The following is a 52,948-nucleotide window of genomic DNA, read 5'->3' as shown; positions in this document are numbered from 1 at the left end:
GATCGGCGTATCCGCGGGCAGCGCCTCCAACTGCCGTCCCACTTCGGCGTGGGTCGTGCGGGCCAGCTCCCGCAGCAGGCCCCGCCGTCGCGGCGCCTCGACCCAGCCGGCCTCGGTGCTGCGCCAGACGTGCAGGGCCGCCTTGCGGCCGCCGCCCAGCCCGTGATATTCGACCTGGTGGCCCGGCGCGGCATAAGAGACGAAGTCGCACGCCATGCCGGTGTCGTCATCGACGTCGTAGGCCGCGTAGCGATAGCCCAGCGGCGCTGGCGTTGCCGCGCCGGCGCCGAAGACCCGGGCGCGCAGGGCGGAGCGCACGCCATCGGCGCCGATCAGCAGGTCGGCGCGCCATTGCGACCCGTCCGACAGCGTCACGTCCACGCCCTGGGCATCCTGGCTACAGCCTGCCACCGTGGTGCCTAGCCGGATGTCGACGTGGTCGCGCACCGCGCCGTGCAACACTTGCACCAGGTCCGTGCGGCGCAGCGTGATCCAGTCCAGTTCCCGCAGCAGTTCGCGATAGCGGATCCGCATCACTTCGCGGCCACGGCGGTCGCGGTAGATGTTCTGGCCGATTTCGCGTTCGACGGCGCGCAGCGCGGGAACCAGTTCCATGCGCCGGGCCGTGAGCAGGCCGGGGCCGGACAGTCCCATCATGTAGCCGCCGTCGCGCAGGTGCGGGGCGCGCTCGGCGACCACGGCGCGCCAGCCCTGCCTGGCCAGCCACCAGGCGCAGGCCAGGCCGGCGACGCCCGCGCCGGCGATCACCACGGTACGTTCAGTCATGTCGGTTCTCCAGGAAGGGGCGGCGGCAGGCGCCGCAGCAAGGCGGGGATCAGGGCCAGACCGGCCGCGCCCAGGGCCGCGGCGGCGCCGAAGCAGGCGTCGTAGCCCAGGTGCTGCGCCAGCCAGCCGGCGGCTACGCCGCCGATCGTGGCCACCATGGCGTCGGCGCACTGGAACAGGGTGAAATCGACGCCCGCCTGGGCCGGCGAGGCCTGGCCCATCAGAAACGCGTACAGGGCCACAAAGCCGATGGCGACCGTCGCGGCTTTCAGCAGCGCCAACGCCACCAGCCAGGACGGGCCCACCTGCGGCAGCCGCGACGACGCCACGACGGCGGCCAGGAAGGCGGCCAGGGCCAGCGTTTGCAAGGCCAGGGCCACCCCTATCGCGCGTGCCGCGCCGCAGCGCTTCAGGAGCAGCGCGCCCAGCAGGGTGCCGGCCAGTCCGGCGCCGACCGTGCCCGCGCCGCTGATCCAGCCCACCGTCGCCAGCGGCACGCCGCGATCGAGCAGCAGCAGGGGCGTCATGCCATAGGCCAGCCGGGCGCCGGCCTGGAACACGACGGTGATGGCCAGGCCCAGGCGCACATTGGGCCGACCCAGGGCATGCGCCAGGCTGGGGCGATGCGCGGGCGTGCCAGCCTGGCGCGCCGGTTCGCGAACGCGGGCGAAGGGCAGCGTCAACAGCAGCACCAGCCCGCCCATGGTGGCGGCCGCGACGCTCCAGCCCTGGCTGCCGGCCAGGATGACGAACAATCCGGCGCCCAGGAACATTCCCAGGTAGCTCGATCCCACCTGGGTGGCGTTGCCCCAGCCGCGCCGGTTTTCCGCCAGTTGCTCAACCGCGAAGGCATCACCGGCAATGTCCACCGTGGCCGCGGTCAATGAGATCAGCCCCAGGATGCCCAGCAGCGCCGGCAGGGCCGGTTGGCCCAGGCCCGCGAGCAGGAACAGCAACGCGGCCAGCAGCCATTGCCCGGGCAGCACGATGCGGCGGGTACGGCGTTGTGCGCGGCCGGATGGCAGCCGGTAGCGTTCGACCAGCGGTGACCATAGGAACTTCAGCGCCCACGGCAGGAAGGCGAGGTGGGCCAGGCCGATCTGGTCCAGCGGCGTGCCGCGGTCGCGCAGCAGCGTCGGCACGCCCTGGAAGGCGATGCCGCTTACCAGGCTCTGGGCCATGCAGATGCCGCCGATGGCGGCGATGACCTGCGCGGTCGGCAGGCGCGCCGGGCGCGCGCTGGCGGGCGTGGGCATGGCGGGGATCCTAATACTCGAAGGCGACGTTCAGGCCCAGCGTGCGGCCGGGGTCGACCTGCGCGAATTTGCCGATCGGCCCGACAAACGCGAAGGTGCGATAGCGCCTGCCGGTGAGGTTGTTGGCGTACAGCGTGGCTTCGACCTGCGGACGGATGCGCCAGGCGAGACTCAGATCGACCAGTGTGTAGGCGGACTGCCGCAGGCTGTTGCCGATGTCGAAGAACTGCGTGCCGAGGCGCCGCACGGCCAGCATCGGCGACAGGCGCCCGATGCCTGTGTCGAATTGGCCACGAGCGCTCGCGGTCAGGCCATAGCGCGGCGAGAATGGCACCTTGTTGCCGCCGCATCCCGGGCAGGCGGAGTCGTCGTTGAAGCCGCGGAACGCGGTCTGGTTGACGAAGCCCTCCAGGCCCAGGGTCCATTGGGCGGAGACGTCCCAGCCCAGGTCGAACTCGACCCCGGTGGCGCGTGTGTTGCCGACATTCTGCAGATGCTGGTTGCCCATTTCCCCGACATAGAGTTGCGCGTCATGGATATCGTTGCGATAGACCGCGGCCGCCAGGTGCAACGCGTCGCTGTCGACGCGGGTGCCGACTTCATAGCTGGTGCCTTTTTCCTCGCCGTAGGGACGGGCATCCCCGGCATTGGAGGGCGCCAGGTTGTAGCCGCCCGGCTTGTAGCCCTGCGCGACATTGGCGTACACACGCCATGCGGATGTCAGACGGTAGCCGGCGGACAGCTTGCCCAGCAGGCTGTGGCCCGCGCTGGAGCCCGAGCCGCCGAACGGATCCAGGCCGTGGGTGGCCGAATTGAGCGACGCGCCGCCGTAGCGCGCGGCGGCCTTGTCGCGCGAATAGCGCAGCCCGGCGGACAGATCCAGCGCCTCGGTGGTGTGCCAGGTAGCGTCGGCATAGGCGGCGAGAGACTCGCTGGTGTTGTGGGAATCGGCCTGGAAGGTGTCGAGCGGCCTCGCGCCCTGCATCTGGCTCCAGACCGTGCGCGATTGGGTGACGCGCTGGCGGTACAGGCCCAAAACGCCGTCGACCGCGCGCGTGCCGGTTGTCGACAGCCGTAGTTCCTGCACCTGCTGGCGCCAGCGTTCGGGTTGGCTGGAATAGCTGGGGCCAATGGGAAAGTGGCGGTCGTAATGCAGGTTCTGCCAGGCGGCCACCGCGTCCAGGCGCCAGCCGTCGAAGTCATAGCGGCCGGTCAGGGACTGGCTGCCTCCGCAGCGCTTCTGGTAGAAATCCGCCAGCGCGGCCGGCATGCCGGCGCGGACATAGGCCTGGTCGCCGTGCAGATCGTCGAACGGTACGTAGGCGTCCTGGCTGGCGCGGGTGCATTCGCCGCTGACGGCCAGTCCCAGTTCCCAGGGGCTGCCGGCTGGCGCCAGGCGCAGGCGCGCGGCGCCCGCGTTGGCCGCCGCGCCGCCGCTGTGGCGGTCGCCGGTGGCCGGATTGGACAGCGGGCCCGGCGCGTCGGTCACCGCGGCGGTGATCGAGCCGTACAGCAGGTTTTCGACCAGGGGACCGCCGCCGCTGGCCTTGAACTGATAGCCATCGCGGCTGGCGACGCCGGCGCTGGCACGGAAATAGGGCTGGTCGCCCGGTTGGCGCGAGACGATGTTGAGCACGCCGCCCATCGCGCTCTTGCCATAGAGTGTGCCCTGGGGCCCTTTCAGCAGTTCGACCCGGTCGACGTCGGTCAGCAATTGGGAGGTGAACGTGGGCAATTGCGGCACGCCGTCGACGTAGACGGTCAACGCCGGGTTGTAGAAATCCTGCGCCGACGTGATGCCGCGCACCGAAATGACCGGGTACAGGAACGAACCGCTGCTGGACATCTGCACGCCCGGCAGCACGCGCGACAGTTGCAGGGTGTTGTCGACCTGCGCCGCGTGCAGGGCGTCAGCCGGCACCACCACGGCGGCGCCGTTGAATTCGTTCAGCGTCTGCTCGCGCTTGCTGGCGGTGACGGTGATGGCAGCCAGCTCCCCGACGCCCTGGGCGGCGGCGGGAAGGGCGAGCGCGCACAGGGCGGCCGCCAGTGCGGTGTGTCGGAAAGGGAACGCATGCGTCATGTTGTCGGCCCGGGCTTTCGGTAGAATCATTAATGAGAATTATTGTCATTGAATCCATGCCCGGCTGACGTTTTCGGGCCCGCCGTTGTTCAAATCGGGGTCTAAATTTGGATTTCGCCACTGGCGCGATGACGCGCACCGCCTTCCGCCCAACCGCCCGGGCCTGCCACCCGTTGTTGCCCGCCGTGGCGATTCCCACCGAATGGACGGCACTGTCGCGCCAGGAAGCCTGCGATGAGGATCTCGCCCTGACGGCTTGGCACGGCACGCCCGCCATCGGGCTCGACATCGACGCCGAAGGTCCGCCGATGTTCTGCATCGCCGTGTTCCTGGATGGCCGCGCGCGCATGTCGATCGAGGGGGGCGAGCCGTTGGCGGTAGGGCCGGGCATGGCCGTGGTGCAGACCGGCGAGCGCGGGGCGCGCGGCCGTTTCCAGATGCCGGGCGGGCAGTCCGTCCGGCTGGTGGACATTCGATATTCACCCGCCGGGCTGTTGCGCGCCGGGGGCAGGCCGTTGGCGGTATTGCGCGGCGCCTTCGTGCTCGATCACAGCGTGCCGGCCACGGGCTCGTTGATGGCGGGCTTTCCAGCGCCGCCGGGCCTGCTGCGGCTGGCGGCCGACGTGCTCGACTGCCGCCACCAGGACGTCACCGCGCGACGCCTCTACATGCGGGCCAAGGCGCTCGAAGCCCTGGCCATCGTGCTCGAAACCATGAGCGACGCGGCCGGCGAGCCGCCGGTGGCGGCCCGCGAACGGCGCCAGTTGGCGCAGGCCCGGCGCCTGATCGAGGCCCGCTACGGCGAGGCATGGACGCTGTCGCGCCTGGCGCGCGAGGTCGGGCTGAGCGAGAAAAAGCTCAAGGCCGGCTTTCCCCAGGTGGCCGGGCGCTCCGTCCATGCCTACCTGAAGGCGGTGCGGCTGGAGGCCGCCGCGTCCATGCTGGAGGCCGGATCCCGCGTCACCGAGGCCGCGCTGGCCACCGGATTCGCCAATCTCAGCCACTTCAGCAAGAGCTTTCGCCAGGCCAAAGGAGTCGCCCCCCGGCACTGGCTTGACCGCCCCGGCGTCCGGCTGCGCTAAAATTAAGTTATCCACAGCAATCCGGGCCTGGTACTGCCCTCATAAGTATCGAAACCAGAATGCGCCACCTGGCCTGCAAGGCAGGGTGCTGATTGCCCGTAACGCGTTTGCGCGCCGGGGTGAAACGCACGTGGCCGCGCGAGCGTGGCGCGCGTTCCGGTTGTCCCGATGCATATGCAGTGCAGTGCTCGCAGCACTCTCGTTTTGTTCTTTTTCACTGGTCCCGGTACTTGCCTAACCCTGATGACTGAATCCACTCAATCCGCAGCACCCACCGCCGCCGCGCCCGCGCCGACGGCCACGTTTTCCGATTTCGGGCTGCATCCCCTGCTGTTGCAATCGATCGCCGAAACCGGCTACACCACGCCCACTCCGATCCAGGCGCAGGCCATTCCCGTCGTGGTCGAAGGGCGCGATGTCATGGGCGCGGCCCAGACCGGCACCGGCAAGACGGCGGCGTTCACGCTGCCCATCCTGCACCGCCTGATGCCGCTGGCCAACACCAGCGCCTCGCCCGCGCGCCATCCGGTGCGCGCGCTGATCCTCACGCCCACGCGCGAACTGGCCGACCAGGTCTATGAAAGCGTGAAGCGCTACAGCAAGCAGACGCCGCTGCGTTCGGCCGTGGTGTTCGGCGGGGTCGACATCGGTCCGCAGAAGGAAGCGCTGCGCCGTGGCTGCGAAGTGCTGGTGGCCACGCCCGGCCGCCTGCTCGACCACGTCGAGCAGAAGAACGTCAACCTGAGCCAGGTCGGCATCCTGGTGCTGGACGAAGCCGACCGCATGCTCGACATGGGCTTTTTGCCAGACCTCGAACGCATCATCCGCTTGCTGCCCGCGCAGCGCCAGGGCCTGCTGTTCTCGGCCACCTTCAGCAACGAGATCCGCAAGCTCGGCCGTTCGTACCTGAATCAACCGGTGGAAATCGAAGTCGCGGCGCGCAACGCCACGGCCACCACCATCACCCAGATCGCCTACAAGATGAGCGGCGACCAGAAGCGCGCCGCGGTGGTGCACCTGGTGAAGTCGCGCGGCCTGAATCAGGTCATCGTGTTCTCGAACACCAAGATCGGCACGGCGCGCCTGGCGCGCGAACTCGAGCGCGACGGCGTCAAGGCCGAATCGATCCACGGCGACAAGACCCAGGCCGATCGCATGAAGGCGCTTGAGGCCTTCAAGGCCGGCGAACTCGAAGTGCTGGTCGCCACCGACGTGGCCGCCCGCGGCCTGGACGTGGCCGGCGTGCCCTGCGTCATCAACTACGATCTGCCGTACAACGCCGAAGACTACGTGCACCGTATCGGCCGTACTGGCCGTGCCGGCGCCTCGGGCGAGGCCATCGCGCTGTTCACCGCCGACGAAGAGCGTTTCCTGCTGGACATCGAGAAACTGATCAAGCGCGAAGTGCCGCGCGGCACCCTGGAACTGCCGGCCGATCTGGTCGCGCGCAGCCATGGCCGGCGCGAAGAGCGCGGCACGTCGTCGCGCGATGGCGGCCGCGAGCGCGGCCGTTCGTCGGACCGCCGCTCGGGGGGCGGCACGGCGCGCCAGCCGGTGGACGATTTCTTCCTCAAGCCCTACGAGCCCTCTGCGCCGGCGGCCGCCGCCGAAGAGCCGGCGCCGCGCCAGGGCGGCAATGGGTCCGCGCCCAAGCGCCAGCTCGCCGTGTTGCTGGGCGGCAGCCGCAAGTAGATTCCGCGGTCGCCTGTCGCGATACGTGCCGGAAAAGCGCCCTTCGTGGGCGCTTTTTGTTTGCGGCCGATTCTCACGCCGCGCCGGTCGGCGTCGGGGGCGCGGGGCTTGGCCGGCGCGCGCCGGCAGCGATCGAGAACAGCGCCGCCAGCACCGCGCAGCCCGTTACCTGCAGGATGCCGGCCTGCGTCCAGCCCATCGACAGCTTCAATTGCCCCAGGAGGTAGCCGGCGAACGCCGCGGGCACGTACAGGCTGGCCACGAACAATCCTGATGCCTGCGCCGCCTTGCTCCGGCCGACGGATTTGATGATGCCCGCCGACAGGTTGGCATACACCATGCCGCTGATGGCGGCGCCGAACAGGAATGACATGGCGGCATGCGCGGCCGGCGAGTTGCCCAGATCGGTGAACAGCAGGCCGCCGCTCAAGGCCGAGAGCAGCAGGGAGACGAACAGCAACTTGCGGTAATCGTAGCGGTCGCCCAACCAACCGCCGAGCAATGACAGCAGCGCGCCCAGGCCGTAGCCGCTGACCGCGCCCGCGGCCTGCTTGGGACTGAAGCCGAGCGCCTCGCGCAGATAGGTGGGATACAGTCCCAAATAGCCATAGATCGACAGGCCTGCGAATACCGTCGCGATGGCCAGCATGATGGGCGTGCGCGCCCACAGGCTGGTGCCGGTCGCCGGGCCGCGCTGCGCGTCGATGCGCTCGCCGTCCGTGGCTTGCACCTCGCAAAACCAGGGTTTGACCAAGGGCACAATCAGGCCAACGGCGATGATCCCGGACAGTCCGAACACGATGAAGGGCATCTGCCAATGCGTGGCGCCCAGGATCGCCGCGCCGAGATTGGGGCCGATGATGGCGCCAATGCCGAAAGTGAAGTTCAGCGAACTCGCGGCCATCGCCCGGTGCTGGACGAAGTAACTCGTGCCGATGGCGAGCAGCGCGGTCAACTGCATGGCTTCACCCAGGCCGGAAATGAACCGATAGGCCAACAGATCCGGCAGGCCATGGGAGTAGGCCGTAAGCACGGTGGCCGCCGAAAACACAATCAGTCCGATCAGAGTGACCGACTTGCGCGACATCCTGCCCAGCAGGTAGCCGGTGGGGATGCCGGCCAAGCCCATGCCCAGCGTGAATACCGTCGAGGCCAGGCCGATCTCGGGCAACGTCAGGCCAAGGGCGCTGCGCACATCGGTGGCCAGTACGGAGAACAATTGCCGGTCGATAGCGTTGATGACATAGGAAAAAAGCAGTACCGCGAACATCCCGAGGGCATAACGACGTGTTTGCATGGCAGTCTCCTTGTCATGCGTGATCGAGGAATGAATGCTGAATCCGCTAATCGAGGGGATCGCAACGAAGGGCGAATTCGCGGGGCAGATCCTCCGGCGCGATGCCCGTCGCCAGCAGCAGGCGCAATAGCAACCGGGCCTTCAAGCCGCCCAGCATGCCGCCGGCAACCAGGCCGCGAGCCAGCAGATCCTTTTCGGAACCCGGAAAGGCATAGCTCCCGCGCAGCACCGGACCCGCCGCGACCCGCGTGCTGAGAATCACCGGCATGCGCGTCGCCAACTCGCCCAGCAGCGGCGCCAATGGCCCCGGCACATGGCCGACGCCCATCGCCTCGATGACGGCGCCGTGGTAGCCGAGACGGGGCAGGGCCGTCATCATCCGGCCATCGTCGTCGAGCGCGATGCGCAGCAACGCAACCTGGGCGTCGCGCCATCGGCCCGGCCACGCGATCGCTGGCAAGGATGTCAGTCGCGCCTGCAAGCGCAAGCGGCCTTCCCGCAATTCGCCAAGCGGTCCCAGAGCCGGCGAGGCGAACGCCGACGGTTGCGTGGTGTGGGATTTCTGAACGTGGCGGGCGGCATGCACCTGATCGCCCAACACGACCAGCACACCCAGGCCCGCCGCGGCCGGGGTCGCGGCCACCGTGACCGCCGCAAGCAGATTGGCGGGGCCGTCGGCGCCCGGCGCGGCCGCCCCGCGCATGGCGCCGGTTACCACCACGGGAAGGGGCGCGCGGACGAGCAACTCCAGGGCGAATGCCGTCTCGTCGATGGTATCGGTGCCTTGCACGACCACCGCGCCCTGGCAGCCCTGCGCGTAACCCACCTCGATCCGTGTCGCCAATTGCACCAGATCCTGCAGCGTCAGGGAGGCGCCGGGTTTGTTGGAAAATGAGATGACTTCAAGGTCGGCCACTTCCGCCAGTGCCGGTACCGCCGCGGCCAGGGCATGGGCGTCCAGTGCCGGCGAAATGCCGCCGTCGGCGCCGGCGATCATCGCGATGGTGCCGCCGGTGGCCAATAGAAGAACGCGGGGGAGCGCCATGTTTCGCTCCCGGCTAGGCCTGAGCCCGATAGATATCGAGGAGATCGCCGCCGGTGCACAGATGGACATCCGGATGCGACATGATGTGGTCGTAGAGTTCGGCCAGATAGCGGATCCGGTGCGGGGCGCCGGTGAGGTAGGGATGGATCGAGATCGCCATCACCCGGGGAATGCTGGCGCCCTCCCGGTAGAGTTGATCAAACTGGTCGCGGCCTCGCGTCAGCAGTTCTTCCGCGCGATGTTGCTGGACGGCGGAGATGACGACGTCATTGAGTTCGACCGTATAGGGCACCGACAGGATGCTGCCCGTGCGGGTCTTGATGGGCACCGGTTGGTCGTCCAGCACCCAATCCGCCACGTATTCGATCCCGGCCGCGGCCAGCAGGTCGATCGTGTCTTCGGTTTCGGTCAGACCGGGGCTTTCCCAGCCCCGTGGCGGCTGACCCGTGAATTCGCGAATGGCGGCGATCGTGTCGCGTATGGCTCCGGCCTGATCCGCAACCCGGTGCATCGGCTGTTGCACATGGCCATGGCCCATGAATTCCCAGCCGGCTGCCAATGCCGCCTGGCACGCGGGGGCGTATTCGCGGCATGCGCTGCCGTTCACCGCCAGCGTGGCCTTCAGCCCGCGCGTGCCCAAGGTCTCCAGAAATCGCCAGAAGCCGACGCGCATGCCGTATTCGTGCCAGCACCAGTTCGGGATGTCCGGCAGCAGCGGCTGTCCCATGGGCGGCGGCAGAACCGCGCGAGGCATGGCCTGTTGCGGTTGCCAGTTTTCCACGTTGACGATGGTCCAGACGGCGACGCGAGCGCCGTTCGGCAGCACGAAGGGCCGGCGCTGGGTGATAGGTTCATAGGCAACGCGATCGCGGGCGGACCAGGCAGGGGCGGGGGAAGGCATCGACAGGCTCCGTGGGTGAGGGATCAGATCGGTCGCGCTGGCGTTCCATTATTTGGAATTAAAGGAAGCCATGGCTGTTTGACGAAATGAATGGGCTACTGTCGAAAAATGCTAGCGTTGCGATAAATTCGATCGCAACAGAACCAAAAAATATTCCACTAATTGGAATCTCATGCCTGACACTCCCATGCTCGTGGACGGTGCCCAGGGCGTCAGCCGGGCCGTGCTTGTTCTCAAGTTGCTGGCGCGCGAAGCCGATGCCGGATTGCGGCTGGTCGACCTGGCGCAAGCCGCGCAACTGACCCGGCCCACCATGCATCGGTTACTCAAGGCGCTCGTGGCCCAGGGCATGGCGGTGCAGGACGCCGCGACCCGCCGCTATCGCCTGGGTCCCCTGGTGTTCGAGTTGGGATTGGCGGCGGCGCATCGTTTCAACCTCCGCGATCTCAGCACGGCGACGTTGGCCGACCTGTCGCGCAGAACCGGCGATACGACTTTTCTTTTCGTGCGCAGCGGAGATGATGCCGTCTGCATCAACCGCATCCAGGGCACCTATCCGGTGCAGACGCCGGCGCTGCCGCTGGGCAGCCGCCAACCCCTGGGCGTGAGCGCGGGCGGGCTCGCGTTGCTGGCGGCGTTACCCGCCGCCGAGCAACGCCGCATCATCGAGGCGACCGCGCCACGGCTGGGCGCCTACGGCGAACTGGATGCCGATGACGTTCGCGCCCATTGCGCGCTGGCGCTGAAGGTGGGGTATGCGCACATCGCCAATCGGGCGGTGCCAGGAATCAGTGCGCTGGGCGTGCCGGTATATGGCGAGAGCGGCCTGCTGCTCGCGGCGGTCACGGTGGCCGCGACCCACAACCGCATGACGCAGCCGCGTGTACAGGAAATCGTGCCGCTGCTGCGGGCAGCCGCGCAAGCCATAGGCGCCTTGTTGCAGCAGTGACAGGGAAGGGTGCCGCGCGCGCCGGACCGGTGTCCGAGCGGGCGGTTTCGCCGCCTCAGACCGCCAGCAGCCTGGGCAGATCCGGCAGCGCCGCGGCGACGGGCGGGCTGTGTTCGTCCAGGCTTTCCAGCAGGCGTTCAAGATGGCCGATGTGCGGCAGCATCGGGCCATAGAAGACGACACGTTCGCCGATCTGGATCAGCAGCGTCGGGAAGTTTTCGATGTCGACCTCGCCCAGCAGGTCGGCGTGATCCTCGATGTCGATCCAGGCGAACACGTGCTGCGGCAGGGCGCTGGACAAGGCCCGCAGCTTGGGCTTGTATGCTTCGCAGGTGTCGCACCAGGCGGCGCAGAAGCAGGCCACCAACCAGGCCTTGGGCGAGGCCGCCAGTTGGGCGCGCAGGGCGGTGAGATCGGAGCCGGGAACCAGTAATGTCATACGAGCGCGGGAAAGCGTGTTTGACTATCATACCCGGGATGATCACCTTCCATTTTCGCCGCCATGCCCGTCCTGCGTCCTGATACCGAAATCCCCGGCACCAGCCGCTTTGCCCGCGGCATGGGGGGCGTGGCGCAGGCCTTCAAGCGCGCCCTGGTGTCGCAATGCCACCCGACGATGCTGTTCGCGCTGCTGCTGCCTTTCCTGATCGCGCTGGTCGGCGCCTTGCTGCTGTTCTGGCTGTTCTGGACCCCCCTGACCGACTGGCTCGCCGCCCAGGCCGCGCATTGGGACTTCATCAATCGCACCGATGAATGGCTGCTGGCAATGGGGTTGTTCTCGCTCAAGCTCTACCTGGTGCCGCTGGTCGCGGTGTCGATTCTGCTGCCCCTGTCCGGCGTGCTGGGCCTGGCGATCGCGGCGGTGTTCGTCATGCCGCTGGTGCTGCGCCACGTGAGCCAGCGCGAATACGCCGGCCTCAGCCGGCAGGGCCGGCTCGCCACCACGGTCAGTGTCTGGAACGCGGTCTGGGTGTCCGGGGCCTTCGTGCTGGGCTGGCTGTTCACCATGCCCTTGTGGCTGGTGCCGCCCATGGCCCTGGTGCTGCCGGTCTTCTGGTGGACCTTCGCCTTCTCGCGCATGATGCGGGTCGACGCCATCGTCGAGCACGCCAGCCCGGCCGAGCGCAAGCTCATCCTGGAGCGCAACAACGGCGGCTTCTGGATCATCGGGCTGATCTGCGCATTGCTCAACCTGCTGCCGCCGGCGTGGATTATCCTGCCGGTGTTCTCGGCGCTGGTCTATGCGCACTACGGACTGGACGCGGTGCAGCGCCTGCGCCAGGAACGCACCATCGACGTCGCCTGACGCGGCGCCGTCGCCCCAATCCTTCAACCGCCCTTTCTCTGGAACCGGACATGGCAGCAGAACCCGCCTCCCGCCGCATCGGCCTCATCATCGTCGGCGACGAAATCCTTTCAGGCCGCCGGCAGGACAAGCATTTCTCCAAGGTCGTCGAACTGCTCGGCGCGCGCGGCATGCAGCTGGGCTGGGCGGAGTTCCTGCCGGACGACCGCGACACCCTGGTGGCCGCCTACCGGCGCAGCTTTGCCAGCGGCGACGTGGTGTTCTCCTGTGGCGGCATCGGAGGCACCCCCGATGACCACACCCGGCAGGCGGCGGCCGCGGCCTTGGATCTGCCGCTGGCGCTGCATCCTGAAGCCGCGCAGGCGATCACGCTGCGTACCGCGGAAATGGCGGCCAAGGGCCAGGGCACGGCCGACATGAGCGCGCCCGAGAACCAGCAGCGTCTGCAGATGGGGGTGTTTCCCGAGGGCTGCGAGATCGTGCCCAACCCGTACAACCGCATCCCCGGTTTTTTCATCCGCGACCACACCTTCGTGCCGGGCTTTCCCGTGATGGCGTGGCCAATGCTCGAATGGACGCTGGACACGCGCTATCGTGCGTTGCAGCATACGCACCGTCACGCGGAACATTCCTTCCTGGTGTTCAGCATGCCGGAATCGCGCATCACGCCGGCCATGCAGACCGTCGAAACCCGCTGGCCAGGGGTGCGCGCCTTCAGTCTGCCCAGCGTCGGCGAGGCCGGCGGCACGCCCCATATCGACCTGGGGGTGAAGGGCGAACCCGAGGCGGCGGCCGAGGCCTTGGCGTTCCTGCGGGCCGAGGTGCTGCGCCTGGGCGGCAAGCTGGCGCCTCCCGCGGCCTGATGCCATGGCATGCCGAATCGGGGGGCCGTCCCCGTTTCGGCGGCCAAAAAATCGGTTGCCAAATGGCTCGGCAAATTTCACAATACGGGAAAGAACTGTTTGCTGCGTTGCCGCAAGTAGGGTTTCTTTCGGTGGCGCCGCGCTAGCCCCTTTCCCGTCCCATGTCCCGTCCTTCTTCCACCCGCAACGCCCTGGATGCCGAAACCGATGGCGCCTCGGCCCATCCCATCGCGATTCAGGTCATCGAGCGCGCCATGCGCCTGCTCGACGCGCTAGCCGCGCAGCCCGATCCCGTCACGCTCAAGGAATTGTCCGCGACCACCGGCCTGCACGCCTCCACCGCGCACCGCATCCTGAACGACCTGGTGGTCGGTCGCTATGTCGAACGGGTGGACAACGGCCTGTACCAGCTCGGTATGCGCCTGCTGGAGCTGGGCTCGCTGGTCAAGGGGCGGCTCAACGTGCGCGAGGCGGCCATCGCCGCCATGCGTTCGCTGCACAAACTGACGGGGCAGACCATCAACCTGTCGGTGCAGCAGGGCGACGAAATCGTCTACATCGACCGCGCCTGGAGCGAGCGCTCGGGCATGCAAGTGGTGCGCGCCATCGGCGGCCGCGCGCCCCTGCACCTGACCTCCACGGGCAAGCTGTTCCTGTCCACCGCCGATGCGCGCCAGGTGCGCGCCTATGCCCTGCGTACCGGCCTGGCCGGGCACACCCGCAACAGCCTGACCGATCTCGATCGTCTCGAACGGGAGCTGGCGCTGGTGCGCCGCCATGGCTACGCCCGCGACAACGAGGAACTGGAGTTGGGTGTGCGCTGCATCGCCGCCGGCATTTTCGACGACACGGGCAAGCTGGTGGCCGGCTTGTCGATCTCGGCGCCGGCCGAGCGCCTGCAGGACGACTGGATCAAGGCGTTGGTGGATACCGCCGCCAGCATTTCCGAAGCGCTCGGCTACGAGCCCTCGGTGTCCAGCGGCTTCAATGGCCTGGGCATGGCGGCCGAGGCGATGCGCAGCTGACGTGCCTTGGCGCGCCGGCCATGCCGGCCAGGCGCGACGCGCAGCGCAGGCCCCGCCCGGCGAGGCCTGGCCACAGGTTTACTGCTGTTCGACGCCGGCCTTCTTGAACAGCTCGGCCCACTGCGGCACCTGCTGCTTGACCTTGGCGTCCAGGGCCTGCGGGTTGGCCTCACTGGTCAGCACCGTGGCGCCCAGTTGCTTCATGCGTTCCTGGAACTTCGGATCCGCCAGGCCGGCCTGCAGGCTCTTGACGAGCTTGTCGACCACCGGCTTGGGCGTGCCCTTCGGCACCCACATGCCATGCCAGATACCGACCTCGAAGCCCTTGAAGCCGGATTCGTCCATGGTCGGAAGCTTCGGCAGGGTGGGCACGCGCTTCAGGCTGGTGACCGCGTAGGCCTTGACCTTGCCGCCGTCGATCTGCTGCGTGGTGTTAGTGGTCTGGTCGCACATCAGGTCGACCTGCTTGCCCAGCAGGTCGTTCATGGCCGGCGCCGTGCCCTTGTAGGGGATGGTCAGCAACTGCACGCCCAGCGCCTCGACCAGCATGGTGCCGCACAGGTGGCTGGCGGCGCCGATGCCGGCGTTGGCCAGCGAGACCTTGTCCTTGTTCTGTTTGACGTATTCCGCCAGTTCCTGGATGGTGTTGGGCGGGAAGTCCGAGCGCGCGATGATGGTCATCGGCACGTCGACCACCAGGCCGATGGGCTCGAAGCTCTTGTAGGGGTCGTACCCCGGATTCTTGTACAGGGACGGAGCGGTCGAGAAGCCGGCGTGCATCAGCAGCACGGAATAGCCGTCCGGCTGCGAGCGGGCCACCTGCGTGGTACCGATGGTGCCGCCCGCACCTCCCTTGTTTTCGACTACGACGGTCTGGCCCAGCGACTGCCGCATGGCTTCGGCCAGCGAACGCGCGACGTTGTCCGTCGGACCGCCTGCGGCGAAAGGCACCACCATGTTGATGGGGCGTTCCGGATATTCCGCGTGGGCGGCGCCGGCCGCGAGCATGGCGCTGGCCGCGAGCAGGGCCGAAAGCGTGCGGGGGATGAGGGTCATGGAGTCTCCAATTGCAGGGTTTTGCTTGCTGCGATGTGTTTTTGACCGCTGACTTATTGTTTGTATTTGGCTGTCATCAGCGTGCAAGCAGTGTAGAAAAGAATTGATACGCCGTCATGTCCGGTATTTCCCGGATCATGGGAAATCCTTGTGCTGGATCAAATCGGCTCCCGGCGCTGCACGGTAAATGTGCAAACGGTTATTGCATTGCACCAATATTGCTTGACAAGGTTTTTCAGCCCCGTAAAATATCAATTGTGCAGTGCATCAAACGGGCCGGCGGTAGCTTGTAGTACCAGTTTCCGCGCACGTTTCTTATTTCGTCGCAGACACCATCCTTACCTGCCGGACAGCCTCCGGCTACCCCTAAAAGGAGCAATTCTATGAGCGCTATCCCGCAACAAGTCCTGGACCGTCAAAAAGCCAGCATCAACACTTTCGTGGCCGCCCAGTCGGCCGTGTTCGCCGGCTTCGAAAAGCTGGTCGAGCTGAACCTGAAGGTCGTGCGTGCCACCCTGGACGAAGTCGCCCAGAAGTCGCAGCAAGCCGCCGACGTGAAGGATCCCCAGGAAGCCGCGGCGTTCGCCTCGGGCCTGCTGCAACCGGGCGCCGAAAAGGCCCTGGCCTATACCAAGCACGTGTATGACATCGTCGCCGGCGTGCAGGGCAACCTGGTCAAGCTGACCGAAGAACAGATCGCCGAAGGCCAGCAGCAACTGAGCGACGCCGTCGAGCAGTTCTCCAAGAACGCCCCCACGGGTTCGGAAAGCGCCGTCGCCCTGATCAAGTCCTCGCTGGCCACCGCCAACAGCGCGTACGATTCGCTGACCAAGGCCGCCAAGCAGGCCGCCGAAGTCGCCGAGTCGAACCTGAACGCCGCCGCCAACGCGACCTTCAAGGCCGCGACGGATGCCGCCGACGCCGCCACCAAGGTCGCCAGCCGCAGCCGCCGCAGCGCCTGATATCCGACGCAGCGTTGCTGCGCAAATTGCAGTTATGTAGTACTGTTGAGTGACAGAGCAGAGCTGGAATTAGGGCCACCCTTCGGGGTGGCCTCTTTTTTTGCCCGTGCTGTGGACTGGCATCGCGCCTGCGAAGCCGCCGCGCGATTCGCGGCGTCGTGGCGGGCAGTCAGCGCCGGGAGGGGCGGCGGATCCGCGCTCAGCGGGCGACCGCCCGCACGCATTCGCCCACCAGGGCCGGGCCGCGATAGATCAGGCCGGTATAGAGCTGCACCGCGTCGGCGCCCGCCTGCATCTTTTCACGGGCCTGCCGGCCCGACAGCACGCCGCCCACGCCAATGATCGCCAGGCTGTCGCCCAGCCGCTCCTTGAGGCGGCGGATCACCGCCAGCGACAGTTCGTGCACGGGCGCGCCGGACAGGCCGCCTGCTTCCTCGGCGTGCGCCATGCCGGCAACGGCGTCGCGCGACAGCGTGGTGTTGGTGGCGATGACAGCGTCGATGCCATGGCGCGGCAGGATATCGGCAATGGCGTCGATTTGTTCCGGAGTCAGGTCGGGGGCGATCTTGACCGCCATCGGCACGCGGCGCTGGTGCTGGTCTTCCAGCGCGCGGCGCTTGTCAGCCAGTTGCGCCAGCAACGCCGAGAGCTCGTCGCCACCCTGCAGCGCGCGCAGGTTCTTGGTATTGGGCGACGAGATGTTCACCGTCACGTAGTCGGCGTGCGGGTAGACGCCGGCCAGGCCGATCAGGTAGTCGTCGGCGGCGCGTTCGATGGGCGTGTCTGCGTTCTTGCCGATGTTCAGGCCCAGGATGCCACCCTGCTTGCGCCATTGGCTGCGCTGCACATTGCCCAGGAAAGCGTCCAGGCCCTGGTTGTTGAAGCCCAGCCGGTTGATCAGCGCGTTGGCGCGCGGCAGCCGGAACATGCGCGGCTTGGGGTTGCCCGGCTGCGCGCGCGGCGTCACCGTGCCGACCTCGACGAAACCGAAGCCCAGGTTGCCGAGGGCGTCGATATAGGCGCCGTTCTTGTCCAACCCCGCCGCCAGCCCGATGGGATTGGCCAGTTGCAGGCCCATCAGGGTGCAGGGCGCCTTGGGCTGTGCGTGCAGCAGCTTGCGCGTGGCGCCGCATTCGTAGGCCCGCTGCAGTCCCGACAGGGTGACTTCGTGGGCGGTTTCCGCGTCCATGGCGAACAGCGCCGGGCGGGCCAGGGGATAGGCGTGGAAGAGGATCGACATGGAGCGGGATTGTAAAGCGTCTTTGGCCGGCCCCGCGGGCGGCGCCCGGCGCGGATCAGGCCCCGGGGGCGGGCGTGGCCGGCGCGGGGGGCTCGCCCCAGGCGCCGGCCACCAGGTATTGGGCGGGATGGAAGCTGGCCTTGTACGACATTTTCCGGCTGTCCGCGATCCAGTAGCCCAGATAGAGCCAGGGCAGGTTGAGCGTGCGGCACTGTTCGATCTGCCAGAGGATGCTGTAGGTGCCCAGGCTGCCCGGCACGTCGGGATCGTAGAAGGTGTACACGGACGATAGGCCGTCGTCGAGCACGTCGATGATGGAGACCATCATCAGCACGCCGCCAGGATCGCGGAATTCCACCAGCCGGGTGTTGACGCGGCTGGTCAGCAGGAATTGCGCGTACTGGGTGCGGCTGTCCTCGTCCATGCCGCCGCCCGGATGGCGCCCCTGCTGGTAGCGGGTGTAGAGCCGGTAGTGCTCGGGCGACCAGGCCAACTCGGCCACGAACGACTGCAGGGTGCGGTGGTCGCGCCAGGCGCGGCGCTGGCTGCGGTTGGGGGCGAAGCCGGCGGTGTCCACCCGCACCGGCACACAGGCGTGGCAGTTGTCGCAGTGCGGGCGGTAGGTGAACAGGCCGCTGCGGCGAAAGCCCTGCTCGACCAGTTGCGAGTAGGTGCCGGCGTTGATCAGGTGGCCGGGCGCGGCCACCTGCGACCGCGCCTGGCGTCCCGGCAGGTAGCTGCAGGGATAGGGCGCGGTTGCGTAGAACTGCAGCGTGGAGAAGGGAAGTTCTTTTAGCTGGCTCATGTGAAGACCCGGTGTCCGGCGCCAGGTCGGTGACGGGGATGCGTACATATTAACGCCTAACCCGCGAATGCATGCGGCCCCCGCGGCGCGGTCAGGCCGTCCGGGCAATCAGCCGGCCCGCGCTGTCCAGCCTGCCGGGCGCCCAGGCGAGGGCGGGTTCCGCGGTGGCGGCGCGCACGTGCTCCAGGAACCGCGTGCGCGGCACTGGTCGCGCGCCCAGGCTGGCCAGGTGGCGGGTCTGTTGCTGGCAGTCGATCCACTGCACGCCCTGTGCGTTCAGGTAGCGCACCAGATACGCCAGCGCGATCTTGGAGGCATTGGGCACCCGCGTGAACATCGATTCGCCGAAGAACATGCGGCCCAGGTTGATGCCATACAGTCCGCCGGCCAGTTCGCCGTCGATCCAGGTTTCGATGCTGTGGACGTAGCCCGCGTCATGCCAGGCGCGATAGGCCTGCTGCATCGCGGCGGTGATCCAGGTGCCCGCCTGGCCGTCGCGCGGGGCGGCGCATTGCGCCATCACGCTGGCGAAGGCCGTATCGACCCGGACTTCGATGCGGGGCGCGGCCTCGTGTTCGTGGCTGGCGATCTGTCGCAGTTGTTTGCGCAGCGAGTGCGAGGGCGCGAAGTCCTGGCAGGCCAGCACCATGCGTGGGTTCGGGCTCCACCACAGGATCGGCTCGCCCTCGGAATACCAGGGGAAGATGCCGTTGGAATAGGCCTGGATCAGGCGCGGCGTCGACAGGTCGGCGCCTGCCGCCAGCAGGCCGTCCGGGTCCGTCAGGGCGAACTCGGCAGGCGGAAAGGGCGTGTCTGCGGCAAGCCAGGGCAGCTTCAACGGTGCGATTCTAGGGTGTAGTGGTGAGGGCCGAACGTGCCGCGCTTGCGGTCCTCGAAGTAGCGTTGCAGCGTGGTCGCCACGGTGCGGAACGCCAGGTCGTCCCAGGGAATCTCGGCCTCGTCGTAGAAGCGGGCTTCCAGGCTTTCCGGGCCGGGATCGAGCTCGGGGCCCAGCACCTCGGCCAGGTAGAACACATGCACCTGTTCGATCTGCGGCACGTCGATGATGGTGTAGATGTCGCCCAGACGGATGCGCGCGCCGGATTCCTCCAGCGTTTCGCGGCCGGCGCCTTGCGCGGTGCTCTCGCCCAGTTCCATGAAGCCGGCCGGCAGCGTCCAGGTGTTGTAGCGCGGTTCGATCGCGCGCCGGCACAGCAGCACGCGGTTGTCCAGCACCGGCACCGTGCCGACCACCAAGCGCGGATTCTGGTAGTGGATCGCGCCGCAGTGGTCGCAGATGTCGCGCTCGCGATTGTCGCCCTCCGGCACCCGGCGATTCACGGGCGAGCCGCACTGGCTGCAGAAGTTTGCACGGCGTGGCGCGGGGAAGTATTCGAGGGGCGTTTTGGCGGTCATGGGTACGATTCTAACGGCTGCGGCGCCGGCTGGCGCGCCGGGCGGGGACCGCTGGCGCGGCGCTGCCGAAACGCGCTTCCAGATGCTCGACGAACGAGCGCACCTTGGGCGACAGGAAGCGCCGGTGCGGATAGGCGGCATACATCGAAATCGGGGTGTGGGCGTAGTCCTGCAGCAAGGCGGTCAGGCGGCCGCTGCGTACGTCTTCGCCCACCAGGAACTCCGGTTGCAGGATCACGCCATGCCCGGCCAGGGCGGCCGTGCGCAGCACGTCACCGTTGTTGGCGCGCAGGGCGGCGTTGACCCGCACCAGGTGGGTGATGCCGTCTTTCTCGAAATGCCATTCGTTGCCGGTGCTGGCGTAGGCGTAGTGCAGGCAGCGGTGCTGTTTCAGGTCTTCGGGTGTGCGCGGCACGCCATGGCGCGCCAGGTAGGCGGGGGCCGCGCACACCAGCAGTTGCTGAGGCGCCAGCGGCCGCGCCACCAGCGAGGAGTCCTGCAGCGGGCCGATGCGCACCGCGACGTCAAAGCCGTCCTCGACCAGATCGACCACGCGGTCGTTCAGATCCAGGTCGATAGTCACCTCCGGATAGCGCAGCAGGTATTCGGCGATGGCCGGTCCCAGGTGCAGGATGCCGAACGATACCGGCGCGCTCACACGCAGGCGGCCGCTCGGCGCCTGGCCCTCGGCCTGCAATGACTGTTCCAGGTCGGCCACTTCGGCCAGGATCGGCCGGACGCGCTCATAGAAAGCGCGGCCCGCATCCGTCATGCTGAGCTTGCGGGTGGTGCGGTTCAGCAGCCGCACGCCGTACTTCTCTTCCAGGAAGGCGATTTGCCGCGTGACCACGGAACGCGCCTGGCCCATTTTGTCCGCGGCGGCGGCGAATGAGCCCAGTTCCACGACCCGGGCATAGGTCTGCATGGCGGTATGGGTGTCCACGATTGTTTCCTAATGGGGAACAATAAGTTGCGATTTTGCAGGTTTATCTTTGTTTTTGGAATCGCAAGAATAGCGGTCATGAAGAATCTTCCCGTCCCGGGCGATTCGCTCACGGAGAATGTAATGATCGATACCCGTACCGCGCCGTATGCCGCGCTTTTGCTACGCATCGCGCTGGGCGTGATGTTCCTGGCCCATGGGCTGACCAAGCTGCTGGTGTTCACGCTGCCCGGCACCGCGCAGTTCTTCGCCAAAATCGGCTTTGCCGGTTGGCTGGCCTATCCGGTGACTTTCTTCGAGATCGGCGCCGGCGTGTTGCTGATCCTCGGGGTGTGGCCGCGCTGGATTGCCGTGATTGCCGCCGTGCAATTGTTCGTGGCCTCGACCGTGCACTTTGGCAATGGCTGGGGTTTCAGCAATCCGGGCGGCGGCTGGGAGTATCCGATTTTCCTGGTGGTGGCGGCCGTGGCGCTGGCGCTGCTGGGTGATGGCAAGTACGCGCTGCTCAAGAGCGGGCGCGGCGGCTGATCGCCGCGCGCATCAAACTGTCTGCCGCATTGGACCTCGTCCGCGAGGCGGCCGGCCCCTAGAATGGGCCGGCCGCCTCGGCTTTTCTGGAGATTCCATGTCGTTCATCACGCGTATTCTCGGTGCCGCCTTGTGCGCCGCCATCCTGTCGCCGGCCGTCCAGGCCTCGCCCGAACAAGAGGCCGCCAACAAGGCGGCCGTGCTCGCCTTCTACGAGCAGGGCCTGAACCAGAAAGACGCGGATGCCGCCCTGCGATACCTGGGCGATCGCTATGTGCAGCACAATCCGAACGCCGCCGACGGGCCCGAGGGCTTTCGCAAGTTCGTGGCCTTCCTGCGCGACAAGTATCCGCAGTCCAGAAGCGAGATCAAGCGCGTCTTCACCGATGGCGACTACGTGATCCTGCATGTGCACGCGGTGCGCGAGCCCGGCACGCGCGGCAACGCCATCATCGATATCTTCCGTCTGGAAAAGGGCAGGATCGTCGAGCATTGGGACGTGGTCCAGCCGATACCGGAGCAGTCCGCCAACGGCAACGGCATGTTCTGAGGCCGGTGTCGTGACGGCGCCCCGCCGCTAGGGCGCGGGATTGGCCTGGAAGCCCAGCGTTGCCGCTATCGCCTCACGCTCGATCAGCCGCAGCGGCGCGGCGGCATAGATACCCGGCAGCGCGATGCGCAACGGTTGCGCCGCGTGCAGAGGCGCCAGCGACTCCAGCAACGGCTTGCCGTCCGCCGTCACCAGCCGTTCCATCAGCGGCGCCAGGTCGCGGTCCAGCACGATGCCCGGCCCCTGCGCGGTCGTGGCGTACAACTGGCCGGCGTCGTCCAGCCACCACTCGCGGATGGCGGTCACCGGCATGTCGGTGTGCGTGCGCAGCGCTTGGCCATCGTCGTCCAGCCGCAGCACGTAAGGCGCCGCGTCCAAGCGCAGGAAAACGCGCTGCGGGCCGTTCTGGAAAAACCAGCGGCCCGCGTCGTCGTGTTCGTAGTTGCGGTTGATGAAGCCCAGAATCTGGGCATTGGTGATGGACTCGCCGGCGCCGCCCTGCGCGGCCTGTCCCTGCGGATGCAGGCGCCAGCGGCCGCGCGCATCCAGCGACAGCCACCCGAACACCGCCGGGACGTCGGGCCAGCGGGCGATGGCGTCTTTCACCGAAGGATCCATGGTCAGGGGCGGATGATGATGGGCGGCGGGTTGATGACGATGGCGGGCGCGGGTAGCGCCGGCACCAGCACGGGCTGGGGGGCATAGCCGTAGCGGTAGTCGTCGCGGCATTTGCGCTTTTCGCTGTAGTCGCCATTGCGCTTCCACTTGCGCTCGACTTTGCACGCGCCGTCCCAGTACTTCTCTTTATACTCGCCGCGGCCATGGCGGTGATGAGGGTGGTGGCGGTCGGAATCGGCCTCGGCGGCCAATGGCGTCAGCGCCATCAGCGTGGCGGCGGACAGGGCGAGCAGGGTGGGGCGGACGCGCTGCGATGTTTGATTGTTATGCATGGGGTCGTCGTCTGATGAAAACGGCGTCACCTTAGCAATCAATCGATTGACCGGGCGTAGGGATGGGTAACGAGATGCAGGAGGAAGAAATACTGGAGGCGCAAGCCGGAATCGAACCGACGTACACGGATTTGCAATCCGCTGCATAACCACTCTGCCATTGCGCCAGCACTTCAAGAAAAAAGGAAGCGCGGTGTTGGCCGTTGCTTCCTTTTTGTATTTGGAGCGGGAGACGAGTCTCGAACTCGCGACCTCAACCTTGGCAAGGTTGCGCTCTACCAACTGAGCTACTCCCGCATGGGCACTGCGTTTGGTGTATCGCCATCTTGCAGAAATTTCTTGCTGCGAGCCGGCATGTTTGACACGTTCTGAAAGAGGCCGCGTCCACCAAAGACAGCGATTATACACAGTTTTTAGGACTTGTGTGGGCTTGCCCGTCTTCGCCGCAAAAAAGTTGCCGGAGCGCGCAAAAGGCGCGCCGCAATCCGGCAGACGCGCCATGCGCGCAAACGCCGGTGGACATGCTGCGTGCAGCGGGGCCATGAACACTTGGGGGGGGCGTCGACAGGAATTCGTCGTGAGGGCTGCGCCGTTGCGATCCGGCGGCGGTTCCAGTGATGCGGCGACGTTCAGGAAACGGCGCATCGATTGGAGCGGGAGACGAGTCTCGAACTCGCGACCTCAACCTTGGCAAGGTTGCGCTCTACCAACTGAGCTACTCCCGCGCGGGTACTGCTTTGAAGAGGCGTGAGTATACAGCAATTCATGCGCGGGTCAACGCGCACGCGGCTGCCCCGGCAAGGATGTGGTCGGTCATCGCCATCATGGCCCATCCCGAATTGCGTTTCTTGGCGCTTTTTGGCGCGGGCCGCGGGCGGCACTATTTGGTCATGCGGCGATGTCGTCCGCGCTTCCTCCCAGAATCCAAGATAGGTAGGTTCCAAATGAGTCAGCGTCTGAATTATTTCCAGGTTTCCGCCCCACTGTCCAAGCATTACCTCGATTTCAGTGCCGCGCTGAAGAAGAAGGCCGTCATCAAGGAGTTCAACGACCTGGTGACCATCCGTGCGTCGCAGATCAACGGCTGCGGCTTTTGCCTGGACATGCACGTCAAGCAGGCCAAGATCGGCGGCGAGCGCGAGCTGCGGCTGCACCATATCGCCATCTGGCGCGAGTCGCCCTTGTTCAGTGCGCGCGAACGCGCCGCGTTGGAGTGGACCGAGGCATTGACTGTGCTGCATCCGCACGGCGTGTCCGACGCGGTGTACGAGCAAGTGCGCGGCCAGTTGTCCGAAGAGGAAATCTCGGACCTGACTTTCCTGGTGGTCGGCATCAACGGCTGGAACCGCTTGAATGTCGCCTTCCGTACCGAGCCGGGTTCGGCGGATGCGGATTTCGGCCTGGATCAGGCCGGCCTGCACTAGGCCGGTCGTTGCGGCGGCGCCGGTCGGCTACATCAGTTCCAGGATGCGGCGGCCGAGCTGCTCGGCGCGTTCCTGCGATTCGATGTTGGTGAAGCTCATCAACAGGCCCGAGCCGCACGGCGCGGCGGTGGTCCAGCGCGACAGGGCGTGCGCATAGATGCCATGCTCGATCATGCGCTGGGCCAGCGCGCGGTCGGTGTGGTGGCCCTTCATCCGTACCAGCAGGTGCATGCCGCCCGGCTGTGGATGGATCGGCATGTCGGGGCCGAACACCTTCGACAGCCCCGCCGCCGTGGCATTGCGGCGTTCCGCGTAAAGCCGCCGCATGCGTTGGATGTGGCGCGCGAAATGTCCCTCGCTCATGAATGTGGCGACCAGCGCCTGGGTCAGGCCCGGGATGCCGTTGCCCAGCACACGATTGACATCCTCGAAGCGCCGGACCTGTGCCGGCGGCACCACCAGGTAGGCCAGCCGGATACCCGGGAACATTACCTTGCTGAAGGTGCCCGCGTAGAGCACGCGGCCGTGGCGATCCAGGCTCTTGAGGGCCGGCAGCGGCCGGCTCACGTAACGGTATTCGCCGTCATAGTCGTCTTCCACGATCCAGCGCTGTTGGCGCTCGGCCCAGTCCAGCAATGCCTGGCGCCGAGTCAGCGACAGTGTCACGCTCAGCGGACTCTGGTGCGCCGGCGTCACGATCGCGGCGCGGGCCGTCGGCGCTTGTGCGATGCCTTGCGCCACCACGATGCCTTCGGCGTCGACCGCCACCGGCGCCAATGCCAGTCCCGAGTGCGTGAGCAGTTCGCGCGTGGGCGGGTAGCCCGGGTCTTCGACCCAGACCTGGTCGCCGGGGTGCAGCAGGGCCTGGATCACCAGGTTCAGGCTTTCGCGATAGCCCGAGGTGATGAAGACCTGCGCCGGCGTGCAATGGATGCCGCGCGCCACTTGCAGATGCGCGGCGATGGCGGTGCGTAGCGCGGGCAGGCCGTCGGCGGGCGGATAGGACAGATCGGCCGCCTGCATGGCGCGCAGATGCCGGGCGCCGAGCCGCGCCCAGATCTTGCGCGGAAACGCGTCCAGCGCGGGCAGGCCCATCTGGAATGGCAGCAGCGTCGGCGGCTGGCGCCAGGTGTCGGGGTCAGTCGGCGGCGGTTTCTGCGGCGGCGGCGTGCTGGCCGGCGGTTGGGCCTGCAGGCCGGGCGTGACGATGGTTCCGGCCTGGCCCCGAGGTTGCACGTAACCTTCGGCGTGCAGCAGCGAGTACGCCATCTCGATCGTGCCGCGCGCCACGCCCAGTTCCTTGGCGAGCGCGCGCGCCGAGGGAATCCGGTCGCCGGGCCGCAGCGTGCCCTGAGCGATGGCGCCGCGGAAACGGTCATAGACTTGCCGGTATAGCGGCTCGTCACCTGCTGCGGGTGGCAGGCTGGCGATGGGCGGAGACGTCATGGCCTAGTCAAAATATCAATTTATGGTTCTTTAAATTATGGCATGGGTTGCCTAGCATGAGGCCTGCTCCTGCCATTGCGGCGGGAGGCCCGATCAGGACAGAACCCATGAGTCACCAGGAAATCCGCCATATCGAAACCGCCGAGGCGTTGCGCGCCTGCTTCCCGGTCATGCGGCAGTTGCGCCCGCACCTGAGCGGTGAAGCCGATTTCGCCGACCGCGTGGCGCGCATGCGCGCCGACAGCTACGCCCTGCTTGCGGTGTGGGACGATGGCGCGCCCGTTGCGCTGGCCGGCTACCGCTACCAAGAGAACCTGATCTACGGGCGGTTTCTTTACGTGGATGACCTGGTCGTGACGGAGCGCAGCCGCGGCGCGCGCCATGGCGCCAGGCTGTTGCAGGCGCTTGAACGCATGGCGCGCGAGGCTGGCTGCGCCAAGCTGGTGCTGGACACCGGCCTGGCCAACGCGCTGGCGCAGCGCTTCTATTTCCGCCAAGGGCTGCTGACCGGCGCGATGCGCTTCAGCAAAGTCCTCGACGAGCAAGCGGCATGAGCGTCCTGCGTTTGACCTGCAGCCCGCGCGGCGCGGATTCCGAAAGCTATCGGTTGTCGCAGAGCCTCATCGATGGCTTGGTGCGGTCCGGCGCCGAATGCGCTCGCCATGTCGTCGAGATCGACGCCAACCGATTGACACATGTCGATGCCGAATACGCCCGCGCGTTGGGTTCGCCCACGGCTCCGGACGGCGAGCCGCGCGGATCGTTGCGCCAGTCCGATCGATTGATCCAATCCCTGGCCGATGCCGATCATGTCGTCATCGCCACGCCGATGCACAACTACACCGTGCCCTCGGCGCTGAAAGCCTGGATCGATCACGTGGTGCGGGTGCGCAGCACGTTCAGCGTGACGCGTGAAGGCAAGATCGGCGTGCTGGCCGACCGGCCGGTGCTCGTGGCGGTCTCGTCGGGCGGCCTGTTTTCCGGGCCGGACGCGCGCCAGCCGGATTTCCTGACGCCGTACTTGAAAGCGGCGCTGGCCACCATCGGGCTGAAAAACCTGGTTTTCTTCTCGGTGGAGGGTACCGCCATGGGCGGGCAGGCGCTGGAGGCGGCCCGTGCGCGGGCGCGGGCGGACATCGCAACGTATTTCGCAACGTGTCGGCGCCAGCCTGCCGCGCTGTCCGCTCAGGGTTCCAGCCACGCGTCTTCGTAGCCCGGGTTGTCGCTGATGAACCTTGCGCCGGGCGGCAGGCGCAGGTAGTCGGCAACCTCCGGCAACAGCACCGCCAGGTGCGCGGTGTGAACGGGTTGGAAGAAGTCCGTGTGGTCGGCGTATTCGCAACGGACGGCAGGTTTGAGGGCGTCCGGCGCACACACGCGGAAATGAAAAAAGGGCCCTTGGTTCAGGCCCTCAGGCCTTGGTTCAATCAGGTAGCACAGAAGGCTGCCCGGAAAATTCTGGAGCGGGAGACGAGTCTCGAACTCGCGACCTCAACCTTGGCAAGGTTGCGCTCTACCAACTGAGCTACTCCCGCATGGGTCCGCAAGGCCTGGCAGTGGAATGACCACGGTTGCCAGATGCAAACCATTTCTTATTGCCAACCGCTTTCGCGGTTGCCCGATCAACTTGGTTATCGATCAGAAGGCGCGCATTCTACATGATTTTTTTCGATCGTGCTTGCCGTCGGGGGGCCGGGGCTGCGGATCGCGTCAGGCGCTTGGCTTTACCGGCATGATGCAGGCTGGCAAGCTCAATCAAGTAATATGAGCGAAGACAGAAAATATAGCACACCCGGTAGTATCCATGTCAAATTCCCCCGCTACGGCGCCCGCATTGATTCCCGCGCCACAGGATCTTTCCGCGCTCAATACCCTGGGCCTGGCGTCCTCGGCCCAGGCTTGCGTGACCCTGGACGATGTTGCGCAATTGCCGGCGCTGTCCGTGCTTGCCGGGCGCCATGCCGGCCTGCTGGTGCTGGGGGGCGGCAGCAATCTGGTGCTGCCTGAAGTTGTGCCGGGCCTGGTGGCGCGGGTGGCGCTGCGTGGGGTGCGTCTGCTGCGGGCCGAGCCCGACGCCTGGCTGGTGGAAGCGGCGGCGGGCGAGCCCTGGCATGGCGTCGTCGCCGAGTGCGTGCGGCAGGGCTGGGACGGACTGGAAAACCTGGCGCTGATTCCCGGCACGGTAGGCGCCGCGCCGGTGCAGAATATCGGCGCCTACGGCGTCGAGCTGGCCGACCGTTTCGACAGCCTGACGGCCTGGGATGTGCGCGCGGGTCGTTATGTCGAGATGAGTGCCGCCGAGTGCCGTTTCGCCTATCGCGACAGCGTGTTCAAGCATCGGCCGGCCGGCAGTTGGGTGATCGTGGCGGTGCGCCTGCGCCTGCCGCGGCCTTGGCGGCCGGTGCTGGGTTATCCCGACCTGCAACGCCATCCGGGGCTGGCCGCGGCCGAGCCGTCGGCGCGCGCCATTTTCGAAGCGGTCTGCGAAATCCGGCGCGCCAAGTTGCCGGATCCGGCGGTCACGGGCAATGCCGGCAGCTTCTTCAAGAACCCTATCGTGCCGGCTGCGCAGCGCGACGCGCTGGCGGCGCGTTACCCCGGCCTGGTGTCGTACCCGCAGCCCGACGGCCGCTACAAACTGGCGGCCGGCTGGTTGATCGATCAGTGCGGCTGGAAGGGGCGCGCCCTGGGCGCGGCGGGCGTGCATGACCGTCAGGCGCTGGTGCTGGTCAATCGTGGCGGCGCCACCGCCGCCGACATCATGGCGCTGGCGCGCGCGATCCAGGATGCGGTCGCGGATCGCTATGGCGTGGCGCTGGAGCCCGAGCCGGTGGTGGTGTGAACGCCAGGCGCGACAAATGAAAAAGAACCCTGGCGGCTAATGCCAGTCAGTTCTTAACCGACTGGCATTAGCCTGGCGGATCCTTTTTCATAGGGGGCTGTCAGCTCAGAGCCCCAGCACCGCCTGCATGTCGTACAGGCCGTTGTGCTTGTCTTGCAGGAAGCGCGCCGCACGCAGGGCGCCTTCGGCGTAAGTGGCGCGGCTGGCCGAGCGGTGGGTGATCTCGATGCGTTCGCCGATGCCGCAGAACGACACGGTATGGTCGCCGACGATGTCGCCGCCGCGCAGCACCGAGAAGCCAATCGTGCCCGGCTTGCGCACGCCGGTGTCGCCATGGCGGCTCCAGGTGGCCACGTCTGGCAGGGCCACGTCCCAGGCCGAGGCGATGGTTTCGCCCATCTTGAGCGCGGTGCCCGAGGGGGCATCGACCTTGTTGCGGTGGTGCGCCTCGAAGATCTCCACGTCATAGCCCGAATTCAGGATGCGGGCGGCCATGTCCAGCAGCTTGAGCGTGGCGTTCACGCCCACGCTCATGTTGGGCGCGAACACGATGGCGGTTTTCTGCGCGGCCACTTCGATGGCGGCGCGGCCGTTGTCATCGAACCCGGTGGTGCCGATGACGGCTTTCACACCCAGCCTGGCGCAGGTCTGCAGGTGTTCCAGCGTGCCCTCGGGGCGGGTGAAATCGATCAGGCAGTCGGCGTTGGCCAGCGCCGCCAGGTCGTCGGTGATGGCGACGCCGGTCTGTTGGCCCAGCGGCGCGCCCGCGTCCTGGCCCAGCGAGGCCGAGCCCTGGCGGTCGAGCGCGACCGCCAGTTGCAGGCCGTCGGCCTTCAGGACGGCGTCGATCAGCATCTGGCCCATACGGCCGCTGGCGCCGGCGATAGCAATACGCATGAAGAAAATCCTTGGGGTTAGCGCAGCGGCTCGGGCGCGTTGCCGGGCTGGCCGGGGTATTGGTTCATCGGGCTGGTGGGGGCGGCGGCGTCACGCTTTTTCAGCTCTTCTTCCTGCTTGAGCCGGGCCTCGTCTTCGCTCAGGCGCTTGTCGGCCTTTTCATCGGCGGCGGCGCTGGGCGTGTTGATCTGGTAGGGCTGCAGGTCGGGCTGTTTGTCGCCTTCCCAGCGGGTCAGCCGGTCGTTCTCGAACCAGACCGTGAACTTGCGTTCCTGGGCTTCGCCGTAGCCGGGCTTGTAGTAGTAGGGATAGTCCCAGCGGTTGGCGTGCAGCACGCTGGTCAGCGTGGGGCTGCCCAGCGCGAAGCGCACTTGCTCGCGCGTCATGCCCGGCTGGAGCAGCGCGACCTGTTCCTGGGTGATCCAGTTGCCTTGCTGGACACCGGCCTTGTAGGGGAAGCCCCACTTGTCCCCCGTGCAGCCGGCGAGGGCGACGGCCAGGGCGGCGATGGCCAAACCGGTCTTGAGCGAGCGGGAAGGAATTCGTGCAATCATGGACACTACGCGCCCCTATTATTTGGAAGCAGACAAAACCGTTATCATAAAGGTTTCATAAGGATAGTTCTGCGGGGCGGCAGGAATTCTGGGGGGCCGGCTCGCGGTTACCGAGTATCCTTGCCCATGCCCACGCGGACGGAGAGCGATTACACCATGAGCGACCAAAGCGAACTGAAAAACATGGGTTTGAAGGCGACGTTCCCGCGCCTGAAAATTCTTGATATCTTCCGCAAGTCGGATCAGCGCCACCTCAGCGCCGAAGACGTCTACCGGGCATTGATCGGCGAAAACGTCGAAATCGGCCTGGCTACCGTCTATCGCGTCCTGACCCAGTTCGAACAGGCCGGCATCCTCGCCCGCAGCCAGTTCGACAGCGGCAAGGCCGTGTTCGAACTGAACGACGGCGACCACCACGACCACCTGATCTGCACCAATTGCGGCAAGGTGGTCGAATTCTCCGATCCGGATATCGAAAAGCGTCAGCAAAAGATCGCCAAGGACAACGGTTTCGCGCTGGAAAGCCACGCCATGGTGCTGTACGGCATCTGCGGCAGCTGCCTGAAAGGCCGCTGAGCGCCCGTCGCGCCGGGCCGTGGCAGCGCTCGCCGCGGCGCGGTGAAGGCAAAAGCCCCTTCTTCAGGAAGGGGCTTTTTTTATTGCCGGACGGACTCCGGCACGGCGAGATCGCGGTCCGGCGCGTGGCAGCCCCGGGGGACTTGGGGGGATGGCCGGCGGTGGTTGGGCGTCCGTCTCAGGCCGGCGCGCGGCCGAAGCCTTCCAGCATTTCGCGGGCGTGCTCACGGGTGGTGGCGGTGAGCGTGATGCCGCCCAGCATGCGGGCGATTTCCTCGACCCGGGCGGTCTCATCCAGTTCCTCGATGCGCGAGCGGGTGGTGCCGCGCGATTCGGTCTTGCTGACCAGGAACTGGCTGTTGCCGCAGGCCGCGACCTGCGGCAGGTGGGTGACGCACAGCACCTGGTGGCGTTCGCCCAGCTCGCGCAACAGCTTGCCCACGGCTTCGGCCACCGCGCCGCCGACGCCGCTGTCGACCTCGTCGAAAATCAGGGTGGGCACGCGCGCCGCGCGGCTGGCGATGACCGATAGCGCCAGCGAGATGCGCGACAGTTCACCGCCCGAGGCGACTTTGGCCAGTGGGCGCGGCGTGGTGCCGGCGTGGCCCGCGACCAGGAATTCGACCTGCTCGTTGCCATGGGCCGACGGCGCGGCCGCCGCCAGCGTGGGTTCGAACTTGCCCCCCTGCATGGCCAGCGTCTGCATCGCCTGTGTGACCTGCTTGCCGAGATCCTTGGCGACCTTGCGGCGCGCCGTCGTGAGCTTGGCGGCGGCGGCTTCGTATTGCGATTGCGCCGTCTGCGCCTGGGCGCGCAACGCGTCGATATCGGCGGCCGCCTGCAGGGCCGACAGTTCGGCGTGCAGGCGATCGCGCAGTTGGCACAGCGCCTCGGGTTCGGTGCGGAACTTGCGGGCGGTCTCGAACACCGCGCTCAGGCGTGCCTCGACGTTGGCCAGGCGCTGCGGGTCGAGATCGACGCGGCTGACGTAGTTGTTCAGGTCGGATACGGCTTCGCTGATGGCGATGCGCGCGGATTCGAGTTCGTCGTGGATGCCCTGCAGGCCGGGGTCGTGCCGCAGCATTTGCTGGAGGCGGTGGTTGGCCGAGGTCAGGCGGTGATGGGCCGAATCGCCTTCGCCGTCGAGGGCGTCGAGGATCTGCGTGGCGCCGTCCAGCAGCGACTGCGAATGCGACAGGCGGGTGTGTTCGGATTGCAGCGCATCCCATTCGTCCGGCGCGAGGCCGAGGCGATCGAGTTCATCGACCTGCCATTGCAGCCGCTCGCGCTCGGCGGCCAGGCCGGCGGCGTCCTTTTCGGCCAATTCCAGTTGGCGTGCCAACCCGCGCCATTGCTTCCAGGCTTGCGCGACCGCGTGGCGCAGTTCGCCGTGGCCGCCGTGGGCGTCCAGCAGGTCGCGCTGGGCCTCGGGGCGCATCAGGCTCTGGTGCGCGTGCTGGCCATGGATGTCGACCAGGCTGTCGCCCAGTTCGCGCAATTGCGTGACGGTGGCGGGGGTGCCGTTGATGTAGGCGCGGCTGCGGCCCTGCGCGTCGATCACGCGGCGCAGCGCCAGTTCCTCGTCGGCGTCGAATTCGCGTTCGGCCAGCCAGGCGCGCAGTGCCGGCGGGGTGTCGAAGACGGCGGTGATGTCGGCGCGCGCGGCGCCTTCGCGCAGCACGCTGACGTCGCCGCGCTCGCCCAGCGCCAGCGCGAGCGCGTCGATGAGGATGGATTTGCCCGCTCCGGTCTCGCCGGAGAAGACGGTGAAGCCAGGGCCGAAATGGATCTCGGTCTGCTCGACGATGACGAAGTCGCGGATGTGCAGGGTGCGCAGCATGTCGGGGCGCTTACTACTCTACGTTGTCGGTGGCCTGCGGCATCAGGTTCCAGTGCAGCTTGCGGCGCAGGGTGGAAAAGAAGCTGTAGCCTTCCGGATGCACGAAGCGGATAGTGTAGGGTGCGCGCTGCACGACGATGCGGTCGCCGGGTTGCAGGTCGGACCAGGTCTGCATGTCGAAATGCACGCTGGCGCCGACCTCGACGCGGCCCATGGCGGTGAGCGTCATGTTCAGCACGCCGCTGTCGGGAATGACGATGGGGCGGTTGGACAGGGTCTGCGGCGCCACCGGCACCAGCACCATGGCGTTCATGCCGGGGTGCAGGATCGGGCCGTTGGCCGACAGCGCGTAGGCGGTCGAGCCGGTGGGCGTGGCGATGATCAGGCCGTCGGCGCGCTGGGTGTACATGAAGGCGCCATCGAGTTCGACGCGCACTTCGATCATGCCGCCACGTCCGGCCCGGTTCAGCACCACATCGTTCAGCGCCGAGGCCGCGTACATCTTCTGGTCGCCGCGCCAGGCGCTGCCTTCGAGCAGCATGCGTTCCTCGATCTGGAAATTGCCCTCCAGCACGCGCGTCAGGGCGCCGTGCGCGTCCTGCACCGGGATGTCGGTGATGAAGCCCAGGTGGCCGTGGTTGATGCCGACCACCGGCACGCCGTAGGGGGCGAGATGGCGCGCCGCGCCTAGCACCGTGCCGTCGCCGCCCATGACCACCGCTAGCGACGCATCCTTGCCAATCTGCTCGTACGTGGCGACCGGATACTCCGTCAGGCCGGTGTTGCGCGCCGTGTCGGCGTCGACCAGCACCTGTCGCCCGGCCTGCCTGAGCGCGTGGGCGAGCGCCCTTAGCGGAGTGGCCAGGCCGGTGTCCTGGTATCTGCCGATCAGCGCGACGATAGGAAAGTGCATGGTGGCAAGGCAATCAGAAAAACGAAAGGGGTCCGGAATCGGGCCTGTCAGGCGATTATATGGGGCCGCATATCGGCTTGCGGGACAAAAATCGCCTCAACTGGAAAAGTTTCCCTAAAATAGCCACTATGGATGACCGCGCACGCGCATTACTGAAAGCGTTGATCGAACGCTATATCGCCGATGGGCAACCAGTCGGCTCGCGGACGCTATCGAAGGTTTTCGATCTGTCGCCCGCCACCATCCGCAACGTCATGGCGGATCTGGAAGAGCTGGGGCTGATCCACAGCCCGCACACCTCTGCCGGGCGCATTCCGACGCCCCGCGGCTACCGCATGTTCGTCGATTCCCTGCTGGCGGTGCAGTCCTACCAGCTCGAACCGCACAACATGGGCGAGATGCTGGCCGCGGCCGAACCCACCCGCGCGGTCAACGCCGCCGCGGCGCTGCTGTCGAACCTGACCCAGTTCGCCGGCGTGGTGCTGACCCCCAAGCGGGCCCAGGTGTTCCGCCAGATCGAATTCATCCGGCTGTCGGAAAAACGCGTGTTGCTGATCATTGTCACCCCCGACGGCGACGTGCAGAACCGCATCCTGTTCGTGCAGCGCGACTACGCCGAGGCCGAACTGCTGGAAGCCGGCAACTTCTTCAATGTCCATTTCGCCGGCAAATCCTTCGATGCGGTGCGGCGCACCCTGTCCACCGAACTGGCGCAGTTGCGCGAAGACATTTCGCGGCTCATGCAGGCGGCGGTCGAGGCCAGCGCCGAGGCGGCCGAGGACGGCGACGCGGTGGTCATCTCGGGCGAGCGCAAGCTGCTCGACGTTACCGACATCGCCTCCGACATGGACCGGCTGCGCAAGATGTTTTCGCTGTTCGAAAAAAAGACCGACCTGCTGCAGTTGCTCGACGTTTCCAGCCGCGCCCAGGGGGTGCAGATCTACATCGGTGGCGATTCCCAGTTGGTGCCGATGGAAGAAGTCTCTGTCATCACCGCACCCTATGGCGTGGATGGCAAGGTGGTCGGCACGCTCGGCGTGATCGGCCCGACCCGCATGGCCTACGAGCGCGTCATCCCGATCGTGGACATCACGGCGCGCCTGCTGTCCAACGCCCTCAGCCATAATCAGTAGTCCCACCCGAACCGACATCCTCCTGGCGGAGGAAGGGGAGTTTTTGTGTTTCTTCGCCTGTTCAAGTATCTCTGGCCTGAACGCTTCCTGCCCGAAACCGAGCAGGACGACCCCTTCAATGAGGACCCGCCGCCGCGCGCGCCGGGCAAGGTCGGCGTGCTGCTGGTGAACCTGGGCACCCCCGATACCCCGGGCCGGATGGATATCCGCAAGTACCTGGGCGAGTTCCTGTCGGATCCGCGTGTGATCGAGATTCCACGCTATCTATGGAAGCCGATTCTGCATGGCCTGGTGCTGACGCTGCGCCCCAAGAAGCTGGAGCCGCGTTACGCCGGCATCTGGCTTCAGGACGGCTCGCCGCTGATGGTCTACAGCCGCCGCCAGGCCGAGGGCGTGCGGGCGGCCCTGGCCGCCGCCGGTATCGAGGCCGTGGTGGAGCTGGGCATGCGCTACGGCAACCCGTCGATTCCCGATGCCATCTCGCGGCTGCGCGCACAGGGCTGCGAACGCATCCTGACCGTGCCGCTGTATCCGCAGTACGCCGCCAGCACCACCGCCACGGTGGTCGATGCGGTGACGCGCCACGCCGGCCGGCTGCGCGACCAGCCGGAAATGCGTTTCATCAAGCGCTTCCACGAGGAGCCCGCCTACCTCGATCCGCTCGCCGCCCGCATCGAGGCACACTGGCGCGAACATGGCAAGCCGCAGAAACTGGTCATGAGTTTTCACGGCCTGCCGCGCTATTCCATCGAACTGGGCGATCCTTACTACCGCGACTGCATGGAGACCGCGCGGCTGCTGTCGCAGCGCCTGTCGCTGCCGCGCGAGCAGATCGAAGTGACCTTCCAGAGCCGCTTCGGCACCGCCCGCTGGCTCGAGCCCTATACCGAACCGACCCTCAAGGCGCTGGCCGCCTCGGGGATCACCGAGGTGGATGTGGTGTGCCCGGGATTTGTGGCAGACTGTCTGGAAACCCTGGAAGAGATCAGCCTGGAGTGCCGCGACGCCTTTCTCGAGGCCGGCGGCAAGCAATTCCGTTACATCCCGGCGCTGAACGACGATCCGGCCTGGGTCGCGGGGTTGGCCACTCTGGTGGAACGGCACTTGCAGGGGTGGCCCACACATCCACGTACTTGAAGGAGAGGGCGCATGCACCATGATCCCAAGACGGACAAGATTGTGAAAAAGGGCGATGTCGGCACCCCGGCGGACGAGGATCGCCTCGAACACGAGCTGGACGAGGCCCTGGCCGAGACTTTTCCCGCCAGCGATCCGGTCGCCATCAATCCTGAACCCGATGACGCCCCTGAAGTCGACCGCGCCCTGAAGGACACCTTTCCCGCCAGCGACGCGCCGGCCCCGGCGCAGCCGGGCAAGAAATGACCCGCTGATGACCGGGGGGCGGGATTTTCCGCCCCAATCCCCGATGTTGAGGGGGGATTTCAGGAAAATCGGGGGTTTTTACCATCGCCGTCATCTCGCCGCAAAGCTGGCCCGTGACGGGGAATATTTGCTTTCCCGGGCTTGAAATAGGGGTATTGGCCCCCATTCATGGTTGCGAAAGCCATTCTTTTTGGAGGATTCCCCATGACGGCACCCAACGAGCCTGTAGACCAGACGCCCGGATTCGGCGAAGACGCCGATGCGGCCCCCGCCGCCCAGGACGCCGCGCAGGCCGAGCTGAACGATTTGCGCGCCCAGTTGGACGCGGCCCAGGCTACCGTCAATGAGCAGCAAGACCAGCTTCTGCGCGTGCGCGCCGAAGCCGAGAACGTCCGCCGCCGCGCCCAGGAAGAAGTGTCCAAGGCACGCAAGTTCGGCATCGAGTCGTTCGCGGAAAGTCTGGTGCCGGTCAAGGACAGCCTGGAGGCCGCGCTGGCCCAGGCCGACCAGACCGTGGACACCCTGCGCGAAGGCGTCGAGGTCACCCTCAAGCAGCTGTCGGCCGCCTTCGAGCGCAACCTGCTCAAGGAAATCGCGCCGGTTCAGGGCGACAAATTTGATCCGCACCTGCACCAGGCGATCTCGTCGATTCCGGCCGAACAGCCCGCCAACACGGTGGTTCAGTTGCTGCAAAAGGGCTACATCATCGCCGATCGCACGCTGCGTCCGGCCCTGGTGGTGGTGTCCGCCGGCCAGGGCTGAACGGACGGCGCGCCATGACCGATCCCAGGTTCGACCCGGTCCAGGTCTTCGCGGTTTTCGGCATGCGGCATGTCGACAGCGCGGGATTCGACGCGGCCGTGGTTCAGGCGCCGGGATCGGATCTGCGCTGCGTCTTCCTGTGGGGCCAGGATTGCTATAACTGCAATCTTTTCAAGCAGGCCGCGCTGCTGCATCAGGACGCCCTGCTGGGCCTGGCTCTGAGCTGGTTCGAAGCCGATGTCTACGCCGATGAACCCCTCGGCCGGCGCTTTTCCCTGCATGGCGTCCCCACTTTTGTGTTTTACCGGGCCGGAAAACGGCTCGGCCGCATTACCGGTTGGCCCGGATTGCCCCAATTCACGGCGGCGGTCCGGCGCCTGCAGGAAACACCGGCGGAAAATTCCAGTCAGGTGTCTTGAAAAACCCTGCGGGCAGCCCCAGTTATGTGGGGACAGGAAATTTCTCTCCAATTTCACAGATTTATCCAAGGTAACCCGACCATGAGCAAAATTATTGGCATCGACCTGGGCACGACCAACAGCTGCGTGGCTGTCATGGACGGCGGTCAGGTCAAGATCATCGAAAACGCCGAAGGCGCCCGTACCACTCCGTCGATCGTCGCCTACATGGACGACGGCGAAACGCTGGTGGGCGCGCCCGCCAAGCGCCAAGCCGTGACCAACCCCAAGAACACCCTGTACGCGGTGAAGCGCCTGATCGGCCGCAAGTTCGAGGAAAAGGCGGTGCAGAAGGACATCAACCTGATGCCTTACGCCATCGTCAAGGCCGACAACGGCGACGCCTGGGTGGAAGTGCGCGGCAAGAAGATGGCGCCTCCCCAAGTGTCGGCCGACGTGCTGCGCAAGATGAAGAAGACCGCCGAGGACTACCTGGGCGAGGAAGTGACCGAAGCCGTCATCACCGTGCCGGCCTACTTCAACGACAGCCAGCGCCAGGCCACCAAGGACGCCGGCCGCATCGCCGGCCTGGAAGTCAAGCGCATCATCAACGAACCCACCGCCGCGGCGCTGGCGTTCGGCCTGGACAAGACCGAAAAGGGCGACCGCAAGATCGCTGTCTATGACCTGGGCGGCGGCACGTTCGACGTGTCCATCATCGAGATCGCCGACGTGGACGGCGAAAAGCAGTTCGAAGTGCTGTCGACCAACGGCGACACCTTCCTGGGCGGCGAAGACTTCGACCAGCGCATCATCGACTACATCATCGGTGAGTTCAAGAAGGAACAGGGCGTCGACCTGTCCAAGGACGTGCTGGCCCTGCAGCGCCTGAAGGAAGCCGCCGAAAAGGCCAAGATCGAGCTTTCCTCGAGCCAACAGACCGAGATCAACCTGCCGTACATCACGGCCGACGCCTCCGGTCCGAAGCACTTGAACCTGAAGATCACGCGCGCCAAGCTGGAAGCGCTGGTCGAGGAACTGATCGAACGCACCATCGAACCCTGCCGCGTGGCCATCAAGGACGCCGGCGTGAAGGTTTCGGACATCGACGACGTGATCCTGGTCGGCGGTATGACCCGCATGCCCAAGGTTCAGGAAAAGGTGAAGGAATTCTTCGGCAAGGATCCGCGCAAGGACGTGAACCCCGATGAAGCCGTCGCCGCTGGCGCCGCCATCCAGGGCTCCGTGCTGTCGGGCGACCGCAAGGACGTGCTGCTGCTGGACGTCACGCCGTTGTCCCTGGGTATCGAAACCCTGGGCGGCGTCATGACCAAGATGATCCAGAAGAACACCACGATCCCGACCCGGTTCTCGCAGACGTTCTCGACCGCCGACGACAACCAGCCGGCCGTGACGATCAAGGTGTTCCAGGGCGAGCGCGAAATCGCCGCGGGCAACAAGGCCCTGGGCGAGTTCAACCTCGAAGGTATCCCGCCGTCGCCGCGCGGCATGCCGCAGATCGAAGTCACGTTCGACATCGACGCCAACGGCATCCTGCACGTGTCCGCCAAGGACAAGGGCACCGGCAAGGAAAACAAGATCACCATCAAGGCCAACTCGGGTCTGTCGGAAGACGAGATCCAGCGCATGGTCAAGGATGCCGAGGCCAACGCCGAGGAAGATCACCGCGTTGCCGAACTGGCCCAGTCGCGTAACCAGGCCGATGCGCTGGTGCATGCCACCCGCAAGTCGTTGACCGAGTACGGCGACAAGCTCGAAGCTTCCGAAAAGGAAAGCATCGAAGCCGCCATCAAGGACCTGGAAGACACGCTGAAGGAAGGCGACAAGGCCGCGATCGACGCCAAGGTGGAAGCCCTGTCGACCGCATCGCAAAAGCTCGGCGAAAAGATGTACGCCGACATGCAGGCGCAGCAAGCCGCCGGCCAGCAGCAAGCGGCCGACAACGCGAAGCCGGTGGACGACAACGTCGTCGACGCCGACTTCAAGGAAGTCAAGCGCGACCAATAATGGCCGGGCGCTGACCTGCCTCTGCCGCCCGGTAGCCGGAGAAATCCGCCTACCGGGCGAACTCATTCTGTAGCACTGAAAAGAAGGCTCACTCCCGAGCCCACCGATCATGGCAAAACGCGACTATTACGACGTCCTGGGCGTGGCGAAAAACGCTTCGGACGACGAACTCAAGAAGGCCTATCGAAAGCTGGCCATGAAATACCATCCGGATCGCAATCCGGACAGCAAAGAAGCCGAAGAGAAGTTCAAGGAAGCCAAGGAAGCCTATGAGGTCCTGGGCGATGAACAGAAGCGCGCCGCGTACGACCGCTATGGCCACGCGGGCGTCGATCCCAACGCCGCCGGCATGGGCGGTGGCATGGGCGGCGGCTTCGCCGATGCCTTCGGCGACATCTTCGGCGAGATTTTCGGCGGTGGCGGTGGTGGCCGTCGTGGCGGCGGTCCGCAGGTGTATCGTGGCGCCGACCTCAAGTACGCGCTGGAAATCACGTTGGAGCAGGCCGCGGCCGGCTTCGACACCGAGATCCGTGTGCCCAGTTGGGAAAACTGCGACACTTGCCATGGATCCGGTGCCAAGCCCGGCACCTCGCCCAAGACCTGCCGGACTTGCGGCGGCTCCGGCGCGGTGCGCATGCAGCAGGGCTTCTTCAGCGTGCAGCAGACCTGCCCGACCTGCCATGGCAACGGCAAGGAAATCACCGATCCCTGCACGGCCTGCGATGGCGTCGGCCGTATCCGCCGCAACAAGACCCTGCAGGTCAAGATTCCGGCCGGCATCGATGACGGCATGCGCATCCGTTCCAGCGGCAATGGCGAGCCGGGCATCAATGGCGGCCCGCCGGGCGATCTGTATGTGGAAATCCACATCAAGCAGCACAAGATCTTCCAGCGCGATGGGGATGACCTGCATTGCGAGCTGACCATTCCGTTCACCACGGCGGCGTTGGGCGGCGAACTGCAGGTGCCGACGCTGGGCGGCAAGGCCGAGATCTCGATTCCCGAAGGCACGCAGTCCGGCAAGACCTTCCGCCTGCGCGGCAAGGGCATCCGCGGCGTGCGCGGCAGCTATCCGGGCGACCTGTACTGCCACGTGGTGGTCGAGACGCCGGTGCGCCTGAGCGACGACCAGAAGAACATCCTGCGCCAGTTCGAGGCTTCGCTGAACGACGGTGGCGATCGCCACTCGCCGCAAAGCAAGTCCTGGACGGATCGCGTCAAGGAATTCTTCAGCTGAATCGCCTGACCTGATTTCCGCTCCGCGGGGCGGTTCTCGGCCCAGGGTCTGGAGGCATCCGGATCCTGGGCCGATTTCATTGCGCCGGGCAACAAGGCCGGGCAAAAAAAAACCGCGGCTTGCGCCGCGGTTTCAGTACAGGTACTACAACTTCTTGCTTCAGACTTCGTACTGCTAACTGCTGGTACTGCTACTTCTACTGCTAGGTCCGCCGCTGTCGCCGGAAAAAACCGACCCCGAACCATGATGCCGTCCGAGGCCGGCCGGGCTACAGCAAGCAGCTCACCGGGTGATCGGCGGGTATTCGAGTTCGCCGAACGTGTATTGGCCGCTGGCCTTGGCCTGCGCGAGTTCCTGTTGGACTTCGGCGCGCGACTTGGCGCTGGCCGGAGCCGCCGCGACGGGCGGGTATTGCAGTTCGCCGAAGGTGTATTCGCCGCTGGTCTTGGCTTGTTGCAGCTGGGCTTGCACTTCCTGCGAGCTCAGGCTGGTGGCCTGCGGCAGGGCGGGCGGGTAGTCCAGCTCGCCAAAGGTGTATTGGCCGCTGATCTTGGCCTGTTGCAGTTCGGTCGCCACCTGGGCGCTCGACTTGGCTTGCTCGACACCGGCGGCTTGCGCGCCGGCGCCGGCCAGGGCTAGGGAAATCAGAAGGGTAGTCGTCAGGGTTTTCATAATGACCTCCAATGTTGTAGACGGGGCCGAATCCGGCGGCCCTCCGTCGTGGTTCGTTGTTTGTTCCCGATGACTGAATTGTGCGCGCCATCCCACCTGGGATAAACCCGTATATCTCGAAAACATCTTTCCAAATAAACAGGTAATAAATATTTTGATAAGAAATTTCCCCGTCTATGGCATGGTCATGGGGGCGCCCCGTCCCCTTAGGCTGTCGCAGGGGCGAATGCCGGCACGTGGCGCGCAAAAAAAACCCCTGCCGGGGCAGGGGCTGGGGGACGCCGGAGGGCGCGGCGCTCAGGGCGCCTTTTTCTTGAAGTCGCCGGCGACGGCGGTGCTGAAGCCGTCGGGGCGCAGGTACTTGCGCAGCGCGGCGTTGACCGTGTCGGCGGTGAGCGCGCTGATCTTCTTGTCCATCTCGGCCGACCATTCGAAGGTACGGCCGCGCTGCAGATAGTCGAGCCAGGTGCCGGCCAGCACGTCGTCCTGGGCGCGGGCCAGGTTGCGGTAGTTCAGCAGGGCGGTGATGCCGTCGGAGATTTCCTTGTCGCTGAAGCCGTCCTTGAGCACACGGGCCAGCTCCTCGCCGATGGCCTTTTCCAGGCGCTCGCGGTTCTGCGGCGCGTAGATGGCGTACATGGTCCAACTGGCGCTGGGCTCGAACGACGACACCGACAGCGAACTGCGCACGTTGTAGGACAGGCCTTCGGTTTCGCGCACGCGGTTCCACAGGCGCGAGGTTTCCGAGGCGCCGAACAGGTAGTTGGCCAGGTACAGCGCCGGATAGTCCGCGTCCGTGTCTTGCAGTTTCAAGGGCATGCGCGAGATGTAGAACGCGTTGGCCTTGTCCGGGGTCTCGATATCGAACTGCTTGGCCGGGATGTCACGGTACGGGTTGCCGACACGGGTGTAGGCGGGAGCGCGCTTCCAACCGGCCAGGCTTTCCTTAATGGCTTTTTCGACGGCCTCGGGCTCGAAATCGCCGACCGCCGAGTACTCGATCTTGCCGGCGCCATAGAACTTGGCGTGGAACTTGACCAGCGCGTCGCGGTTCAGCGCGCGCACCCCGGCCAGCGATTCCTCGAACGTCGGCACGTAGCGCAGGTCGTCAGCCGGCCACGGGTTGTCCTGGCGGGCCAGGGCGCGGCCGGCCAGGGCCTGCGGCTCGGTCATGGCGTTCTGGATCGAGGTTTCGAGCTGGCGCTGGTATTCCTCCAGTTGTTCCTTGGGGAAATTCGCGTTGCGCACGATATCCAGGGCCAGGCGGGTCAGCTCGGGCAGGTTTTCGCGCTTGGTCGACATGGCGATCTTGAGCGTGGTGCCGCCGCCGCTGAAGCCCAGTTCGGCCTGCAGCTTGTCGAGGCGGTCCTGGATGTCCTGGCGTGACAGCTTGGCGGTGCCACGCGTCAGCAGGTCGGCCACGGCGCTGGAATTGACGCGCTGGCCCAGGAGGTCTTTCTCGTTGCCGAATTGGATCAGCATCTGGGCCTGCACCCGGTTGCCGCGCGTGGCTTTGGGCAGCAGCGCCAGTTGCACCGGGCCGTTGGGCAGGTCGAGCGTCTTGCGTTGCGTCAGGCGGTCGATGTTCTGCGGCGAGGGATCGAAGGCGGACGCAGCCTTGAAGTCGGGATCGCCCTTGTAGTCCTTGAAGACGGCGGACAGGTCCACGCGCTGCATCTGCGGCGCGCGCACCGGCTTGTCGGTCGGGATGTAGCGGCCTTCGATGCGGTTGCTCTGCACCAGGTAGGTGGTGGCGGCCTGCTGCACTTCGGCCAGCGTGGCCTTGCGGGCACGGTCGCGCTGCAGGAAGAACAGGCGCCAGTCGCCGGCAGCGATGGCTTCGGACAGCGCCACGCCGACCTGTTCCGGATCGCTGTAGGTCTGCTCCCAGGAGGTCAGCCACTTGCTGCGGGCGCGGTCGAGCTCCTGCTGGGTGAAGGGCTTCTTGGCAAGGTCTTCCAGCGTGCCGGTCAGCGCCTTCATGGCGGCGTCCAGGCTCTTGCCCGGCGTCAGTTGCGCCGCGAACATGGCCAGGCCCGGATCCAGGTTCTCCATGGTGAAACCGAACACGCCCGAGGCCAGCTTGGTCGGCACCAGCGCGTGGTAGAGGCGGCCCGACGGCGTGTCGGCCAGGATGGTGGTGGCCAGGTCGAACGGCACGAAGTCGGGGCTGCCGGCGGCCGGGATGTGGTACATCGCCGCGACCAGCGGCGTGCCGCCGGTGCGGCGCAGCGTGACGCTGCGCTCGCCGTCCTGGGCCGGCTCGACGGTGTATTCGGGCGGCAGCTTGCGATCCGGCTTGGGCAGCTTGCCCAGCGTCGATTCGATGTCGGCCAGCGTGGCCTGCGGATCGAACTTGCCGGCCACGATCAGCACCGCGTTATCGGGCTGGTAGTACTCGTGATAGAAGGCGCGCAATTGGCCGATGTCGACGTTCTCGACGTCGGAGCGGGCGCCGATGGTGTTCTTGCCGTAGCTGTGCCACTGGAACGCGGCCGCCTGCATCTTCTGCATGAGGATGCGGAAGGGGCTGTTCTCGCCGCTTTCCATCTCGTTGCGCACGACGGTCATTTCGGAATCGAGGTCTTCCTTGGCGATCAGGGAATTGACCATCGCGTCGGCTTGCCAGCCCAGGTACCACTTGAGGGTGTCGGGGTTGGCGGCGAAGCTGGCGAAATAGTTGGTGCGGTCGCTGGAGGTCGAGCCGTTGGCCTGCAGGCCGCGGCGCGAGAATTCGCCCATGGCGTTTCGGGTGGTGGAGGTGCCCTTGAACAGCATGTGTTCGAGCAAGTGGGCCATGCCGGTCTGGCCGTAGTTCTCGTTGCGCGAGCCGACCAGGTAGGTCATGTTGACCGTGGTGGAAGGCTTGGATTCATCGGGAACCAGCAGGACCCGCAGGCCGTTGCTGAGGCGGTATTCGGTGATGCCTTCAATCGAGGCGGCCTCCGTGACGCCGGCTGGCAGGCTGGCGGCTCCGGCCTGGAAGGCCAGGAAGGATGAGAACAGCAGCGCGCCCAGCGGGCGCGGCAGCTTCGATATGGACAGGCGCATGGCGGACTATTCCTTTGGCATGGCAGAATCCGTTGGAGTGTATACGGTGTGAATGGTTCAGGGGCCCGCCCCCGAAGCGCACCGGCCGGTCATTCTGTCTGGAAACCCGCGCATGTCGCTATCCCTTGAAATCGAAACGCCCCGCCTGGTGCTGCGCCAATGGCTGGCGGCCGACCGCGAGCCGTTCGCGGCCATGAACACCGATGCGCGCGTGACCCGCTATCTGCTGCCCATGACCGCGCGGGAGAGCGACGCGCTGGCCGACCGGCTGGCCGCCGGCATCGATGAATACGGCTGGGGTTTCTGGGCCGTCGAGGCGCCGGGCGTCGCGCCCTTCATCGGTTTCGTCGGCATCAAGGCGCTGGCGCCGGCGCTGCCATTCGCGCCGGGCGTGGAAATCGGCTGGCGCCTGGCGGCGCCCTACTGGGGCAGGGGCTATGCCAGCGAGGCCGCGCAGGCCGCGCTGCGGGTCGGGTTCGAGCAGCTCGGCCTGCCCGAGATCGTGGCGTTCACGGTGCCGGCAAACACGCCTTCGCTCGCGGTCATGCGACGCCTGGGCATGCGGCAAGACAATCAGCGCTTCGAGCATCCGGCGGTGCCGGACGGCCATCCGTTGAAAACGCATGTGCTGTATCGGCTGGCGCGCGAGGCCTGGCAAGCGCAAAAAAATGGTGACGCAGGCATAGGCATGGAGCCGTTCGCGGCGGCATAAGCGCTGGCAGGCCCCGCCGCGCCAGGATGTTGCGCTGCAACACCCTGGCGCGGCGGGGCCGATTTGAGACCTGGCCGTGCCCGGGTGTAAGCTTTAAAGAACGTAGTTGCTGTTGTCGACGGGATGCGCGACAGCCGTCTACAGGTTTCCCGTCCAACGCCAGCCGCCGCCCCGCCGGGCCGCACACCGGCCGCATGCCGGATCGCGCCCCGCCCCGCGGGCGACGACGGTGCTTGTTGTTCGCGCCTTCGCCGCCGGCATCCTGCCGGCGCATCTTTCGGAGGAACGACCCATGCTGACCGAGATCGTCACGCGTGCCTTGTCCCAATTGACCGGCAGCCCCATGAGCGGCGACCGCATCAAAGGACAGTTTCAATACGCTTATGCCAGTGATGACGGCCAATTCGTGGCCATACTGACCCATGACATGACCACCTACGTGGTGGACCTGCGCACGCAGCGCTATTTCGCCGAGTGTGGCGGGTCGCCGCGCGGCTTTGCCGGGCATGTGCTCGAGATGGAGGGCGCCGAGGCGCGCCAGCATCCCTGGCCCGCGGCCAACGACCTGTTCGACCTGGACATGGACGCGGACGAGTTGGCCTGGCGCCAGTGCCCCGGGATGCGCAGCATGGCCGATAGCGCCCGCCGAACTGTGGAGAGCCGCGCCGCCTGAGAGTGGCCAGAAGCGGCAGTCCCCTCACTGAACCGGCGAAATCGCCGGTTTTTTTTATGCCGCGGGCCGGGGCGGCTGGCTACAATTCGCGCCATGACTACGCACGCTGACAACGGCGCGCCGGACGGCGCCCTCCTGGTCGATTGCACGCACGAACGCCATGCGGACCAGATCCTGGCCATCTTCAACGAGGCCATCGCCACCTCGACCGCGCTGTATGACTACAAGCCGCGACCGCGCGAGGCAATGCAAGGCTGGTTCCAGGCCAAGGTTGCTGGCGGCTTTCCGGTGGTGGGGTTCGAGAACGCCGCCGGCGAGCTGATGGCGTTTGCCAGCTATGGCATCTTCCGCGCCTGGCCGGCGTATAAGTACTCGGTCGAACATTCCGTGTATGTCGACGGCCGTTTCCGCGGGCAGGGGCTGGGCGAGGCGCTGATGCGCGTGCTGATCGCGCGTGCCCGCGCCAACCAGGTGCACCTGATGATCGGCGGCATCGACGCGGCCAACCAGGTCAGTATCAAGCTGCATGAGAAGCTGGGATTCGTGCATGCCGGCACCATCCGCGAGGCCGGCTTCAAGTTCGGCCGCTGGCTCGACCTGGCGTTCTACCAGCTGACGCTGGACACGCCGGCGCAGCCGGTGGATGGTTGAGGCGCCTTGCCCGGACCGCGCCGCGTGGCGCGGGTGACGGGTTACTTCGACAGCACCCGCATCGCCTGTTCCAGGCCCGCGACCGTCACCGGATACATGCGATCCTGCATGATGTCGCGCATTAGCGCGATCGACTGGCGGTACTGCCACGACGCGGTGGGCTCGGGATTGAGCCACACCGATTTGGGCCAGGCGTCCAGCAGCCGGCGCATCCATTGGGCGCCGGGCTCCTTGTTGTAGTGCTCGACCGAGCCGCCCGGCTGCAGGATCTCATACGGGCTCATGGTGGCGTCGCCGACGATGATCAGGCGCCAGTCGGGGTTGTACTTGCGCAGCACGTCCCAGGTGTCGAAGCGTTCGTTCTGGCGGCGGCGGTTGCTCTGCCACAGGCTCTCGTACGGGCAGTTGTGGAAGTAGTAGACCTCGAGGTTGCGGAACTCGCTGCGGGCCGCCGAGAACAGTTCTTCGACGCGGCCGATGTGGTCGTCCATGCTGCCGCCGACGTCCAGCAGCATCAGCACCTTGACCGTGTTGTGGCGTTCCGGAACCATGCGCAGGTCCAGGTGGCCGGCGTTGCGCGCGGTGCTGGCGATGGTGTCGTCCAGGTCCAATTCGAGTTCGGCGCCTTCGCGCGCGAAACGCCGCAAGCGGCGCAGCGCGACCTTGAAGTTGCGCGTGCCTAGTTCGATCTGGTCGTCGTAGTCCTTGAACTGGCGCATGTCCCAGACCTTGACCGCGCTGCGGTTGCCGGCCGACTGGCCGCCGACGCGGATGCCTTCGGGGTGGTAGCCGCCATTGCCGAACGGCGAGGTGCCGCCGGTGCCGATCCACTTGCTGCCGCCGGCATGGCGTTCCTTCTGTTCTTCCATGCGTTCCTTGAAGAGCGCCATCAGCTTGTCCCAGCCGTGCTTCTCGATGGCGGCCTTCTCTTCCGGCGTCAGGCTCTTCTCGAACTGCTTGATGAGCCAGTCCAGGGGGATGTCTTTGCCCGCCGGCAGCGCGGCCTCGATGCCCTTGTAGTAGGCGCCGAAGGCCTTGTCATAGCGATCGTAGAGCGCTTCGTCCTTGACCAGCGCGGTGCGCGCCAGGAAGTAGAAGTCGTCCAGCGTGGGCGTCATCAGGTCCTGGCGCAGCGCGTCCACCAGCGTCAGGTATTCCTGCACTGACACCGGCAGCTTGTGAGCCCGCAGGTGGTAGAAGAAGTCGATCAGCATGGCGGCCGTCGTGAGGCGAGCGTCAGCGGCGCTGAGTGCCGCGGGTCATGGCGGCGAGCCGTTCCAGCAGGTGCACGTCCTGCTCGTTCTTGAGCAGGGCGCCGGCCATCAGCGGCACCGCGGTGGCGGTGTGCGCGTCGATCTGCGCGGCGCTGACGTCCTCGGCCAGCAGCAGGCGCAGCCAGTCCAGCAGTTCGGAGGTCGACGGCTTCTTCTTCAGGCCCGGCGCGTCGCGCAGGCTGAAGAAGGTGTCGAGCGCCGCGCGCAGCACGTCCTGCTTGAGCTCGGGAAAGTGCACCGCGACGATGTCGCGCATGGTTTCGCGGTCGGGGAAGCGGATGTAGTGGAAGAAGCAGCGGCGCAGGAAGGCGTCGGGCAGATCTTTCTCGTTGTTGGAGGTGATGATGACCAGCGGGCGATGGCGCGCGGCGATGGTCTGGCGCGTTTCGTAGACATGGAACTCCATGCGGTCGAGCTCGCGCAGCAGGTCGTTGGGGAACTCGATGTCGGCCTTGTCGATTTCGTCGATCAGCACCACCACCGGCTGCTCGGCCTCGAAGGCCTGCCACAAGGTGCCCTGCACGATGTAGTTGCGGATGTCGCGCACCTTCTCGTCGCCGAGCTGCGAGTCGCGCAGGCGCGAAACCGCGTCGTATTCGTACAGACCCTGATGCGCCTTGGTGGTGGACTTGATGTGCCACTGCAGCAAAGGACGGCCCAACGCGCGCGCCACTTCCTCGGCCAGCATGGTCTTGCCGGTGCCGGGTTCGCCCTTGATCAGCAGCGGGCGTTGCAGCGTCAACGCGGCGTTGACGGCAAGCTTGAGGTCATCGGTGGCGACGTAGCGATCGGTGCCATCGAAGCGTGTTTGCGGTGCGGAAGGAGCGGTCTGGGCAGCGGACATGGATCGGTGGACTTCTCGGGGTTGAGGGAGATCAAGGCCATTTTCGGGTATTAATCCTAGACAATTATCGTACAATCAGGCGGTTTTGCAGTGGGGTTCGACCCGCAACGTGTTTGCCGGGGGCCTTTCCGTGTGAGCAGGCCCTAGTCCTCAAGCCATACCAAGAAGAGCCATCCCAATGAAGTTGCGATTCTCTCTGAAGTACACGGTTTCTCTGCTGACCTTGGCCACCTGTGCGATCGCCGGCCAGGCAGCCGCTGCGGACGCGGCGCCGGTCGGCAACGTCCAGAATGCCCGTGACAAGGTTTCCATGTGCATCGGTTGCCACGGCATCGAAGGCTACAAGGCGACCTTCCCCGAGCTGTACCACGTCCCGATGATCGCGGGCCAGAACGCCAAATACATCGAGACCGCCCTCAACGAGTACAAGAAAGGCGCGCGCAGCCATCCCACGATGGACGCCATTGCCGGCAGCCTGTCCGACCAGGACATCGCCGATCTGGCCGCGTACTACTCGAATCTGAAATGACAGGGGGCAATCACATGAACCGCATCATGCTTGCCCTCGCGGGCGCGACATTGGCCATTTCGGGCGTGGCCGCCCAGGCCCAGGATCTGGCGGCCGGCAAGGCCGTTTTCGACAAATTCAATTGTGCCTCGTGCCACGGCGCCGACGCCAAAACGGCGGTGGATCCGGCCTATCCGACGCTGGCCGGCCAGCATGCCGACTACCTGGTGCATGCGCTCAAGGCCTACCGCCGTGGCGCCTCGGGCAGCGCGGCCACGGCCAACGTGCGCAAGAATCCCATCATGGGCGCTTTCGCCACCCAACTGTCCGACCAGGACATCGGTAATGTGGCGGCCTGGCTGTCGTCGTTGCCGAGCGACCTGGGCGTGCGCAAATAAGGTCACGCCACCCGGCGCAAACACAGAAAACCCTCGGGCGACCGAGGGTTTTTTCATGGGGCGCGGCAACGGTCTAGCGTTCGGCGCGCTGGCGGATCAGGTCGATGTAGGTGTCGCTGTCCAGCGGCGTGCCCAGGCGCTGGGCTTCCCACACCACCCGCCCCAGGCATTCCATGATCTCGTGCGCGGCCTGGTGCGCGTCGCCGCGCGCCACCAGGCGCTGGTAGGCGTTGCGGATGCCCGGCGGGTGGTCGATGGACAACTGCTCGGCGATGGCCAGGTGCATCGACAGGTGCAGGAACGGATTGGTGCGACCTTTTTCCACCGCGTACTCGGCAGTCATGGCCTCGGGGCTTTCGAGGTCGGCATGGTATTCCTGGTGCTCGATGATCCAGTCCAGGGCCATAGCCTCCAGCGGGGTCAGAACCTCGTTGGCGCGGTGCTTGCGCCAGGTTTCGATGAAGAATTCGCGAACTTGATCGCGGGAAGGATTGAACATTGTCAGACGGGCGCCGTGCAGGCTATAGATAGCGTTATTTTACCGCCCGCCAGCGAGCCACCCGCCCGGCGGCCCCAATGCGATATAGAATTGGTTGCTATCCGCTATCCAGTGCGCGTTTCGCCAGGGCCGCGCGGCCCGCGGAGCACGTGCCAGCCGATGCGGCGCGCGTGCAGAAAAACCACCCGGAGCAAATGGAGCATTCATGTCCTATCAACATATCAAGGTGCCCGCTGGGGGCCAGAAGATCACGGTCAACGCTGATTTCTCGCTGAACGTGCCCGATCAGCCCATCGTGCCCTACATCGAGGGCGACGGCACCGGCGCGGACATCACCCCCGTGATGATCAAGGTCGTCGATGCTGCCGTGCAAAAGGCCTATGGCGGCAAGCGCAAGATCCATTGGATGGAAGTCTATGCCGGTGAGAAGGCCACCAAGGTCTACGGCCCGGACGTCTGGCTGCCCGACGAGACCCTGGAGGTCGTGAAGGACTACGTGGTGTCGATCAAGGGCCCCCTGACCACCCCGGTCGGCGGCGGCATCCGTTCGCTGAACGTGGCGCTGCGCCAACAGTTGGATCTGTACGTCTGCCTGCGCCCGGTGGCCTATTTCAAGGGCGTGCCTTCGCCGGTGCGCGAGCCCGAGAAGACCAACATGGTGATCTTCCGCGAGAACTCGGAAGACATCTACGCCGGTATCGAATACATGGCCGAGAGCGAGCAGGCCAAGGAACTGATCCAGTTTCTGCAGACCAAGCTCGGCGTCAAGAAGATCCGTTTCCCCAACACTTCGTCCATCGGCATCAAGCCGGTGTCGCGCGAAGGCACCGAGCGCCTGGTGCGCAAGGCGGCGCAGTACGTCATCGACAACGACCGTACCTCGCTGACCCTGGTGCACAAGGGCAACATCATGAAGTTCACGGAAGGCGGCTTCCGCGACTGGGGCTATGCGCTGCTGCAAAAGGAATTCGGCGCGCAACTGATCGACGGCGGCCCGTGGTGCAAGTTCAAGAATCCCAAGACCGGCCGCGAGATCATCGTCAAGGATGTCATCGCCGACGCGTTCCTGCAGCAGATCCTGTTGCGGCCGGCCGAATACGACGTCATCGCCACGCTGAACCTGAACGGGGACTACATCTCCGACGCGCTGGCCGCGCAGGTGGGCGGCATCGGCATCGCGCCGGGCGCCAACCTGTCCGATTCGGTGGCCATGTTCGAGGCCACGCATGGCACGGCGCCCAAGTACGCCGGCAAGGACTACGTCAACCCGGGTTCCGAGATCCTGTCGGCTGAAATGATGCTGCGCCACATGGGCTGGACTGAGGCGGCCGACCTGATCATTTCCAGCATGGAGAAATCGATCCTGTCGAAGAAAGTGACGTACGACTTCGCCCGCTTGCTCGAGGGCGCGACGCAGGTGTCATGCTCCGGTTTTGGCCAGGTCATGATCGAGAACATGTGATCGAGGAACGTTGGACGATTGTTCTTCACGAGCCCGCAAGCCGCAAGGCCTGCGGGCTTTTTCGGTGAGATTCTTTTGCCGATATTGGCAATCTGGAAAAAAAACTCACAGGATACCGAGGGTCAAGCGTAAAAGAATTAATTTGTGACGATTGTGACATTATAATTCTGCTGTTTGTAATACGGTTTTCTCTTTAGTCTGCGTATTTTCACGATATGGCCCAACCCGCTTCCGATATGCCGCCTTATGATGCTTCGGCCTGTGTCCGAGGCTTGCGCGATGCCAAGCGGATCGCAATGCTGATGGCGCCCAGGTTGGGCGACACATTGTTGATGATGACGATGGCGCACAACCTGGTGGCGCACGGGCGCGAAGTGACCATTTTTGGCGATTTTGCCTACAGTCTGCGCACTTGGCTGCCGGGCATGGATATCCGTCCGTCGCTGCCGCAGGAACAGGCCTCCGCCGTGCTGGCGGATTATGATTGCGCGGCGCAGATGCATGTCGGTTGGCCATATGCCTTGCATGACCATGCCTCTTCCTATTTTTATTATGACGAGCATGTGGTCATTACCGGGAAAGGCTTCGTCAAGCTGAACCAGATCAGCGATTATTGTCGCGATGCCTTGGGCCTGGCACTGGCCGGCACCGACATCGGCCTGCGTCCTCCCGTCGCCGGACGCCACCGGATTCACGAGAAACGTGTCGCCGTGCATCCGTCCTCCACGGGCGCGCAGCGCTGCTGGGCGCCCCGACATTTCGTCGAGTTGGGCCTGAGGTTGCAACGCCAGGGCTACGAGCCCTACTTCATTCTTGCGCCGCATGAACGCGCCGAATGGACTTGCCTGACGGATGTCGGCCTGGCCATCCAGCAATCCCCCTCGCTGGCGGACGTTGCTGCGTTTATTCATGAATGTGGCTGGTTCATCGGGAATGAGTCCGGTATCGGGCATCTTGCCTCTTGTGTAGGCGTGCCTACGCTTACCCTGACGGGACGGCCCACCCGAACGAAAGCATGGCGGCCGGGTTGGTCGATGTCGCGCATCGCTTATCCGGTCTATATTCCGGGCGGCCGCTGGCGCGACCGGTTGTGGCGTGAATGGCTGCGGCCGGGGAGCGTCATGGCGGCTTTCGAAGGGCTGACGCGGGACTACCAGAAATCCCTGAGGGCTTCGAAAGCAGTTCGTTCCTGATCCCGACCGGGGTGCCGCGCGCCGGAGTTCTGCCTACCGGTGACGCCGGAACCGCTGCGGCCGCAGGCTGATTAATCCCGACCCTGATGTATCGATTGGCCTTTGCGCCGGCTGAGCTGAACCCCACTATGCCCATTACCTGCTTGCGTAGCGTCGCTTTCCTGACGTTGCTTGTTCCTGCCTTGGCCCTGACTAGCGCCACGGGCGGTCCCGTCATCATCTACCTGACCGCACTGATCGCCTTGACCATGATGGCGGGCAATCTCATCCAGCGTTGGGAGCCATTCGCGCTCAAGGAACTGGTGCCGATGGCGATCGCACTGATCGCGCCGCTGCTGGCCATGCTGATCAGTAGTAGTACCCTGGGGGTGTGGAGTTCATCCGAAGTCGAGAAGCTGCTTCGATTTGCCCTGGCGGTGCCTGTCTGCTGGATGCTATTGCGTGTGCCTCGCAACTGGCTACAGCATGTCCAATGGAGCCTGTTGTTTGGTGCCTTCGCCGGGGCGGTGATGCTGATCGTCATTGTTCATTCTCCCAGCCTGGGACGTGGGGCGGTGTCCGATTTCGGGGGGCGCTACAACGCCGTGGCGTTTGCCGATCTGACGATTTTCTTCGGCCTGGCATCGCTGTTGACCCTGCCGTGGAAATTGTCGCCGTGGCCACGCCTGGAAGCCGCCCTGAAGATTGCCGCCGTGCCCCTGAGCATCTACGGCATGTGGGTATCGCAGACGCGCAGCAGCTGGGCGCTGCTGGTGGTCTTCGGCCTCGTGTATTTGCTGACCAAGCGTCAGTGGGCGCGGCGTACCAAGCTGGTTTTCCTGGGTGGATTGATCGTGGTGATGG

55 protein-coding genes and 4 tRNA genes (2 of these 59 running past the window's edge) are annotated in these 52,948 nt (G+C 65.9%); 29 read left to right on the top strand and 30 right to left on the bottom strand.

Translation table 11 applies throughout. The features are described 5' to 3' along the window. The 3 genes in view from ACN6O8_RS24845 to ACN6O8_RS24835 are tightly spaced (at most 10 nt apart) and all read right to left on the bottom strand, a layout consistent with a single transcriptional unit that may run on beyond the window. Positions 1-786 carry the 5' portion of an FAD-dependent oxidoreductase gene (locus ACN6O8_RS24845; RefSeq protein ID WP_427993635.1) on the bottom strand. The gene continues 381 nt to the left of window position 1, outside the view, so only the first 786 of its 1,167 coding nucleotides appear in the window; its start codon is at positions 784-786; its stop codon lies off the left edge, out of view. Then, positions 783-2,042 (bottom strand): MFS transporter, encoded by a 1,260-nt coding sequence (locus ACN6O8_RS24840; RefSeq protein ID WP_427993634.1) that lies wholly within the window; start codon positions 2,040-2,042, stop codon positions 783-785. The genes ACN6O8_RS24845 and ACN6O8_RS24840 overlap by 4 nt, the downstream gene beginning before the upstream one ends. Before the next feature lie 10 nt (positions 2,043-2,052). Then, on the bottom strand, positions 2,053-4,155 hold the full coding sequence (locus ACN6O8_RS24835) for a TonB-dependent receptor (RefSeq protein ID WP_427993633.1): 2,103 nt from the start codon (positions 4,153-4,155) through the stop codon (positions 2,053-2,055). 98 nt (positions 4,156-4,253) lie between these two features. Here ACN6O8_RS24835 and ACN6O8_RS24830 point away from each other — a divergent pair, with 98 nt between their 5' ends. Beyond that, positions 4,254-5,207 carry a helix-turn-helix transcriptional regulator gene (locus ACN6O8_RS24830; protein ID WP_427993632.1) on the top strand — a complete coding sequence of 318 codons (954 nt, stop codon included), beginning with the start codon at positions 4,254-4,256 and terminating at the stop codon, positions 5,205-5,207. Positions 5,208-5,450: 243 nt separating this feature from the next. After that, positions 5,451-6,899 (top strand): DEAD/DEAH box helicase, encoded by a 1,449-nt coding sequence (locus tag ACN6O8_RS24825; RefSeq protein WP_427993631.1) that lies wholly within the window; start codon positions 5,451-5,453, stop codon positions 6,897-6,899. Positions 6,900-6,972: 73 nt separating this feature from the next. Here ACN6O8_RS24825 and ACN6O8_RS24820 read toward each other — a convergent pair whose 3' ends face one another. From ACN6O8_RS24820 to ACN6O8_RS24810, 3 genes are read right to left on the bottom strand one after another with little or no spacing between them, the layout of a single operon-like run. Beyond that, positions 6,973-8,196 (bottom strand): MFS transporter, encoded by a 1,224-nt coding sequence (locus ACN6O8_RS24820; protein ID WP_427993630.1) that lies wholly within the window; start codon positions 8,194-8,196, stop codon positions 6,973-6,975. Positions 8,197-8,242: 46 nt separating this feature from the next. After that, on the bottom strand, positions 8,243-9,241 hold the full coding sequence (locus tag ACN6O8_RS24815) for an asparaginase (protein WP_427993629.1): 999 nt from the start codon (positions 9,239-9,241) through the stop codon (positions 8,243-8,245). 13 nt (positions 9,242-9,254) lie between these two features. Beyond that, positions 9,255-10,142: a polysaccharide deacetylase family protein gene (locus ACN6O8_RS24810; RefSeq protein WP_427993628.1), complete on the bottom strand. Its 888-nt coding sequence runs from the start codon at positions 10,140-10,142 to the stop codon at positions 9,255-9,257. Positions 10,143-10,314: 172 nt separating this feature from the next. Between ACN6O8_RS24810 and ACN6O8_RS24805 the strand changes: the two genes are divergently transcribed. Further along, positions 10,315-11,091: an IclR family transcriptional regulator gene (locus ACN6O8_RS24805; protein ID WP_427993627.1), complete on the top strand. Its 777-nt coding sequence runs from the start codon at positions 10,315-10,317 to the stop codon at positions 11,089-11,091. A 55-nt stretch (positions 11,092-11,146) separates the two neighbouring features. Here the strand turns inward: ACN6O8_RS24805 and ACN6O8_RS24800 are convergent, their stop codons facing one another. After that, a complete protein-coding gene (locus ACN6O8_RS24800) occupies positions 11,147-11,530 on the bottom strand; it encodes a thioredoxin family protein (protein ID WP_427993626.1) in 384 nt (127 codons plus the stop codon). Positions 11,531-11,593: 63 nt separating this feature from the next. Between ACN6O8_RS24800 and ACN6O8_RS24795 the strand changes: the two genes are divergently transcribed. The 3 genes from ACN6O8_RS24795 to ACN6O8_RS24785 all read left to right on the top strand — a co-directional run bounded on the left by ACN6O8_RS24795 (position 11,594) and on the right by ACN6O8_RS24785 (position 14,285). After that, complete coding sequence (locus ACN6O8_RS24795) at positions 11,594-12,397, top strand: EI24 domain-containing protein (protein WP_427993625.1); 804 nt, start codon at positions 11,594-11,596, stop codon at positions 12,395-12,397. A gap of 50 nt (positions 12,398-12,447) precedes the next feature. Continuing rightward, a complete protein-coding gene (locus ACN6O8_RS24790; protein ID WP_427993624.1) occupies positions 12,448-13,260 on the top strand; it encodes a competence/damage-inducible protein A in 813 nt (270 codons plus the stop codon). Between the two features lie 161 nt (positions 13,261-13,421). Beyond that, positions 13,422-14,285 carry an IclR family transcriptional regulator gene (locus ACN6O8_RS24785; RefSeq protein ID WP_427993623.1) on the top strand — a complete coding sequence of 288 codons (864 nt, stop codon included), beginning with the start codon at positions 13,422-13,424 and terminating at the stop codon, positions 14,283-14,285. 78 nt (positions 14,286-14,363) lie between these two features. Here ACN6O8_RS24785 and ACN6O8_RS24780 read toward each other — a convergent pair whose 3' ends face one another. Then, positions 14,364-15,341, bottom strand: coding sequence for a tripartite tricarboxylate transporter substrate binding protein BugD (locus ACN6O8_RS24780; RefSeq protein ID WP_427993622.1), 978 nt, complete (start codon positions 15,339-15,341; stop codon positions 14,364-14,366). A gap of 383 nt (positions 15,342-15,724) precedes the next feature. Here ACN6O8_RS24780 and phaP point away from each other — a divergent pair, with 383 nt between their 5' ends. After that, positions 15,725-16,303 carry a TIGR01841 family phasin gene (phaP, locus tag ACN6O8_RS24775; RefSeq protein ID WP_427993621.1) on the top strand — a complete coding sequence of 193 codons (579 nt, stop codon included), beginning with the start codon at positions 15,725-15,727 and terminating at the stop codon, positions 16,301-16,303. 199 nt (positions 16,304-16,502) lie between these two features. Here the strand turns inward: phaP and ACN6O8_RS24770 are convergent, their stop codons facing one another. From ACN6O8_RS24770 to ACN6O8_RS24750, 5 genes are all read right to left on the bottom strand, one after another. Then, complete coding sequence (locus ACN6O8_RS24770) at positions 16,503-17,543, bottom strand: quinone-dependent dihydroorotate dehydrogenase (protein ID WP_427993620.1); 1,041 nt, start codon at positions 17,541-17,543, stop codon at positions 16,503-16,505. A 55-nt stretch (positions 17,544-17,598) separates the two neighbouring features. Further along, complete coding sequence (locus ACN6O8_RS24765) at positions 17,599-18,348, bottom strand: arginyltransferase (protein ID WP_427993619.1); 750 nt, start codon at positions 18,346-18,348, stop codon at positions 17,599-17,601. 91 nt (positions 18,349-18,439) lie between these two features. Then, the gene (gene aat / locus ACN6O8_RS24760; protein ID WP_427993618.1) at positions 18,440-19,186 is read right to left on the bottom strand and encodes a leucyl/phenylalanyl-tRNA--protein transferase; all 747 of its coding nucleotides are present in this window, start codon (positions 19,184-19,186) and stop codon (positions 18,440-18,442) included. Next, positions 19,183-19,764 (bottom strand): NUDIX hydrolase, encoded by a 582-nt coding sequence (locus tag ACN6O8_RS24755; RefSeq protein WP_427993617.1) that lies wholly within the window; start codon positions 19,762-19,764, stop codon positions 19,183-19,185. The genes aat and ACN6O8_RS24755 overlap by 4 nt, the downstream gene beginning before the upstream one ends. Positions 19,765-19,774: 10 nt before the next feature. Beyond that, positions 19,775-20,707 carry a LysR family transcriptional regulator gene (locus tag ACN6O8_RS24750; protein ID WP_427993616.1) on the bottom strand — a complete coding sequence of 311 codons (933 nt, stop codon included), beginning with the start codon at positions 20,705-20,707 and terminating at the stop codon, positions 19,775-19,777. 123 nt (positions 20,708-20,830) lie between these two features. Between ACN6O8_RS24750 and ACN6O8_RS24745 the strand changes: the two genes are divergently transcribed. Together ACN6O8_RS24745 and ACN6O8_RS24740 are read left to right on the top strand one after the other, a co-directional pair. After that, positions 20,831-21,235: a DoxX family protein gene (locus tag ACN6O8_RS24745; protein WP_427993615.1), complete on the top strand. Its 405-nt coding sequence runs from the start codon at positions 20,831-20,833 to the stop codon at positions 21,233-21,235. A gap of 97 nt (positions 21,236-21,332) precedes the next feature. Further along, positions 21,333-21,785, top strand: coding sequence for a nuclear transport factor 2 family protein (locus tag ACN6O8_RS24740; RefSeq protein ID WP_427993614.1), 453 nt, complete (start codon positions 21,333-21,335; stop codon positions 21,783-21,785). A gap of 27 nt (positions 21,786-21,812) precedes the next feature. On the opposite strand, the gene ACN6O8_RS24735 is transcribed toward ACN6O8_RS24740, so the two are convergent. The 5 genes from ACN6O8_RS24735 to ACN6O8_RS24715 form a co-directional block, all read right to left on the bottom strand. Then, on the bottom strand, positions 21,813-22,403 hold the full coding sequence (locus tag ACN6O8_RS24735) for a DUF2946 family protein (protein ID WP_427993613.1): 591 nt from the start codon (positions 22,401-22,403) through the stop codon (positions 21,813-21,815). A gap of 2 nt (positions 22,404-22,405) precedes the next feature. After that, entirely contained in the window at positions 22,406-22,735 is a 330-nt protein-coding gene (locus tag ACN6O8_RS24730; RefSeq protein WP_427993612.1) for a hypothetical protein, read from the bottom strand. Positions 22,736-22,828: 93 nt separating this feature from the next. Beyond that, positions 22,829-22,902: transfer RNA gene (locus ACN6O8_RS24725), tRNA-Cys, on the bottom strand. Positions 22,903-22,956: 54 nt separating this feature from the next. Further along, a tRNA-Gly gene (locus ACN6O8_RS24720) sits at positions 22,957-23,032 on the bottom strand. A 352-nt stretch (positions 23,033-23,384) separates the two neighbouring features. Further along, positions 23,385-23,460 (bottom strand) — tRNA-Gly (locus ACN6O8_RS24715). Between the two features lie 219 nt (positions 23,461-23,679). Here ACN6O8_RS24715 and ACN6O8_RS24710 point away from each other — a divergent pair. After that, positions 23,680-24,159 carry a carboxymuconolactone decarboxylase family protein gene (locus ACN6O8_RS24710; protein WP_427993611.1) on the top strand — a complete coding sequence of 160 codons (480 nt, stop codon included), beginning with the start codon at positions 23,680-23,682 and terminating at the stop codon, positions 24,157-24,159. 27 nt (positions 24,160-24,186) lie between these two features. On the opposite strand, the gene ACN6O8_RS24705 is transcribed toward ACN6O8_RS24710, so the two are convergent. Further along, positions 24,187-25,605, bottom strand: coding sequence for a PLP-dependent aminotransferase family protein (locus tag ACN6O8_RS24705; RefSeq protein ID WP_427993610.1), 1,419 nt, complete (start codon positions 25,603-25,605; stop codon positions 24,187-24,189). 107 nt (positions 25,606-25,712) lie between these two features. On the opposite strand from ACN6O8_RS24705, the gene ACN6O8_RS24700 reads away from it, so the two are divergent. Together ACN6O8_RS24700 and ACN6O8_RS24695 are read left to right on the top strand one after the other, a co-directional pair. After that, complete coding sequence (locus ACN6O8_RS24700; RefSeq protein ID WP_427993609.1) at positions 25,713-26,159, top strand: GNAT family N-acetyltransferase; 447 nt, start codon at positions 25,713-25,715, stop codon at positions 26,157-26,159. After that, positions 26,156-26,818: an FMN-dependent NADH-azoreductase gene (locus ACN6O8_RS24695; RefSeq protein WP_427993608.1), complete on the top strand. Its 663-nt coding sequence runs from the start codon at positions 26,156-26,158 to the stop codon at positions 26,816-26,818. Before ACN6O8_RS24700 ends, ACN6O8_RS24695 begins: the two co-directional genes overlap by 4 nt. Here ACN6O8_RS24695 and ACN6O8_RS24690 read toward each other — a convergent pair. Continuing rightward, on the bottom strand, positions 26,791-26,982 hold the full coding sequence (locus ACN6O8_RS24690; protein WP_427993607.1) for an immunity protein Imm33 domain-containing protein: 192 nt from the start codon (positions 26,980-26,982) through the stop codon (positions 26,791-26,793). The two genes, ACN6O8_RS24695 and ACN6O8_RS24690, sit on opposite strands and share 28 nt — an antisense overlap. Before the next feature lie 82 nt (positions 26,983-27,064). Further along, positions 27,065-27,140, bottom strand: a tRNA-Gly gene (locus tag ACN6O8_RS24685). 269 nt (positions 27,141-27,409) lie between these two features. On the opposite strand from ACN6O8_RS24685, the gene murB reads away from it, so the two are divergent. Continuing rightward, a complete protein-coding gene (murB, locus tag ACN6O8_RS24680) occupies positions 27,410-28,447 on the top strand; it encodes a UDP-N-acetylmuramate dehydrogenase (RefSeq protein ID WP_427993606.1) in 1,038 nt (345 codons plus the stop codon). Between the two features lie 105 nt (positions 28,448-28,552). Here murB and dapB read toward each other — a convergent pair whose 3' ends face one another. Both dapB and ACN6O8_RS24670 read right to left on the bottom strand, forming a co-directional pair. After that, the gene (gene dapB / locus ACN6O8_RS24675; RefSeq protein ID WP_427993605.1) at positions 28,553-29,344 is read right to left on the bottom strand and encodes a 4-hydroxy-tetrahydrodipicolinate reductase; all 792 of its coding nucleotides are present in this window, start codon (positions 29,342-29,344) and stop codon (positions 28,553-28,555) included. 17 nt (positions 29,345-29,361) lie between these two features. Continuing rightward, positions 29,362-29,898, bottom strand: coding sequence for an outer membrane protein assembly factor BamE (locus ACN6O8_RS24670; protein WP_427993604.1), 537 nt, complete (start codon positions 29,896-29,898; stop codon positions 29,362-29,364). A gap of 156 nt (positions 29,899-30,054) precedes the next feature. Here ACN6O8_RS24670 and fur point away from each other — a divergent pair, with 156 nt between their 5' ends. After that, complete coding sequence (gene fur, locus ACN6O8_RS24665; RefSeq protein WP_006223539.1) at positions 30,055-30,474, top strand: ferric iron uptake transcriptional regulator; 420 nt, start codon at positions 30,055-30,057, stop codon at positions 30,472-30,474. Positions 30,475-30,652: 178 nt separating this feature from the next. Here the strand turns inward: fur and recN are convergent, their stop codons facing one another. After that, a complete protein-coding gene (gene recN / locus ACN6O8_RS24660; protein ID WP_427993603.1) occupies positions 30,653-32,314 on the bottom strand; it encodes a DNA repair protein RecN in 1,662 nt (553 codons plus the stop codon). Between the two features lie 13 nt (positions 32,315-32,327). Further along, positions 32,328-33,227, bottom strand: coding sequence for an NAD kinase (locus tag ACN6O8_RS24655; protein ID WP_427993602.1), 900 nt, complete (start codon positions 33,225-33,227; stop codon positions 32,328-32,330). Between the two features lie 128 nt (positions 33,228-33,355). On the opposite strand from ACN6O8_RS24655, the gene hrcA reads away from it, so the two are divergent. The 7 genes from hrcA to dnaJ all read left to right on the top strand — a co-directional run bounded on the left by hrcA (position 33,356) and on the right by dnaJ (position 40,168). Beyond that, positions 33,356-34,360, top strand: coding sequence for a heat-inducible transcriptional repressor HrcA (gene hrcA / locus ACN6O8_RS24650; protein WP_427993601.1), 1,005 nt, complete (start codon positions 33,356-33,358; stop codon positions 34,358-34,360). A gap of 45 nt (positions 34,361-34,405) precedes the next feature. Further along, positions 34,406-35,497 (top strand): ferrochelatase, encoded by a 1,092-nt coding sequence (hemH, locus tag ACN6O8_RS24645; protein WP_427993600.1) that lies wholly within the window; start codon positions 34,406-34,408, stop codon positions 35,495-35,497. A 12-nt stretch (positions 35,498-35,509) separates the two neighbouring features. Beyond that, positions 35,510-35,743 (top strand): hypothetical protein, encoded by a 234-nt coding sequence (locus ACN6O8_RS24640; RefSeq protein WP_427993599.1) that lies wholly within the window; start codon positions 35,510-35,512, stop codon positions 35,741-35,743. A 204-nt stretch (positions 35,744-35,947) separates the two neighbouring features. Beyond that, positions 35,948-36,505: a nucleotide exchange factor GrpE gene (grpE, locus tag ACN6O8_RS24635; RefSeq protein ID WP_427993598.1), complete on the top strand. Its 558-nt coding sequence runs from the start codon at positions 35,948-35,950 to the stop codon at positions 36,503-36,505. 14 nt (positions 36,506-36,519) lie between these two features. Further along, positions 36,520-36,924 (top strand): thioredoxin family protein, encoded by a 405-nt coding sequence (locus ACN6O8_RS24630; RefSeq protein ID WP_427993597.1) that lies wholly within the window; start codon positions 36,520-36,522, stop codon positions 36,922-36,924. A gap of 81 nt (positions 36,925-37,005) precedes the next feature. Then, on the top strand, positions 37,006-38,931 hold the full coding sequence (gene dnaK, locus ACN6O8_RS24625) for a molecular chaperone DnaK (RefSeq protein WP_427993596.1): 1,926 nt from the start codon (positions 37,006-37,008) through the stop codon (positions 38,929-38,931). 109 nt (positions 38,932-39,040) lie between these two features. Beyond that, on the top strand, positions 39,041-40,168 hold the full coding sequence (gene dnaJ / locus ACN6O8_RS24620) for a molecular chaperone DnaJ (RefSeq protein ID WP_049071732.1): 1,128 nt from the start codon (positions 39,041-39,043) through the stop codon (positions 40,166-40,168). Between the two features lie 282 nt (positions 40,169-40,450). Here the strand turns inward: dnaJ and ACN6O8_RS24615 are convergent, their stop codons facing one another. Together ACN6O8_RS24615 and ACN6O8_RS24610 are read right to left on the bottom strand one after the other, a co-directional pair. Further along, the gene (locus ACN6O8_RS24615; protein WP_427993595.1) at positions 40,451-40,840 is read right to left on the bottom strand and encodes a DUF4148 domain-containing protein; all 390 of its coding nucleotides are present in this window, start codon (positions 40,838-40,840) and stop codon (positions 40,451-40,453) included. 297 nt (positions 40,841-41,137) lie between these two features. After that, positions 41,138-43,891 (bottom strand): M16 family metallopeptidase, encoded by a 2,754-nt coding sequence (locus tag ACN6O8_RS24610; protein ID WP_427993594.1) that lies wholly within the window; start codon positions 43,889-43,891, stop codon positions 41,138-41,140. Between the two features lie 112 nt (positions 43,892-44,003). Between ACN6O8_RS24610 and ACN6O8_RS24605 the strand changes: the two genes are divergently transcribed. From ACN6O8_RS24605 to ACN6O8_RS24595, 3 genes are all read left to right on the top strand, one after another. Then, positions 44,004-44,603, top strand: coding sequence for a GNAT family N-acetyltransferase (locus tag ACN6O8_RS24605; RefSeq protein WP_427993593.1), 600 nt, complete (start codon positions 44,004-44,006; stop codon positions 44,601-44,603). A gap of 292 nt (positions 44,604-44,895) precedes the next feature. Beyond that, complete coding sequence (locus tag ACN6O8_RS24600) at positions 44,896-45,276, top strand: hypothetical protein (protein ID WP_427993592.1); 381 nt, start codon at positions 44,896-44,898, stop codon at positions 45,274-45,276. 93 nt (positions 45,277-45,369) lie between these two features. Continuing rightward, positions 45,370-45,927: an N-acetyltransferase family protein gene (locus ACN6O8_RS24595; protein ID WP_427993591.1), complete on the top strand. Its 558-nt coding sequence runs from the start codon at positions 45,370-45,372 to the stop codon at positions 45,925-45,927. Positions 45,928-45,968: 41 nt separating this feature from the next. Here ACN6O8_RS24595 and ACN6O8_RS24590 read toward each other — a convergent pair whose 3' ends face one another. Beyond that, on the bottom strand, positions 45,969-47,141 hold the full coding sequence (locus tag ACN6O8_RS24590) for a vWA domain-containing protein (protein WP_427993590.1): 1,173 nt from the start codon (positions 47,139-47,141) through the stop codon (positions 45,969-45,971). Between the two features lie 22 nt (positions 47,142-47,163). Continuing rightward, positions 47,164-48,045 (bottom strand): MoxR family ATPase, encoded by an 882-nt coding sequence (locus tag ACN6O8_RS24585; RefSeq protein WP_336235692.1) that lies wholly within the window; start codon positions 48,043-48,045, stop codon positions 47,164-47,166. 178 nt (positions 48,046-48,223) lie between these two features. Between ACN6O8_RS24585 and ACN6O8_RS24580 the strand changes: the two genes are divergently transcribed. Both ACN6O8_RS24580 and ACN6O8_RS24575 read left to right on the top strand, forming a co-directional pair. Then, on the top strand, positions 48,224-48,574 hold the full coding sequence (locus ACN6O8_RS24580) for a c-type cytochrome (protein ID WP_427993589.1): 351 nt from the start codon (positions 48,224-48,226) through the stop codon (positions 48,572-48,574). 14 nt (positions 48,575-48,588) lie between these two features. After that, a complete protein-coding gene (locus tag ACN6O8_RS24575; RefSeq protein WP_427993588.1) occupies positions 48,589-48,951 on the top strand; it encodes a c-type cytochrome in 363 nt (120 codons plus the stop codon). Between the two features lie 73 nt (positions 48,952-49,024). Here ACN6O8_RS24575 and ACN6O8_RS24570 read toward each other — a convergent pair whose 3' ends face one another. Further along, positions 49,025-49,450, bottom strand: coding sequence for a DUF1841 family protein (locus ACN6O8_RS24570; RefSeq protein ID WP_427993587.1), 426 nt, complete (start codon positions 49,448-49,450; stop codon positions 49,025-49,027). Positions 49,451-49,655: 205 nt separating this feature from the next. On the opposite strand from ACN6O8_RS24570, the gene icd reads away from it, so the two are divergent. From icd to ACN6O8_RS24555, 3 genes are all read left to right on the top strand, one after another. Then, on the top strand, positions 49,656-50,912 hold the full coding sequence (icd, locus tag ACN6O8_RS24565; protein WP_049071757.1) for an NADP-dependent isocitrate dehydrogenase: 1,257 nt from the start codon (positions 49,656-49,658) through the stop codon (positions 50,910-50,912). Positions 50,913-51,127: 215 nt separating this feature from the next. Then, positions 51,128-52,105 carry a glycosyltransferase family 9 protein gene (locus ACN6O8_RS24560; RefSeq protein WP_427993586.1) on the top strand — a complete coding sequence of 326 codons (978 nt, stop codon included), beginning with the start codon at positions 51,128-51,130 and terminating at the stop codon, positions 52,103-52,105. 128 nt (positions 52,106-52,233) lie between these two features. Then, positions 52,234-52,948, top strand: partial view of an O-antigen ligase family protein gene (locus tag ACN6O8_RS24555; protein WP_427993585.1) — the 5' portion only. It continues 557 nt past the right edge of the window; the window shows 715 of its 1,272 coding nt (coding positions 1-715); the start codon lies at positions 52,234-52,236; the stop codon falls past the right edge of the window.

It is taken from the genome of Achromobacter sp. (genome assembly GCF_050285565.1).
Taxonomy (GTDB): Bacteria; Pseudomonadota; Gammaproteobacteria; order Burkholderiales; family Burkholderiaceae_B; genus Achromobacter.
This window is presented reverse-complemented; position numbering and strand designations above follow the sequence as displayed.

Coding starts and splice junctions, on each gene's coding strand:
- grpE (WP_427993598.1), top strand. CDS start 35,948: ATGACGGCACCCAACGAGCCTGTAGACCAGACGCCCGGATTCGGCGAA.
- ACN6O8_RS24630 (WP_427993597.1), top strand. CDS start 36,520: ATGACCGATCCCAGGTTCGACCCGGTCCAGGTCTTCGCGGTTTTCGGC.
- hrcA (WP_427993601.1), top strand. CDS start 33,356: ATGGATGACCGCGCACGCGCATTACTGAAAGCGTTGATCGAACGCTAT.
- ACN6O8_RS24640 (WP_427993599.1), top strand. CDS start 35,510: ATGCACCATGATCCCAAGACGGACAAGATTGTGAAAAAGGGCGATGTC.
- ACN6O8_RS24700 (WP_427993609.1), top strand. CDS start 25,713: ATGAGTCACCAGGAAATCCGCCATATCGAAACCGCCGAGGCGTTGCGC.
- ACN6O8_RS24785 (WP_427993623.1), top strand. CDS start 13,422: ATGTCCCGTCCTTCTTCCACCCGCAACGCCCTGGATGCCGAAACCGAT.
- ACN6O8_RS24580 (WP_427993589.1), top strand. CDS start 48,224: ATGAAGTTGCGATTCTCTCTGAAGTACACGGTTTCTCTGCTGACCTTG.
- fur (WP_006223539.1), top strand. CDS start 30,055: ATGAGCGACCAAAGCGAACTGAAAAACATGGGTTTGAAGGCGACGTTC.
- ACN6O8_RS24735 (WP_427993613.1), bottom strand. CDS start 22,403: ATGGATCCTTCGGTGAAAGACGCCATCGCCCGCTGGCCCGACGTCCCG.
- ACN6O8_RS24730 (WP_427993612.1), bottom strand. CDS start 22,735: ATGCATAACAATCAAACATCGCAGCGCGTCCGCCCCACCCTGCTCGCC.
- ACN6O8_RS24710 (WP_427993611.1), top strand. CDS start 23,680: ATGAGTCAGCGTCTGAATTATTTCCAGGTTTCCGCCCCACTGTCCAAG.
- ACN6O8_RS24790 (WP_427993624.1), top strand. CDS start 12,448: ATGGCAGCAGAACCCGCCTCCCGCCGCATCGGCCTCATCATCGTCGGC.
- ACN6O8_RS24560 (WP_427993586.1), top strand. CDS start 51,128: ATGGCCCAACCCGCTTCCGATATGCCGCCTTATGATGCTTCGGCCTGT.
- murB (WP_427993606.1), top strand. CDS start 27,410: ATGTCAAATTCCCCCGCTACGGCGCCCGCATTGATTCCCGCGCCACAG.
- ACN6O8_RS24570 (WP_427993587.1), bottom strand. CDS start 49,450: ATGTTCAATCCTTCCCGCGATCAAGTTCGCGAATTCTTCATCGAAACC.
- ACN6O8_RS24815 (WP_427993629.1), bottom strand. CDS start 9,241: ATGGCGCTCCCCCGCGTTCTTCTATTGGCCACCGGCGGCACCATCGCG.
- ACN6O8_RS24770 (WP_427993620.1), bottom strand. CDS start 17,543: ATGTCGATCCTCTTCCACGCCTATCCCCTGGCCCGCCCGGCGCTGTTC.
- ACN6O8_RS24605 (WP_427993593.1), top strand. CDS start 44,004: ATGTCGCTATCCCTTGAAATCGAAACGCCCCGCCTGGTGCTGCGCCAA.
- ACN6O8_RS24820 (WP_427993630.1), bottom strand. CDS start 8,196: ATGCAAACACGTCGTTATGCCCTCGGGATGTTCGCGGTACTGCTTTTT.
- ACN6O8_RS24805 (WP_427993627.1), top strand. CDS start 10,315: ATGCCTGACACTCCCATGCTCGTGGACGGTGCCCAGGGCGTCAGCCGG.
- ACN6O8_RS24655 (WP_427993602.1), bottom strand. CDS start 33,227: ATGCACTTTCCTATCGTCGCGCTGATCGGCAGATACCAGGACACCGGC.
- ACN6O8_RS24780 (WP_427993622.1), bottom strand. CDS start 15,341: ATGACCCTCATCCCCCGCACGCTTTCGGCCCTGCTCGCGGCCAGCGCC.
- ACN6O8_RS24615 (WP_427993595.1), bottom strand. CDS start 40,840: ATGAAAACCCTGACGACTACCCTTCTGATTTCCCTAGCCCTGGCCGGC.
- ACN6O8_RS24745 (WP_427993615.1), top strand. CDS start 20,831: ATGATCGATACCCGTACCGCGCCGTATGCCGCGCTTTTGCTACGCATC.
- recN (WP_427993603.1), bottom strand. CDS start 32,314: ATGCTGCGCACCCTGCACATCCGCGACTTCGTCATCGTCGAGCAGACC.
- ACN6O8_RS24740 (WP_427993614.1), top strand. CDS start 21,333: ATGTCGTTCATCACGCGTATTCTCGGTGCCGCCTTGTGCGCCGCCATC.
- ACN6O8_RS24755 (WP_427993617.1), bottom strand. CDS start 19,764: ATGACCGCCAAAACGCCCCTCGAATACTTCCCCGCGCCACGCCGTGCA.
- ACN6O8_RS24830 (WP_427993632.1), top strand. CDS start 4,254: ATGACGCGCACCGCCTTCCGCCCAACCGCCCGGGCCTGCCACCCGTTG.
- ACN6O8_RS24695 (WP_427993608.1), top strand. CDS start 26,156: ATGAGCGTCCTGCGTTTGACCTGCAGCCCGCGCGGCGCGGATTCCGAA.
- ACN6O8_RS24670 (WP_427993604.1), bottom strand. CDS start 29,898: ATGATTGCACGAATTCCTTCCCGCTCGCTCAAGACCGGTTTGGCCATC.
- ACN6O8_RS24600 (WP_427993592.1), top strand. CDS start 44,896: ATGCTGACCGAGATCGTCACGCGTGCCTTGTCCCAATTGACCGGCAGC.
- ACN6O8_RS24810 (WP_427993628.1), bottom strand. CDS start 10,142: ATGCCTTCCCCCGCCCCTGCCTGGTCCGCCCGCGATCGCGTTGCCTAT.
- dnaK (WP_427993596.1), top strand. CDS start 37,006: ATGAGCAAAATTATTGGCATCGACCTGGGCACGACCAACAGCTGCGTG.
- ACN6O8_RS24825 (WP_427993631.1), top strand. CDS start 5,451: ATGACTGAATCCACTCAATCCGCAGCACCCACCGCCGCCGCGCCCGCG.
- ACN6O8_RS24765 (WP_427993619.1), bottom strand. CDS start 18,348: ATGAGCCAGCTAAAAGAACTTCCCTTCTCCACGCTGCAGTTCTACGCA.
- dnaJ (WP_049071732.1), top strand. CDS start 39,041: ATGGCAAAACGCGACTATTACGACGTCCTGGGCGTGGCGAAAAACGCT.
- ACN6O8_RS24610 (WP_427993594.1), bottom strand. CDS start 43,891: ATGCGCCTGTCCATATCGAAGCTGCCGCGCCCGCTGGGCGCGCTGCTG.
- phaP (WP_427993621.1), top strand. CDS start 15,725: ATGAGCGCTATCCCGCAACAAGTCCTGGACCGTCAAAAAGCCAGCATC.
- ACN6O8_RS24590 (WP_427993590.1), bottom strand. CDS start 47,141: ATGCTGATCGACTTCTTCTACCACCTGCGGGCTCACAAGCTGCCGGTG.
- ACN6O8_RS24795 (WP_427993625.1), top strand. CDS start 11,594: ATGCCCGTCCTGCGTCCTGATACCGAAATCCCCGGCACCAGCCGCTTT.
- ACN6O8_RS24800 (WP_427993626.1), bottom strand. CDS start 11,530: ATGACATTACTGGTTCCCGGCTCCGATCTCACCGCCCTGCGCGCCCAA.
- ACN6O8_RS24575 (WP_427993588.1), top strand. CDS start 48,589: ATGAACCGCATCATGCTTGCCCTCGCGGGCGCGACATTGGCCATTTCG.
- ACN6O8_RS24705 (WP_427993610.1), bottom strand. CDS start 25,605: ATGACGTCTCCGCCCATCGCCAGCCTGCCACCCGCAGCAGGTGACGAG.
- dapB (WP_427993605.1), bottom strand. CDS start 29,344: ATGCGTATTGCTATCGCCGGCGCCAGCGGCCGTATGGGCCAGATGCTG.
- ACN6O8_RS24585 (WP_336235692.1), bottom strand. CDS start 48,045: ATGTCCGCTGCCCAGACCGCTCCTTCCGCACCGCAAACACGCTTCGAT.
- icd (WP_049071757.1), top strand. CDS start 49,656: ATGTCCTATCAACATATCAAGGTGCCCGCTGGGGGCCAGAAGATCACG.
- ACN6O8_RS24835 (WP_427993633.1), bottom strand. CDS start 4,155: ATGATTCTACCGAAAGCCCGGGCCGACAACATGACGCATGCGTTCCCT.
- ACN6O8_RS24595 (WP_427993591.1), top strand. CDS start 45,370: ATGACTACGCACGCTGACAACGGCGCGCCGGACGGCGCCCTCCTGGTC.
- ACN6O8_RS24840 (WP_427993634.1), bottom strand. CDS start 2,042: ATGCCCACGCCCGCCAGCGCGCGCCCGGCGCGCCTGCCGACCGCGCAG.